This window comes from Yeosuana aromativorans, from assembly GCF_014646655.1.
GTDB lineage: Bacteria > Bacteroidota > Bacteroidia > Flavobacteriales > Flavobacteriaceae > Yeosuana > Yeosuana aromativorans.
Map to the genome: position 1 here is coordinate 732,984 of NZ_BMNR01000002.1, position 44,803 is coordinate 777,786.

A 44,803-nucleotide genomic window follows, 5' to 3' on the forward strand; every position below is an offset into this window, starting at 1 on the left:
GTATTATTAGTGGTTGGCGTGTAGGGCGTGAACACCCGAATACCATCAATGAATATCTGGGTTTCCTCGGCCTCGCCACCACGGACAAACAAACGGCCATCCTCAGCAACTGTTGTGGTTCCGGGCAAAGTTTGCAAAGCACCAACAAAATCACCCAAGGCACTGGCAGTGGTTACCACATCCAAAGGTTTTAACACATTGACTTTGCTGTTATCTCCCGCTTGAAATGTTCCGGCAGACAATACAACAGCATCCAAGGCATTGACATCTTCGCGAAGTTTAATAGTGAGGTTTTTCATATAAGATACATCACCCACCATTGTAAATGTTTCAAATGAAATATATGACACTCGCAATGTTTGTGTACCCGTTTCTGATGTTTTAAAAGAAAACTGGCCATTCTCATCGGTTGTGCCACCATCATACGTTCCTTCTAAAAAAACATTGGCACCAACCAATGGTTCATTATTAGTGTTTAAAACTGTGCCATTGATAATCTGTTGCGCACTTAAATGTAAACTTGTTAAAATAAGAAAAATGATAATAGCTTTTTGCATGATTTGATTTTTTCTAATGTATTGATGGGACAAATTTGAGAAAGTAATGGGCTTATAAAAATTCTAAAGAACCCAACTGTAAAAAATACAGGATGAATTGAATATTTATATTGAAAGACCATCTAAAAGAATTGATTTAAATGCATTCCATTTCAAAAAAAATATTAAAAACAATACTTTAAAAACCATTTAAATCTGTTTGATTTATAAATTAAAGCCAACTGATTTTAACTATTAATTTTTTTATATATTCGCTTAAAACAAATTGAAAAAAGCATTTAGTTTTCATAAAATACCTGTCATAGATTTTAATTATACCTTATATTTATATAATTAATAATCAGTATTTTTAAAGGATTAACTAAATAAAAGGTTTAAACAAAAATATGATAACTAATTTTTATAACATATAGAAGTTTTCATTGAATAAAAATCAAATAATCCATTTCATTTGAATAAATAGTACCTCCTTTTGTAACGTTTTAAATCATTAAGCTACTTACCTATTAACCAACAAATCAATTTGGAAAAAGAACTAGAACATAGTTTTGTGGAATTGCTTGAAAAGCATCAAAATATTGTGCACAAGGTATGCCGTTTGTATACCAATAATTATGATGCCCATAATGATTTGTTTCAGGAAATAACCATTCAATTATGGAAGGCTTATCCTAAATTTAGAGGTGACGCCAAATTTAGTACATGGATGTACAGGGTGGGATTAAATACCGCTATTACACTTTTCAGAAAATCTAAACGGCGTATTAACACCCAAGATTTTGATGGTGTTGAATTCAGAATGAAAGCTGAAGATTATGATGATACTGAGGAGCAACAACTAAAAACATTGTACAAAGCTGTGCACGAATTAAATGATATTGAAAAGGCTCTTGTGTTTTTGTATTTAGAAGACAAAGATTACAAGGAAATAAGTGAAACATTGGGTATAAGTGAGGTTAATGCACGCGTGAAAATGAACCGGATAAAAACCAAGCTTAAAACCATACTAAATCCGTAACCTTATGGATGAATTAGAATTATTAAAGAAAGATTGGAATAAAAAGGACAGTGACTTTAAAAAACTGTCTTCCGCAGATCTTTATGCTATGTTGCAAAAAAAATCGTCTTCAATAGTCAAGACCCTATTTTATATAAGCATAGCGGAGCTTCTGTTTTGGATAGTCATAAACTCAATCCCCTATTTTTCATCAGATAGTTATCGGGAACGCCTTGAGGCTATTTACAACAACGAACACATCATCACAGCGCTTACCATTTTTAGCTACGCCGTGATCTTACTTTTTATTTATCTGCTTTTCAAATCCTATAAAGCCATATCGGTTACAGATAGCGCCAAGAAATTAATGGAAAGTATCTTAAACACACGAAAGGTCATTAAGTACTATGTTATTTACAACTTAATCATGGCCTTTGTATCCATGGTAGTGGGCATGTATTTAACCATTATACATGATCCTAAATTATCACATGTAATTGAAACCTTTAGCAACAAACAACTAATCGCTTTTATTGGAATCATAGCATTGGCCATTGTTGTATTTGTTGTTATAATCTGGCTGTTTTACAAGCTTCTTTACGGACTATTACTGAAACGTCTCAACCAAAATTACAAAGAGTTAAAAAAGTTAGAAGTTTAAATCAAAGGCATTTACTTCTATAACGTCTCCTGTGTTCATGCTGTCAAGATTGATGGCACCTACCCTAACCCTAACCAATCTTAGGGTTGGAAATCCAACTGCAGACGTCATCTTGCGTACTTGACGGAACTTGCCTTCATTGAGTGTTATGGATACCCAAGACGTTGGTCCGTGCCTGCTATCGCGGATTTTCTTAGAACGCTCTGGAAGACAAGGCTCTTTATCCAATTTAAAGACCCGGCAAGGCTTGGTCATGTATTTTTTCCCTTCAAAACCAATTTCAACACCTGTTTTGAGTGTTGCAATGGCATCTTCTGTGATATCACCGTTTACCTGTGCATAATATTCCTTGTCCACTTTTTGACTATTGACAAAATCACTCATTTTGCCATCGGTTGTGATGAGCAATAAACCTTCCGATTTTTCATCCAGCCTTCCAATAGCCATGGAGCCTTCCGGAAAATCATATAAATCCCCTAAAAAACGCTTCTTGTGCTGTTGCTTGGAATTACTGTAAAACTGACTCAAATACCCATACGGTTTATAGATAATAAAATGCCTATGTGCTTGCTCAAATACTTCCATTTAAGATAGAATAGACCAATTCCTTGGTGGGTTTTTGTCCATTAATTTTTTCTCTAACACCTTCAAAAGACATTCTAAAATCACAGCCCGTTTTATACTTGCTGCAACCATAGGCGGTTTTTCCTTTTATCACGGAGCCTTTTTTACATTTTGGACATAACAATTCGTTTTGTTTCGCTTTCGCGGAATTCGTCTTAGGCTCAAATTTAAGCTTGAAATTTTCATCAAATCTTAGCAAGCCTTCCGTTTCACCCTGTTCCGTTTTAAACCCTTTTAAATTAACGGTGGATCCTTTTTGAAGCAATCTTAGATACTGCTTCTCAGATATCTTTTTCCCATGAAAGCTGAACGGTAGTATTAAATCACAACCTGATTGATACCTACTACATCCAAAAGCCGATTTTCCTTTTATAAGCTGTCCTTCTTTACATTTAGGGCAAATAGCAGAACCCAGTCCTTTGGTCTTTTTGGACTTGGATTTGGTTTCTTTTTGTTTCACTTCTGAAGCATAAGAAATATTGGCGCGTTTGGTTTCACTTCGCACCTCATAGACCAATTCTTCAATCATACACTTCATATTGGAAATGAATTGTTGAACACTGTATTCCCCTTTTTCAATGTCTTTTAATTGCTTTTCCCAGGTACCGGTCAATTCTGCCGATTTGAGCAACTCATTCTGAATGGTGTCAATCAACTGAATCCCTGCCGAAGTTGGCAATATTTGTTTTTTGTTGCGTATGATGTACTTGCGTTTGAACAGTGTTTCAATAATATTGGCACGTGTTGATGGACGGCCAATGCCATTTTCTTTCATTAAATCCCGTAATTCATCATCATCCACCTGTTTGCCCGCTGTTTCCATGGCGCGCAACAATGACGCTTCTGTAAATTGATTGGGCGGTTTGGTTTCCTTTTCCAAAAACGAGGGTTCATGTGGTCCTTTTTCGCCTTTCACAAATGCCGGCAAGATATCTGGTTCTTTTTCTTTTGCATTGGCAGTTTCAAAAACAATACGCCATCCTTTTTTAAGGATTTCCTTACCGGTAGTTTTAAAGGTTACATCTGCTGCTTTACCAATAACGGTAGTATTTGACACTGAACAATCCTCATAAAAAACAGCAATAAAACGTCTTACTATGATGTCATAGACCTGCTGCTGATTGTATTGCAATCTTGTCTCAATACCCGTTGGAATGATAGCATGGTGATCAGTGACTTTTTTATCGTTGAATACTTTAGGGGATTTCTTTAGCTTCTTGCCTAAAAGCGGCTGTGTTAAGTTGGAATAATTGGTTAGCTTTTGCAATATTCCCTGAACTTTGGGATAGATATCACTCGGCAAAAACGTGGTGTCAACCCTTGGATACGTCACCACTTTTTGCTCGTACAAGGTCTGAACGATTTTAAGTGTATCATCGGCTGAAAACCCAAACTTATTATTGCAATACACTTGCAAACCCGTTAAATCAAACAGTTTTGGCGCGTATTCATTACCTTTCTTTTTATCAATGAAAACAATTTCAAAATCACTTTCCTTGACTTTATTTGCCAACAACTCACCATCCGCTTTGTTTAAAAAACGACCTTCCTCATAACTGAACAATGTATCACGATACAAGGTTTGCAATTCCCAATATGGTTGTGGTTTGAAGTTTTCAATTTCTTTAAACCGATTCACTACCATGGCCAAAGTAGGCGTTTGTACACGCCCAACCGACAACACTTGCTTATAGCCTCCGTGTTTCACCGTATATAAACGGGTTGCGTTCATCCCCAGCAACCAATCGCCAATTGCCCTTGAAAAACCCGCATAATATAAATTATCGTAGTTTGAGGATGGCTTCAGATTGTCAAATCCTTCTTTAATGGCCTCGGTAGTCAGTGATGAAATCCATAACCGTTTTACGTCACCTTTATAATTGGCCTCATTCATGACCCAACGCTGAATCAATTCTCCTTCTTGACCGGCATCACCACAATTTATAACAACCTCAGCTTTATCAAAGAGACTTTTTACAATCTTGAATTGTTTTTGTATTCCGGAATTTGAAACCACTTTGGTCTCAAATTTTTCAGGTAGCATGGGCAGATTGTTTAAATCCCAACTTTTCCAATGTGGTTTATAATCGTTTGGTTCTTTTAAGGTGCACAAATGCCCAAAAGTATAGGTAACCGCATAGCCGTTGCCTTCATAATAGCCATCACGCTTGGTGTTGGCCCCTAATACAGAAGCAATTTCTCGGGCAACACTGGGTTTTTCAGCAATGCATACTTTCACTTAACTCTTGTTTAATTGGGGTGCAAATTAGGAATTTAGAAAATGGTTTTAAAAAGGAATTGTTAGGAGTTATTAACGAGTTTGAATTAGTTTAAGAAGCTATAATTTATTAGCTAAGTTATAAGTTATGTGAATCATGTAATTCATTCAATAGATTATGTAAACCCTCCTGTAGCAAAGAGCCTACCTTTGAAACGTGAAATATTTCACACATAAAAAATACAAAAAACATGAAAATCAAAAACATTTTAACTTCCATAGTAGTAGTTTCGGTTATCTTATTCACTGGTTGTGACAAGAATGATGATACTGACACACCTCTTTCCTTTGTTAACGAAACCTTGCCGGCAAATAATACTGCAGGCGTTTCTCGTAATGCAGTCATTACAGCAACATTCAGCGAGGCTATGGATGCCTCAACAATAAACACTTCCAGTTTTATGGTAAAACAGGGAACTACTGAAGTTTTGGGTTCAGTCAACTATTCTGGAGATACGGCAACCTTTTCACCAACAGAAAACTTATCTGCAGGTAAAATTTATACGGCCACTATAACAAAAGCTGCAAAGGACCTTTCGGGACATTCAATAGAATCTGAGATGGTTTGGACTTTTACAACTGGCGGCACTTTAACCACTCTTAATTCAGTAAGTCTTGGTGCATCAGCTAATTATGTCATTTTGGCTAAAACAGCGGTTAACAATTCCGGAACTTCAATCATTACTGGTGATTTAGGATTAAGCCCAGCTGCAACTTCATATATCACTGGATTAGCATTAACTGATGCTACTGGTTATGCAACATCAGCGCAAATAACAGGAAAAGCATTTGCTGCTGATATGGCGGACCCAACTCCAATTAATTTAACCACAGCAGTTGAAAACATGATTACAGCATATAATGATGCTGCTGGCCGTCCTTCTCCTGATTTTGTTGAATTAGCAACAGGAAACATTGGCGGAAAAATACTTACACCTGGTCTTTATAAATGGACTAATTCTGTGACCATACCTTCTTCTATTACCATTTCTGGTACAGCAAACGATGTTTGGATATTCCAGATTTCTGGTGACCTAAACATGAGCGCAGGTATTAACATGACTTTAGCAGGAGGTGCTCAAGCTAAAAATATTTTCTGGCAAGTAGCTGGTGAAGCAACTTTTGGAACAACCTCACATTTTGAAGGTATTTTACTTTCAATGACAGGAATCACTTTTCAAACTGGTGCAACCATGAATGGAAGAGCCCTTGCACAAACTGCAGTTGTTCTTGATGGAACTTCAGTTACAAAACCTCAATAATACTATCAAATAAAATTATATTTAAAGAGATGACCTGAAAAGGTCATCTTTTTTTTGTGGTTTGAATTATGGCTTCCTTTTATAATAGTAGCTAAAACCCAATTTTCGAAAAGACTTATGTGAGAAATTTTAATCAGTTATAGAAATCATAAACTAAAAAAAGCTTTGTCCAAAAGTCAGTAAATTATGGTCGGGATCAAGAATTGAGAATTCCTTTTGCCCCCAGGGCTTTATTTCCAGAGGCCCATTTGGATGAATCTCAACCGTATTGTTGACTAATTCCTGATATAATTTGTCTATATCATGGGTTCTTATATAAACCATTCCGTAGTTATCATTTGGGTTGAGCTCTTTAAATTCAAAAAAGTGAATTTGAACAGCATCTCTCTCAACCATCAAATACCCATCATAATCGACGTTTCCAAACTCTTTAAAACCTAATTTGTTAAGATAAAAATCCCTGGTAATCGCCTTATTGCGCATGGGTATTTTAGGGTGTATGTCCGTCAACATATAATTTTTGATTTAATTAGCCCACAGCCATGTTACCACTCGCGTAGTTTGTTCAATTCCTCTAAAGCAGCTAATTCTTCTTCTGAGACTACCTTTAAAAAAGAAGGGTGTTGCTCAATGGCATATTCTATTTTTGATACAATTTCTTCGGTGGTTTCGTTATCGTAATCAATATCCAAAGGTTCTTTAATCTCCATAGACTGTAAGATATTTTTCTTTTTTACGCGAAGACCTTTTTTATCAAACGATCTCCTAAAACCATCAATAACAATTGGAACCACAACTGGTTTATACCGCTTTATAATATGTGCAGTTCCTTTTCTAATGGGCTTAAAGGGCGTAGTAGTTCCCTGCGGAAAGGTAATGACCCAACCATCATCAAGCGCTTTTCCGATGTTTGAGATGTCACTCATTTTGACTTGCCTGTTGACCTCTTTCCCTTCAGCTCGCCAAGTACGCTCAATACTAATGGAGCCAACATAGGCAAGTATTTTTGGTAGCAAACCTGCCCGCATGGTCTCTTTGGCAGCCACATAATACATATTCAGTTTTGGGTTCCAGAGGTAGCCAACATTTTTAATGGAATCTACTCGTCCACTCAAACTGGCGTTAAATACATGGAACATGGCCACTACATCGGCAAAATAAGTTTGGTGGTTTGAAATAAACAATACATTGGTGTCGGGAAGGTTTTTTATGATGTCAGAACCCTCTATCTGTAATTCATTGAAGCCCCTAAAACGCCTATGGGTCATGACTCCTAAAATTCTAATCAACCATTTTTTTAAAAATAGGATATGCCCAAAAGGATTTCGTTTAAACAACGCCATATATCGCTCTACAATTTAGTTAGTTGTTACAAATGTAGTAAAACTAAAAATTACAACAGTTGTTTTAACAAGTCTTTAATCTCACTTAAAATCATGGCGGTTGCTCCCCAAACCACGTTATCATTCAATTTAAATGCAGGCACTTCAACATCAAGCTTATAGGAAGTAGACACTCTTTTTAAAGTTACTGCTTCCTCATCAAAAAAATGCTGCAAAGGCACTTCAATAATAGCTTCTACCTCATCCTCTTGTTTTGTGAATGTGGGTGTGGTCCTTGAAACGCCAATAAACGGTTGCACATAAAAATTGCTTGGTGGAATATAAACCTCCGTTAATTGACGCCGAACCTCAACCTGATTAATTGGCACGCCTATTTCCTCATAGGTTTCCCTTAAAGCTGCTGCCTCCAATGATTGGTCTTGTTTTTCGATTTTGCCTCCCGGGAACCCAACCTGACCAGAATGAACGCCTTTATAGGTTTTTCTTAATATAAGAACCAATGTTGTTTGGTGTTGTGAATTTGGATAAAACAAAGCCAAAACCCCTGCTTTTTTGGCATGTTTAATGGCTTCTTTTTGTTGCCTTAACAATTCCATCCGAAAGGGTGGCGACATTTTAAACTGTGATGGTTCGGCTGGAAGCGGTATATTTTCTATTTTTGAAATCGATACTAAAAATTTATCAAAATTCATTTTATGAGACTTATTTGGCTAATGTGTATCTGCATATTATTTCTAAATTGTGAAGATACACATTCTAAAAAGAAAAAAAAGACAGTAACCAAGCAAACAACCAAGGAACAAACAACGCCTGAAAAAGATAGCATAAGTGACGATACAAAAACATATCCTGTTTTGGACGGTCTACAAAATGCTATGGAATTCTTTTTGGAATACGACAAACACCATAAAGAAAACAAAGTACGTCTTACTACAGATTTTGGAACCATAGATATATTGTTGTTCAACGAAACCAAATTCCACAGAGCCAATTTTATCTATTTAACTAAACGCGGCTATTTTAATGGCACGCAATTTTATAGGGTTATTAATAATTTCATAATACAAGGCGGAAACAGTGACGATAAAAAAACAGCCAAAAAACGAGCCAGTATAGGCAAGTATTTGTTACCGACCGATACCAACCGAGGATACACACATGAACGTGGCGTGCTTTCAATGCCAAGTGGCGAAATTGACAATCCGTATAAATTAGCCTCTCCCTTTGAGTTTTTTATTGTACAGCAACATGGTGGCGCCCATTTTCTGGATGGTGATTATACCGTTTTTGGAAAAGTAATTGACGGTATGGATGTCGTGGATAAAATAGCTGCTGTTAAAACCGATGAGGCCGATTGGCCTTTACATAATGTGTATATTAGAAAGGCTGAAATCATTAATTAAGTTTTATTATAAATGGTTGGCAGACCAATTTTGAATTTTACGGCCAACAAACGAACCGTTATAACCACAATTCCTGACAATACAAAAACCAAATTGCTATCCATAGGAAGTTTTCTCAACAAAAAGTAGGTCATTCCGCCCAAAATACAGGCAGTAGCATAAATTTCCTTTCTAAATATAACAGGGATTTCGTTGCATAAAATATCCCGTAAAACACCCCCAAAAGAGGCGGTCATAGTGCCTAGAGCAATACAGATTATTGGATGAAGTCCAGCATACACGCCTTTCTCTATTCCCACTAAGGTATATAGACCAATTCCAATAGTATCAAACAAAAAAAGTGAGGTTCTTAAATAATTGATATAACTTCTAAATACAATCGCTAAGACAGATGAGAGTAAAATAACGTAGGTATAAGTTATATCTTGCATCCAACTTACGGGCGTTTGGCCTATAAGAACATCGCGTAATGTTCCGCCTCCAACTGCTGTTACAAAAGCAATTATAAGAATACCAAACAAATCCATTTTTTTGTTAATGGCTATAAGTACTCCTGAGATTGCAAATGCTATGGTGCCTAGTATATCTAAGATGTAAAACATCTTCAAAAATAATCAAATTATAAAACGAACCACTTAACTTGATTAAAATGATTCGTTTTATAATTTGACTAGCAGCGTATGCTATTTATAGTTATGTAAATGACGCTGGAATTTTACACCGTTTCATTTAACCAAGCTTTCAACATCCAGACAGTCTTTTCCTGTTCGGTAATAAAGTCACTCATCATGGAGTTGGTTCCCTCGTCATTGGCTTCATTAGATTTATCAAGGATTTTTCGTTCAATTTTAAGCAATTCTGTTAATGAATCTACAATTAACCGAACAGCCAATTCATCTTGCGACACATTTTTCCCGACAGGAACTTTTGAAGCTGCCGTATAATCTTCAAACGTATGCAGAGGTGTTACGCCCAAGGTTAGAATACGTTCAGCAACCATGTCCACTTTTAAATTGGCATCGGTATACAATTCTTCAAACTTGATGTGCAAATCAAAAAATCGTTTCCCCTTAATGTTCCAATGAACACCTCTTAAATTTTGATAATATGTTTGGAAGTTTGCCAATAATACATTTAAATCATTCGCAATGTCATTTGTTTTTGTTGGATCTAATCCTAAACTATTGTATTTCATTAATTATTATTTTTTTGGTTCACCAACAATTTAATTTATAATTAACAGCATACCTAATAAGTTTTATTGATACTTTTTATATTTTTATAATCTAAACCAATACTAATGACCATAACACAATTAATTTATGTTTTAGCGGTTGCGGAGCACCAAAACTTCACCAAAGCAGCTGAGAAATGTTTTGTGACGCAGCCTACTTTAAGTATGCAAATTCAAAAATTGGAAGACCAACTGGATGTTCAAATTTTTGACCGTACTAAAAAGCCTATTGAGCTAACCGATGTTGGCCGAAAAATAGTTAGCCAAGCCAAAAATATTGTTAATGAATCCTATAGAATCCAGGACATTGTAGATCAACAAAAAGGGTTTATTGGGGGTGAATTCAAATTGGGTATCATACCCACCATTATGCCCACATTATTGCCCATGTTTTTAAAAACATTCATAAAAAAACATCCAAAAGTAAAACTTAAAATAGAAGAGCTGACTACGGAAGAAATCATTTCTAAGATTACTGACGGACATTTAGATGCCGCCATAGTGGCAACACCTTTGGAACAAGAAAACATCAAGGAGCGAGTTTTGTATTATGAGCCGTTTGTTAGTTATATTCCAAAAGGGCACAGATTGCACCACAATAAGAAAATTGGCGTGACGGATTTAGATCTTAACGATATGCTCCTTTTGGAAGACGGACATTGTTTTAGGGATGGCGTTATAAACCTTTGCAAGGCTTTTAAAGACAATACAAATGATAAATTTCAAATAGAAAGTGGTAGTATAGAAACCCTTGTTAAATTATCAAATGAAGGCTTGGGCATGACATTGCTTCCTTACTTACACACGCTTGATATTAAGGATAGCGAAAAAGACAACTTACATTATTTTAATGACCCCAGCCCAGCTAGGGAAGTCAGTATCATATACCATAAAAGTGAATTGAAAATGCAAATCATTGACGCATTACACAATGTTATATCTGGTATTATACGAGGTGCCATTGCATTCCAAAATGTTGAGATAATCAGCCCTCTTCCCAAATAATTCAGGAGCCAAAACAAGAAAAAAGAGCGACTAAATAGTCGCTCTTGTCGTTATGGTTTTAAATAAATTAAACATTGGTTTAATTCTGGGTTCTGCTGTACTAGAGAATGAATAAAAATCTTAAGCTCTTCAATCTCATAAGGCAACAATCTTTGTACGGCCTTTTGTACTTCCTTGCAGAACAACACAGCATCAAAACTAACCTTTTTAAGAACAGTTTTGGTGTACTCTAACATCGCTCTTGCCATAGTTTATTTAAAGGTTTTGGTTTGAATAAAAATTGGTAAAAGTAATTTTGGTCAATAAGCAAGGATTTAAATTATTACTCAATAAAAATAACAAAAAAATAAATAGGTCTTATGAATTTAAACATAAATTAACACTAAAACTTATTATCACCATCCAGCAAATCTCCCAATCCCCCTAAAATACTGCCTTCTCCTTTTTGTTTTCCGCCGCCTTGAGGAGCCGAAGCCAAAACACGACCTGCCAATCTGCTAAAAGGCAATGATTGTATGTAAACCGTTCCAGGGCCTTGTAATTTAGCGAAAAACAAGCCTTCACCTCCAAAGATGGTGTTTTTTATGCCTCCTATAAATTCTATGTCGTAATCAACAGTTTGTGTAAACCCAACAATACAACCTGTATCAACCCGCAAGGTTTCACCAACTTGAAGAACTTTTTTAGCCATGGTACCGCCTGCATGAACAAAGGCCATGCCATCACCTTCCAGTTTTTGCATAATAAAGCCTTCGCCTCCAAAAAGGCCCCGGCCTAGGCGCTTACTAAACTCTATCCCAATGCTCACTCCTTTTGCCGCACACAAAAAAGCATCTTTTTGGCAAATAAATTTACCACCAAACTCGGTTAAATCTATCGGTATTATTTTTCCAGGGTATGGTGAGGCAAAAGACACCTTCCGTTTACCTGACAGATTGTTATAAAAAGCGGTCATAAATAAACTCTCGCCTGTAAGAATACGTTTTCCTGCGCCAAGAATAGAGCCCAAAAAACCTTGATTTTTATTGGAACCATCACCAAATATGGTTTCCATTTTAATACCATTATCCATCATCATAAAACTGCCCGCTTCGGCCACAACGCCTTCTTGCAGATCCAGTTCTATTTCCACATACTGCATTTCCTCTCCATACAGTTTGTAATCAATCTCGTGTGCGTTCATATATATTGTTGATTTGTTAATACGTTGATGTTTATTTGTTGTTGATTATGATGAAACGTTACATCCTTTATTCAAAAAAACTTTAGTCCTTTGTTTACTTTAATTGAATGGTTTGAAAATAATGGCCTATTACGACCTACATTTCCACTTGTTAATAAAATCGAAACGGACAACAAACCTTGAATTCACAATTAATCCAGCTATTTTTTTCGTATTATTAGTGATTGGTTTTATCCTTATGCCTTTGCTTGTCTGCTTGCCAAGTAACCAATAAATGAATATACAGCAAATATGATTAATAGATTAAACACAAAGTTAATAAGTGTGTCACTGACCGAATGAGATCTGCTGTCAATGTCCATAAAATCGTAAACCGCATAAGCTAATCCGCAAAACAGGATTAACCATCCGATTATAGATTTCGGAATAAAGAATATTCCAATTTGTTTAAACCAAGGTAAATTCATTTCATTTTTATTTAAAGTGAGTAACTTCTGCTTTTATCAAATTAGTTAATATCGCTTCAAAGTTTTCGCCTTCATAACTATTGACGCGAAAATATTGACTTAGTTGCAGTTTTTTTTACACTTGCTTTTAATTACCCTCTAACTTTAATGGTCCATTCAAAATTAAACGTTGAAACGGGTATGCCTTCTGAGTTTTCTCCTACAGACTGCATCCAAATGGTCTGCCCTTCTCTTGTTTCAATTGCTTTTAAAATAGCCGCATCTAACTTAGCACCTTCACTGCAGGTAAATGTAATGACTCCAGTAGCCTTTTTGGTAAAAGTTGCATTGTTATTGGCGACCAACATGGCTATGTTTTTACCACTCTCCTTTATTTTTGACATGACCAAAGCACCCGTTGTCAGTTCGGCCGCCATACCCTGAACCGCCCAAAACAATGATTTAAAAGGATTTTGATTAATCCATCTATGCTTGACTGTTACTGTACAAGAAGCATTATCAATGGTCTTAACCCTAATCCCCATTAAAAAAACAGATGGCAGGTTAAATAAGTTAAAGGTATTTATTTTACTAGGCGTCAACTTCATGAACAATTTAATTTCATCAAAAATATCGAAAATAGTTGATATTTTAATTTGTTAAATTTTTGTTAAAATTCAGTACTATGTGTTACATAATACCTTTTTTTAGACATATATTTGTATAGGATATTATTATATACTTTTAAAATCATGTTAGACAGTCATCAAAAAAACATCGCAACGTTTATTCATTTATCCACTTTTAGTAGGTTTATTATTCCGTTAGGAAATTTTATTGGGCCCATTATTCTTTGGGTAAGTAATAAGGACAAATCTGAATTTATAGATGCCCATGGCAAACAGGCCATTAATTTTCAAATCAGCATCTTGTTGTATGCCATTATTTTGGGAACCATCAGCATTCCATTTTTCATCTTTAATATATTCAATGGATTTGATTTTATTGATTTTCATGGGTTGCACGATTTCCATATCAATATAGGCAAACCATCTCCTCTACTGTACATTGGTGGGGCTTTAGGAGGTTTAGCAATAGTCGGTTTTATTTTAGAACTTGTTTTTATCATAAAAGCCAGCTTAAAAGCTCGGGATGGCGAATTATACCAATATCCATTGACCATTAATTTCATCAAATAATCAACATATGCTGAACTTGTTTCAGTATCATAAATCAATCAAAAAATGAACAGTTTCACAATATTTAAACGCTTTAGAACATGAAGATAGAAAACACAAAAGCACAAATGCGTAAAGGTGTATTGGAATACTGCATACTCTCAGTCTTAAAAGATGACGATGCGTATGTGGCTGAAATTTTAGACACCTTAAAAGACGCCAAACTGCTTGTTGTAGAAGGAACCATTTATCCACTACTTACAAGACTTAAAAACGCGGGCCTTCTTAATTACCGATGGGAAGAATCCACATCTGGGCCACCACGAAAATATTACGGTTTAACAGAAACCGGAAAATTATTTTTAAAAGAATTAAACACCACTTGGAGCGAATTACAAAACGCCGTTAACCTAGTAACCAGAAAAAAATCAAACAAAAATGAATAAAACAGTCAACATAAATTTAGCCGGTATATTTTTTCATATTGATGAGGATGCATACCAAAAGTTACAACGCTATCTTGAGGCTATAAAACGTTCATTTACCGACTCTCAAGGCCGTTCTGAAATCATTTCAGACATTGAAGCGCGTATTGCAGAACTTTTTAGTGAGCGCGTTAAGCACGACAAACAAGTAATTGGCGCTAAAGAAGTGGATGAAGTCATATCCATTATGGGACAACCAGAAGATTATTTGGTTGATGATGAGATTTTTGAAGATGAACCTCAACCAGCCCAAAAACGAAAATCCTCGCCATCAAAAAAACTGTTTAGGGACACTGACAACTCCTATATAGGTGGTGTTGCCTCTGGACTGGGACATTACTTGGGCATTGATGCCGTTTGGATTCGTTTAATCTGGTTGTTATTGGCCATTGGATCTGGAGGAACATTCATATTTATTTACATTCTATTCTGGGTATTGGTTCCCGAAGCTGTAACAACGGCTGACAAGCTTACCATGACCGGTGAGCCTGTCAACATCAGTAACATTGAAAAAAAAATCAAGGACGGATTTGACAGTGTTTCAGAAACCGTATCAGATGTGGCAAAAAACGTAAGCGACTCCGTTTCAGGAGCTGCCAAAAACGTATCAAACGCTGCTAAAAAAGTAGATATCAAAAAACAAGGAAACAACATCAAATCCAGTTCAAGAACATTTTTTGATGCCATTGGAGACATTATCATGTTCTTTTTTACTGTGTTTGCAAAATTTGTTGGCATCCTTTTAATGATTGTTGGCGCATCTGCTTTAATTGCATTAATTATAGGTTTGTTTTCATTGGGAGTTACCAATTTTATTCACATTCCAGGCTTAGATTTAGTAGATGTTGTTAATGCTGGAAACACCCCTATTTGGTTGGTGTCTTTATTAGCCTTTTTCTCAATAGGTATTCCGTTCTTTTTCCTATTCTATTTAGGTCTAAAGATATTGGTCAACAACTTAAAGTCAATTGGTAATATTGCTAAGTTCACCTTATTGGGAATATGGATATTATCCATCATAGGATTGATTATTGTAGGTGTTAGGCAAGCCAGTGAGCACGCATTTAATGAGCGTGTTGTTGAAAAACAAGAATTTTATATTGCTCCTGCCGATACGCTGAAAATAAAAATGGCGCATACCGATTCATTCGGAAATTCTTATCGCAATCATAACAGTTTCAAGTTTGCTCGAAACGAAAACGGCGATAGGATTATTTATTCATCCGATATAGAGATTGTTGTTAAGTCAACCACCGATTCTTTAGCCACTTTAAGCATAGAGAAATATGCGGATGGCAGAGATTATGAAAAAGCCATAGAGCGTGCCAAAAACATCAGTTATAATTATAGCATCAACGGAAATGAAGTTTCACTTGACGATTACTTAACCACAGAGGCAAAAAATAAATTCAGTGATCAGGAAGTGGATATTATTTTGTATTTACCCGAAGGTATAATCGCCAATTTTAGCAACAATACTAAATCCTTTTTAAATTACAGAACCTACGACGGAAACATTGTCTCTACAAAACACGCCAATCATTATGTTAAAATCAAACAAGATGAAGTGGAATGTTTGGACTGCCCAACAGAAATTGATGTGGATATTCACAATGACAACAATGGTATTAAAATAAATGATGAAGGCATAGAAGTAAAAGTAGACAGCAGTAGTTTAAAAATAAACCGAAACGGTGTGAAAGCTGGCAGCCCAGAAGTTAAAGTGAATATTGACAAAAATGGTATTCAGGTAAAATCAGATAATACATAACATAACAATTCATCAATTATAATCAACAACTCAGATATTTAGTTTAGTCTAGGATAAGAAGAAACCAGATATTTGAACCATCAATCAAAAAACGAACATTATGACAACACTAACAAAAATCATCGCAACCACCTTATTAAGCTTCTTGCTATTCTCCTGCAATTTCGATTTTAATATAACCGGCGTTCAAGGAAACGGCAATGTACAATCGGAGAATCGAACTTTAAACGAGCCATTCAATGCCATCAAAGCAAGCCATGGACTTGATGTGTATTTAACACAAGGTGACGAAGAAAGCATCGTGATTGAAGCCGATGAAAACTTACACCAACTTATTAAAACGGAGGTTAAGGATAATACCTTACACATATATGCTGAAAAAAATATAGGTCATGCCTCATCAAAAAAAATAATGGTAAGCTTCAAGGATATTTCAGCCATATCATCATCTAGTGGTAGTGACGTGGTTTCAACAAACACCATTTCAAGCGACCGTTTAGAATTAAACACGTCAAGTGGGAGCGATATGATTTTAAAAGTCAACACAACTGAATTAGATTGCAATTCCAGTAGTGGAAGTGATTTAAAATTGTCTGGAACCACACAAAAACTTATTGCCGATGCGTCAAGCGGAAGTGATATTAAAGCAGGTGAGCTAAAAGCAGAATCAAGCCAAGTTAAAGCTTCCAGTGGAGCCGATATTACGGTAAACACTGTCAAGGAATTAACGGCCAGCGCCTCTAGTGGTGGTGATATTACCTACTATGGAAATCCTGAGGTTGTTAATAGAAATGACAGCCCTTCAGGCAGCATAAGAAAACAATAATCAACTTACTACCAACCATAAAAAGGCCGAAGCAATGCTTCGGCCTTTTTATATTGTAAATCACTGACTTAAGTCGGGATGACAGGTAGAACACCTAACCCCATAAAGAATTATATATCAATCATTTATAAATTTCAAAAACAAACTGTTATCCGATTTGTTGACGATAATATAAATGAACTTTAAGTAAAATGCTTTACTTACTGGTTTTATAAAGATAAATATTATTTAGTACCAAAGCAAAATAAATGCTAATGGAATTTATGAAAACAACCTAGCATCATAAATCATATAAAATTTAGCTCAGTTCTGCATTTCCTATTGACATTCTTGCTTTTTTATACATAATGTTTAAAAGGCAGTACCTCTGATTTAATGTCTTTTCCTGCTGTCAATACTTCACCTATTGAATCTGCGAAACGGAGAGTTACAGGAGAGCCGTCAGCGTAAATACAGGCATTATAGTTCAGTTTAGTTAAAGCTAAAATGTCTTTACAAACAGTTTCAATATCTTTTCCCCCCCTCATAATTTCAACACTTATTGGATTAGGTGTTTCAAGTCCCAATTGTGTTTGTATTCTTGGTATGTAACCTTTCGTCCATAGATAAGCAAGTTTATCTGTTACAAGTAAAGTTGCTCCTCGTGGTACACAATAAGAAAAGTCTCTGTAGAGTTTAAATGTGTTATCGTCCTTGATTCTAACACCAATAATTTTGCTTTTCCCTTCTGTTGCTTCACAAAAGCCACTCCATTCTTCGTCATCGAAACCTGTCTTTGCGTGAATGAATATTTCGTTTGGGTATTCGTCTGTTTCCGATTTTTCCCTAAAAGATTCTAAAGAGATTGAAAGCAATTCATACGCATCTTTCTTAGTAATATGAAACTCTTTTGTTTTTGGATTGTACCAAGGCCCAATGTTTCCTCTAAAAACCATTCCATCACCTGAATCAAGAAACATTTGTGCAGCACAACAAGCATTATTTCTATTTTCTCCTAATTCAATTTGTTTGTAAACTAAACCCAAATAGCATACATTTTTTCTTACTTCACCCAATTTCCAAGGAAGCCCTCCTGATTTGTAATACAATGTGGTCGAGATATTCCAAGCTTTAGCTGTGTCAAATTGTTTTTCATAGTTTATTTTCTCTTGGTCTGTCCATAATGTTTCATAAGCAATGGTGCTTTCTCTTATGATTTGAGTAACAATTTTTTCACTTAGTAATTTTGCTTTTAATTGGTTATGAAAGTTTATTTCATATTCATATGCTTCCTTTAAATCATTTAGTTCTTCAAATAGGAATTGTTGATTACTACTTCTATCCTTTTTTTTTAGACCAACAGTTTTATTATTAACGGCTTTGGGTATTTTGGATTTAGGTCTTCCGAATTGATAAATTTCATCTGGAATTGCAACAAACCAAACTGTAACGGGAATATGTTCTTCATTTAAATATTTGGTAAGCTTGTCTGCATATAAATTTGTTAAATTAAAAACTCGCTGATGCCCGTCTGTATATTTTAAAAACTCATCAATTTTGCTTCTTGGTACATCAACTTCTTGAATAGCATCAATATTTATAAAAATATCAAATGTCGCTTCAAGTCCTGGGAAATAGGGTCTTGCAACATCAGTTTTTTCAGATATTACAGGTTGGTGTATTCGCTTCAAATATGATTTTACATATTCTCTTTGTTCTTTCGAACCAATTATTCCAACGCTAATTTGTCCAATATGCTTATTCCTTGAATAAGCACCAAAAAGTGTCAAACCATCTCTTGGGTCTTCCATTTTTTGGTCAAATCCAAAAGTTAGTTTAGGCTCTGGTATATGTATCAATTTTGACTCAATCATTATCTTCTGAATTTTCTCCTTCAAATTCGTACACAGAAAGTAAACCTTGCCTTGTTTTGTCTTTTGGGTCAAAATATCCAAAGTCAGCCCAATAAATCTGTGAAGTAGCAGGCATTTCTAATGTGTAATTTGATGATAGAGCAATTTCAATACGGTCTTCCTTTTTAAGTGCATCAATAAAGGCTAAAAATAAATCTCGCCATTCTTCATTGAACATTCTTTTTCCCTTAGCTCTTCTCTGGCTATGAATTTTATTTGAATCAGTCTCGTTTTTTTCATTCTTCAACACATTAAATCCGTCAGTTGTAAAAGTGATATGACTTTTTAAGCTAAATGCTAAAAAAGGTGATAATATTGGCTTTACTGAAATAGCATAATGCCATTTTCCTATACTTTTATGCTTGCCTAGCAAATTTTTAGTTTTGAATTTGTTATTCTTTCTGAAGGGATATTGAAACTTAGTTTTAAAAGAATTTAAATTTGCTGGAGTGTAGTAATATGCCAATCTCTTATTCGACATTTCATACCAAAACATCCCTCTGTTCTTCATTATTTTATGAAAAACCTCCTTCAATAATTTTTTAAAATGATTCTCTGAATCTCTGTGAGTTGGAAAACTACTTGACCCAAAACCAATTAAAACATCTGTAACTTTAATCTTGAAGATATTTTGAGGTTTAATGGTAAAAGAGTTTCCGTCTTGGTTGATAGCAAATTCTTTTCTTTCTTCAAACGAACTTAAATAGTTTGTAATCTTACTAATGGGATAATCCGAAAACTGCTTTGCAATAATTGATGCTTGTTCAAGGCTTTGGAACTGGTATAAAAAAAGATAATCAGGGAGTTTGTTTATAGCCCACCAATTTGTGTAATATAACTCACTTTTTGAAGTAATACCATTATTGGTAACAAATTGTTGCTCAAACCAACTTCCAAAATCCGTTTTTGATTTTTGTTTTGTTTTAAGCACATTGTCCTTTTGTAATTTCCTTTCTAACTGCTTAAAACCATTTGCCCAATTTTCATAGAATGGAATTTGATTTAGTCTATCTGCACCTATAAAAAGGTTGTAATTTGAAGCATCAATATTTATCATTATGATAAAATCATTGATATTGTTTTGTTTACCAATGCTTTCCGCAAAACTAAATTCTTTATAAACTCCGTCTTTTAGTTTACCTGCTATCGGATTTCCTTTATTGTCCTTTTGGAAAATATTCTTTGAATAGACTAAAAGAAACTTAACAGCTTGGTATCTTATCACACCATCAATTGTTTCCCAAAATTTTTCACCACCTAGTAATCCATTTTTATCAATCCAAACTTCATAACCAAGCAATTCAAGTCTAGAAGCTAACCAAATTGTAAAATCGTTATCATCAGGCGTTGCGTGACTTATGAAAATAATTTGTTTCATAAAAGTAAATGGTTGTTTAGATTTATTTGGTATACAACGTATTTAAGACTCAGTAACGGGAAGTTTACAAGTATTATCCGCTGACGCAACCAAGATAGCAAAACGTGTTGAATTTTCGGCAGTAAATTCCGTTGTTATTGCATTTAATCGGCTTGTGGAGAACTGGCTTTATTCTTTATTTTCCTTTGCTTTACTGATAAATTCTTCTAAAAACTTGTCAGTATCGTCATCTTCATTTTTGTCCATTTCATCAATTTTTTCTTTAGAAACTGACCATTGATTTTTCTTAATTTTTCCAGATATTTTTTTAATTGTATCGTCCAAATTTGAAATTAGATTATCAGTAAATTTTGGTTTTAACCATTCGGTTATATCAAAAGGCATCCCTTCAAAATGATGATTGGCTTCATTAATATAATTATCAATCACATTTAGCCTTTTTTTAATGTTATGTTGACCACTTAATTCATAGGCTAGAATGGGAAAAACTTCTGCCAAATCATCAATTACCGAATCTATGTTCTTTTCAAGGAAATCAATACGATTATTTGCACCTAAGTGATTTTTTATAATTCGCTCAACAATTGGCTTTGCAAATTCTATTTCTGCTTCTGTTTCTTTTCCAAATTCAGATTCTAATCTTTTTTTTGCTCGTTTATAGAAGATATTTATTTGTTTTTGAATATTTAATTCCCGAGTAAAATGAAATCTCAATTCTAATAAATAGAAAAGTAGTCTTTTAAGTTTCTTTTTGCCTAGTCTCTTACCTGTCCAAACTTTTGCTCTTTCAGAAAGTCCAAAACCTAAAATCACTCCGAGTAAAGGTGCTATTATTTTAATCCATTCCATAAGTTTTCTTAACTTGTTGCAACATATTTCTATAAATAGTTGCTTTTTTAGATGCTTGGGTTTTCCGAAGTAAAACCTGAAGCTAACAAACAAGCAACCAATTTTGTTTCATCACTAATTTAGCAATGATTTTTATACGGCTTGACAATAGTACTTTTATGGTTTTTTATCCTTTGGTGGATTAGGGTCATTTCCATAACTATTTTTGTTTTGGATTTTTCCATCCTTTTTTAAAATAGTCAATTCAGATTTTTGATTTTTTGCAATATCTTTTGCATAATCAACTGCTTCTGCTTTCTTGTTAAACTTTTTTGTCAGCTTTTCGTTTTTTTCGCCTTTTACTCCCCAACCATCATCGGTTGGAACAACATATTGATTTTTTCCCATAATTGTTTTACTTAATATAATTAGACCAATTTAAAGATAGAAATTCCTGAATTCCACTTGGCGCATAATTCGGGTATATTTTTTGAAAATCAAATTTTGCTATTTCAAAATTTCCATTTCTAATTTTATTTTTAGTTGCTAAATAAAGTAAACCAATACTTGGCGAACGTGAAATTCCCTGATTACAATGGATTAAAATTCTTTTTCCATTATTTGAATGTTCATTAATGAATTCAATTGATTTTTCAAATAATATATTTTCGAAATATTTCCCAGTAGGTGAGTCAATCATATTCAAAATAATTCTCCTTTCTCTATAAGCAATTAGATATTCAGGATGATTTTTGTCAGCCGTTCTTCCTGTATAACCAAGTGCTTTTCTATGACAAGGTTCTTTGCAGGCTTGCACAAAATAAAAGTCTGTGTCGAATTGATTGGTTTCATAATCAATTAAACTTCCAACGAAAATATTCTTGTCTATTTCGGTCATTCGTATTATTGCCAACGTTTATTAGGAAAGTTGAATGTTTGTGTGCGAGGATTTTCCGAAGGAAAATCAGAAGCTAGCAAACGAGTAACTAACTTTGGTTTCGCTAAAATTAGCATTTTTTTTAAGGTATTAGCTATAGTTTTTTATGGCGCTATCCAGTCAAAATCAATTAGATTAGCTAAATTGTCAGTTTTAGTGTCATCCGGATTAGACCGTAAGTATTTACCATTACTTCCGTTTACAACTTCTACCTTTTCTCCAATTTTCCAATATGAAGCTGAATAGTTCCAAACCCAAGTAACTGCGGAATTTCCACTACCCTCTAAAAGTTTAATAGCATCAGCTTTTGATTTTTTTGAAGCTCTCGTAATTGTTTTTTCTTTAACGGTGTGAAATGCATAATGAGTTATCACATTATTAGTGTCTTTCCATACTCCTGAAATCCTGAAATCTGCCATAATTTTATATATTCTTTAGTTCGTCTATTGTACTATCAATTAAGATTGAAACTTTCCCATTTTTAATATCTGAATAATTTACTTCCTGCGCGTTGAAAAGATCAACAGCGACACAATAATCAGGATTAATGTAAAAATCTTTTGAGTAATATTTGTCCAAATACCTATAAAGTATATCTGTAAACATTCCTAACTCACTTTTCTTAAATCCATTTAATTTTGCTATAAACCAAATTCCTCCTATTTCATCAATATCATTTTGGGAAAACGTGTAAATGTGACAAGGTTTTGCTTCTATAGGAAGTCCTTTGATATCCAATAAAGACTTGTTTCTAGGTTGCTTTAAAAAAGTTAAGTCTGTATTAGGTTTTAAATATTTTAAATCGTAATCCTTAAAACTATCCACAATATCAATGTTCCTTTGAAATTGGTTTTTTATCCTTTTAATTTCTGTTACGTTAATTTTATCTCTTAATAAATATATTTTTTCGTCCAATAAACTTTCATCATTAAGTCTAAACGAATTTCTAATTGCACTTAAACAACTTATCCAATAATCGCCACCAGAACTATCTTGAGACTTCATTTTTTCTTTCTTAAGATTATGAACAAACGTAATTTTAGTTCGTTGATTTTTCCCTCGAAATTCAATTAGATTTTTTACTGTTACTTTTTTCATTTTAGGTAATGTATTTAATTATCACATTTTCATTTAGACTAAAGGGCTGCATTTGAAATTACAGCTAACGGTTTGAGCAGTAGAGTCCTGAAGGCTGTCATTGCTTATAGATTTTCTTTGGGGCAGTGGCAGTATTTTATTTATTCATTGCATCTCTGTGCTTAACAGCTTTTTCCAAAATACTTATTGCGACCTCTCCCCAGTTTTCGTCCTTGTATAATCTCTTTTTATCCCTTTGGTTATCGAGTTCAATTAAAAAGTCTTTCAGATCATCGGGGTTGATATTAGCCCAATCTGCAAGTCTTGAAATGTTAAACTTATTTTTCAGCGCATCATAGTTGTCAATCAGAAAGTTCTTTCGACTTTCTGAGAGATTAGGGACAAATATGTTTATTGGAATATTTGATAAAACTTCATCAACATTGATTTCATCTTTCAAGCTTTCCATGTATAATTCAGTCATATCTATAGATATTCCTGTTTTATAAGCAGCAACTGATTCAAACCCATCCTTTAAATGACTTTTTACTATATCATCAGCGTTTTCGGGAATGGTAAATAGCTCTGTTCCTTCAATAGGTAGTACCGCAATAAATCCTTCATTTATCTTATCTGTCGGGATAAAGGGTTCTATTTCATTTTTGAGAAAGTCCTCAGCGTCTTGCAATGCACTACTCGGGTAGATTATCCTAGTAGAGACATATTCTATGTTTTCTGGAAGACGGCTAGGCTTGGGATATGAGTATCTAACATGTGGAAACCTGTCTAAGGCCCGTCTGACTTCAGGAATGTTTTGAAATTTCTGGGAAAGTACTAGGAATGCCTTTGATTTTACAGCTCTTTTTTGAAGTTCACTTTTAACCCTCTCTTTTAAGCTTTTCTCAAGTTGTTGCACATTTAGTTTTCCGTCTTTTATCAGTATTGAAAGAGTTCTTCTAAACTCTTCGGATTGTTCTTTCTCAAGCTTTAACTTAAATGAAAGGTTATAAGTCTTGTTGTACTTTCTTGTTAACTCGTCTGTTTTTGAACTAAAGTCTATTTCTCCAACATCATCTTGAAGCTTATTCCCTTTAAGATAATTGTCATAATATTTGACTATTGTTTTAGCATCATCATCAAGTTCAATAAAATCGTATTTCTCAAAAATCGAAGCAATAGCAGTTTTATAAACACCTGACTTGAGTATATCTCCTTCATTTTCTATCTCAGAACAAAGAGCTGTTAGAATTATGGCATCCTTTTGAACTTGGTCAATTGTTTGAATTGAATTGATAACAAAAACAATTATTGAGTCCTTCCGGTAGTAGTCAATTTCGGAGTTCTCTATCGCTTTTAATAAGTCATCCTCATTCAAGTTTAAATTGGCTTTCTGTCTAAGAAAAATCAACACCGGTTTTAGCTGACCTTGAATTTGCTTTCTTTTTTTCTTTCTGGCTCTAAGCTGCTTTGCAGCACTTGACAAAGGGTCGTAAAATAGAAATAAACTTCCAATAATCAAAGCAAGTATTAGTTTGACAATTGGATATTGATTTTTGGACATGGTTTCATTGAAATAAATAGCCCCAGAAATCAATATTGCTCCTACCAATCTCAGAAAGAGATCGCTTATTATGAATTTGAGAAAAATTATTATGTATTTCCAAATCCATTTCAGTTCTGTTGCAATATGTTTTTTTAGTTTCTTTATTGTCGTCTTTATTTACATTGTGACCAAAATATTTAATTACTGAACTATAATCCTTCTATTCATCCATTTTGAATCGATATATGAAACCTCGAATTACTTTTTTTATCCATATTTCTTCTTTTAAATTAAAACCATGAATAAGACTATATAAATGTAAATCGACTTAAAAAATATGTAATACGGAAAACCATAAGCGTTCTGAAATAAAATGCTTAATTAATGATTAGGGAGAGTTTAAATATACAAATTATTAGTAAGTAAATACTCTATAAAAATGAAAAAAATGTGAATTTTTTAATCATTCACACAAGACAAAAATCAAAATTGTTGCAAATGCTTTATTGATAAATAAAATTTTATAATAATCACTTTGTCAACAACAGTTTTTCTATGGCATCATAGCTTGCCAACTGTGCATCCGGCAATAGGATGTCCACTAAATCCAATACGGTTGCAATGGTTAGATCCTTGGAGCAATTGGACAGCCTTGGTGATGCAAAGTCATTCTCACTGTCCAGTGCCAAGATACATGTTCTTAAAAGGCATGAAATGATATAGCGCAGTTCGCCATTGTCAGACACTTCAAAGGCTACCTCCTGCATAATGGGATTGTCCTCACGCTTATATTTTTTGCGTTCTCTTGGGTTCAATAAGCTAAAAACCGTTTCCAGTTTTTCCTTGTCGGTCATGTCCTTTGTGTCTTTTGTTTCCATATAATTTTCAAATTTTAATTTATATCTTCTTCTTGCGAGAGCATGAGTTTTCGCATTTCATCCAAATAAATACCTTCTTCCAAGGGTATCAGGTTTTTTGCAAATTCCAAAACCCTTTTTACATCGGATTCTTTATTCTTTATGTCCAGTGTTAAGTCCTGTTGTTCTTCTAAGGCCAGAATGCATACATTGAGTGTGGATTTTAAAATAGAGAACAGTTCAGCATAATCGTAGACTCGACAGTAATTTAAGTAATAACCTTCCTGTGTGCCTTCAATGGGTCTTAACAATACAAAGTTCTCCTCGCTCAACTCCTTTATCTTTTTCATTTTTAGCAGGTTGTCATTTGAGAGTCGCTCTTCTTTTTGGTCTGTTTTGTTCTTCATGGTTCTTAGTTTTTGACATTCAACCGGGCGCATTATTTCCATAAAGCTTTGGTTAAATTTATTTACTGTTCTTTATCAGCAGCCTTCTGGACTTATCCAGAAATTCAAACTCCTCATGGGGGATCAGATTCTTGGTAAACTCCAATACATCGGCAAATTGTTTGTGCACCTCCCTGATGTCCCTTGCTTCACTATTTGGGTCATAACCGTCCAGTGCCATAATGCATATGTTTAAAACGGATTCCAACGTATATCCCAGCTCTTCATAATTGCGCAGATAGACATAGTTTACATAGTATCCTCCCCGTATTCTTGAAGTTGGAGTTAGCAACCTGAAGTGCTCCTGTGCTACTTTGTTCAGCTCTTGGAGTTTCCTGTCTCGTTTCTTTTTGGATTGCTTTTTTGCTTTTTTATTTTTCATGATTTCTAAGGACTTGTTTCTTTAAGGGGTAAAAGTTCTATTGCCAGATGTAAAACTTCCATTATGTCACAATGAAAACCATTCATTTGGATCGGTGGGGCAACATCATCCTGTAAACAGGTTACACTTAATACCATCAAGGACTTGGCCATACATAACATTTCAAAGGGGTTGTCAAATTCTAATTTCCTAACCAAATAATCCGATTCATGATTATTGGTCGGTTCTTCCAAAGGGTGCTCTGAAGATGGATTCACGTTATCATGTACAATGGTTTCCATAAAAACCGATAGTTCCTCATTGAACAGAGATTTGATTTCCTTAATGAACGACCCTAGCTTTTGTGATAGTTGGTCCAGTTCCCTATCGGTTATCTTGTAGCTGTGGCTATATCTGGCAGATGAATAGGCGTCTTCCAGTAGATCCAACAATCCGGTTTCTGCATCTGATTCCGGCAAAAACATACCTTGTAATTCGTTCAACGAATTCAATACATAGGTTTGGTGGTTTTTGATACTGTGGCATATCTTTGTCTTGCCACATATGAACCGCTCTAAAATCCTATAGCCCTGTTCAAAGGTTTGGTGCATCATAAAGGCGCTTTGTGACAGGCTCCTTTGTGCCCTGAAAAATTGGATGCCTTTTTTAAAGGATTTCATTCGGGACATGTCCCTTTTAAAGTCCTGCTTTATTTTTTCAAAGAGTTTGGGTGGTTCTTCTTTGGGATAGTTCCAAATTGAAATGTTTTGGGTGGTTTTGTAAACCAAGTACTTTTTATGGCAATTGTTCAGAAAATATAAATTGCCATGTAGCAATTCACTTTGGGCATGACTAAAGGTAAAAACCCTATAACCAAAGTCTTCATAATCCAAAAAAACAGAGTTTATAACAGGCATTATATGTTCAACATCTACTTTAAGAGAACGTCCCATTATGATGTTGATTCGATATCTAAATAAATTACGGCTAGTCCCTTTGTTCAGATAAATGCCTTCAACGTCAATGGCCTCTACTATTTTGGCAATGACTTCATTGAGCTGTTTTGGGTCATCCCCTGATATATTATCGACACTTGTGGCTCCCATGTTCTTTGTTTTCCATAAACTAAGTGAATAAATCTTATGTACCGAACCAAGCCATGTTGTATAATACCAATTTGAATTTGTTTTTTACTTGTGGGAATTTCTTTGAAAAAAATCCTATATTTGAATTATGGAAACAGCGACAAAACCAAATCACATCGGGAGAAAAATAAGCCGAATCAGGGAACTAAGGGGCATGAAACAGGAAACCCTTGCAGAAGAACTGGGCATTAGCCAACAAGCTGTTTCTAATTTGGAACAATCTGAAAAGATTGAAGATGATAAACTTGAACAGATTGCAAAAGCTTTAGGAGTAACTAAGGAGGCTATTCAAAATTTTTCAGAAGAAAGATTGATTTACAATATTCAAAATAATTACGAGGGATCAAATAAGGGCGCATCATCAGTGAGTGTATCCAATTTCAATTGTAACTTCAACCCATTAGATAAATTGATAGATGCCCATGAAGAAAACAAAAAGCTCTACGAACGTTTGTTACAAGCTGAAAAAGATAAAATCACTTATTTAGAAAAGCTATTGAAAGAAAAATAAATTTACCTGATTTATATACTATTTAAAAAGGGAATCATTTCAAACGGTTCCCTATTTTATGCTTTAAACTTTGGTGGTCATTATTTAAGATTTCAATTGGAACAGTTGTCTTACCTCCAAATGGATACGTTCAAAATTAGCCTGTATCTCGGCATCATTGTAACGGTGTCTCGGTGGTGGCAATTCCCTCTTTATGTTTGGCATTTTAAACCGTACCTTACGATCCTTTCCATCTGCAAACGAGATGAACTCACCTTCCCTTAACCGAAAGAACACATCGGAACGTATCTTGCTGACCTCCTTCTCCCCGGTGCTGATCCTGGCATCAAAGTCCAGACTGTTCTGGCTCTTGCTGATCGTGGTCGTCGGTTTCTTGACGATCTCAAAAAATCGCTCATAATACTTGGCGGTGTCCGGGTCATTGGCCTTTCCAAAGAACTGATAGGACAGGTTGCTCAAGATGGCACGGCTTGCCTTGTCACCGTACATCATGTCGTTCTGGGTCTTGTCCTGCATTACATAGACCGTTGAAATATCATAGCTCCTCAAAGTTGCGGGAATACGGTGCATATTGAGCAGCCTGATAGTAGGTGCTTCCTCGATAAGGATAAAAGAGGATTCCCGATGCCGGACGCTCATCTGCTTGGTCATGGTATGGATGATGGTGGCGATCACAGGAGAATAGGCCGTTTCAAATTTAGGGTTGTTCACGATGGAAACCACGGCGGGATTTTTTGGGTTATTGATGTCCAAGGGCACTTCATCCGCAGAGAGCGCCATAAAGATGCGTTGTGTGCTGATCTTCTTGAGGGCATTCGCCAGTGTGCTCATCACCCCAGCCGTTTGGCGTTCCGAGTCCCTGCCAGAGATAAAGGCATCCGCCATGGCCTTGGAGGTATAATCAGAGCTCAAAAAACCAATGAGGCTATTGGCATCCAGATATTGGTAAGTGGCTATCAAATGGGGAAGTGTACAGTATTTGGGGTAGGCCATCTTCAGTTTCCAGATAAGCCCGCCCAAGAGGCCCTCCACGGCATCGTTGAAGAACTTGGAAGAGCCCGCCGGGTTGGATTCCCGTTGTTCCAAAAGGTTTTCCAACAGCACCCTGGAAACCTCATTGACACTTTCCTCGTCCTGCATGTACCTCGGAGCAATGGGATTGACCTTGGCATAGATGTCATCAAAGGAAATGATATGGAACGGGCGGCCGGATTCCTTAAAAAACGGGAACGCCATTTCGGTGATCTCAAAATGCTTGTAGTCATGGATGAGCCCACAAAACTGGTGCCCTTGAAAATGCCTTAACACATTGTAGACCACCGATTCGGTCTTGCCACTGCCGGCGGACCCAATAACGGAGATCCCCCTGCGGATGTTCTGGAGCCTTATCGAGCCGTTCTTTACCTTGATCTTCATGGTATACCTGCGTTCTGTCTTGGATCTTTCCCAAACTGGATGAATTTTAACGTACAAAAGGTTATTAATAAAAATAAAGGGCAAGAACCAGTAGCCGAATATAACCATGGGCTTGTCAGGATGTTGGAGGTAAATAAAATAACCTATCGTGAATATGCCAAGGGTATGGAGGCCATAGGCGAACCGCAAATAACGAAAACCAATGGCCATCAAAACGGTCATGGAGACATAGATACTGATTGTTAAGGTAAGTGGTGTCATAGTATTGCTTTTTTAAATGCTGATGGAGCCAGCGTCCTTGGCCACATCGATGGTTCTTTTCAGTTGTTTGAAGGCCTTTAGGGCCAGTTGCACTTGGTTCGTTGGGATATTAAGGTTGGGAACATGCATGCCGGACTTGCCCATGATCTTGAAGGCCGCGCTCTTTTCGTTTGTTGGCAATGCCATCAGGTGGGCAAAGAACCTGTAGGTGTCCTTATTGTACATTTTATGGGCACTGTAGCTTTCCACAAAGTTCCGCTCGTACTTGAACAGGGTGTCAAAGGTCCTCTCGGCCTTTTCAAAAAACCCATCACGGTCAAAGCCCCGCTTGACAGGGCTACCGTTCAGGATGGCCTCGGAGGCCTTGTGGGAACTCCCCGGGGACAGGCTCAGCGTATTGGTCATGTCCCTGCGGCTGACAATGATATGGACGTGGGTCTGTAGCCCTGGTTTTTTCATCCCCTGCACGACCATTTGACCATTGACTTTATGTGGCGCCTCTGCCCTCAGCCTGTCAATGGTCTTTTGGATGGCTTGGCAATTGCCCTCCAGTTCTCCCCTCCTGATCTTCACCAGGTCATGTTCCAGTTTGACTATCTGTGCCCTAAACGGTTGGTTCTCCTTGATCTCTCGGTCAAAGCCTTTATAGGTTCGTTCGTACTCTATCTTGGCATAGTATTTTATGCTGTCCACAGATACGGGGGCATCCCTGTAAAAGGAATTGGCGTAATCTTTCATGGCCTCCCTGACATACCTCCGCAGTTTTTCGGGATCATTGCCGATATGCTCCAGTTCCCTTTGGCTTGGGCTTATGGTGAGGGAATAGAACTTGGGCTCATTTTTTCTGAGCTTGGCGGTATTGCCGTCGATATCATTGGTGACATGCTTGGGGGACACGTGGTCGTTGTACTGGTCAAAAAAGTGCTCCTGGAGCTCTGGTTCTTTGTCCCTGTTTTCCTTTTCCAGATAGGCCACAAAGTCACCACAGCTTTTTGAAAATGTTTTGTCCAGATGTTGTTTGGTGATGGATATGTACATGGTTACTCGTTTTTGATTTTTTCTTTAAGCGCTTCATAGTCTTCCAAGGCCATGTCCAAATGGAGCCTGGGCTTGCCAAAACTGCTTTTCACGATTCGTATCTTGGAAAACAGGATATCCTCAAACTGCTGTTTTGTTTCTCTTAGATCCCGCTTGAGCGCGTTCTTTTCCTTTCTCAGTTCGATGGCCTCCAATGACGTGGCAAAAAATGGGTCATTGACCGGTTTGTTGCTCTTTTTGACCTCTACGAGCAGGGGCTGTTTTTGTTTGGCCGGTGTTTTCTCGAACAGCAATTGGAGCATGGCAGTGGTGGGCTTTGTCTGGTTCTTTTCGATGTCCTTTACAATGGATACCAGGGCATTGATCCGTTTTTTGATGTTGGCCTCCAGGGTCCGCGCATTGGGGCCAAGGGTTTCCTTTGGGGATATCTCATTGTAAAGGAAAAAATCCAGCATGGTGTCCATAGCTTCCGTATGGGTCTTAAAGAACCGTTTGGAAAACTCCTGAAAACGCTGTACTGTTTTCTTTTTGAACCGTATGTTACCGAATGTCTTCATTGTCGATCTGTTGCCCTTCATCCGTTTTGCCGCAAATTTTTGCCTGTTTATGCGGCCTTTAGGGGCATTTGCCGCAAATTTTAATTTTCTAATTTAGCTTGTTGAAAACTTGATTCTTTTAAATAACTGATTTACAGTTATTTATAAAACATTAAATAACGCAATGCCGCTTCAGCGCATTGCCCTCTTGCTATTCATTTTCGTCCAGCTCGCTGGACAAAATTCTGTTTCAATCTGACCTAAAATAGCCAGTTTCCTTTTCTGCATAGCGATCCTTATAAATGTATCCAATGGAGCTGTAAAAATGAAACGCGGAATGGTTTCAAATGGTTGGTTTTAAAGGCAATCCATATGATTTCCAATAAAAATTTTAATTTGGACGTCAGATTTTCAAAATTCCCTTAGATAATTTGCAAAAAAAAGACCCCATCTTTAATGAAGTCTTTACAAAGGATAGTCGATAATTTATAGACCCACCGGTCTTTCAAATATTAAAAACGTAGGTGTAGGTATAAAGATTTCGTGTGGCTTCTTCATCCAATAAAGCATCATAATCCAAATGGTGTTCTTGGGCGTACCTCTTCAAATCATTTCCAAACCTGTTTTCCACATCTTCTTTGGAGACCGAAAGCAAATGGTTCTGTGTCTCTGCATCGAGGTTATTATAATTTAGATATATCATAACTATGTCTTTTTAATTATAAAATACCTTCATCAGCGAAACTGTAGTAATCACCACTAGGCACCACAATGATATGGTCCAATACCTTCACGTCAAAAAAAGCGGCTGCCTTCTTTATTTTTTCCGTGAGCTGTTTGTCCGCTTCACTTGGCATCAGTTTCCCGCTTGGGTGGCAGTGTGATAAAATCACACCTACGGAAAGGGTTTTTAAAATGACCGCAAATAAAATGCGGATATCCACCAATGTGCCCGTGATACCCCCAGTTGACAATTGGTAGATGCCCTTGATTTTATTGGAGTTGTTCAATAACAGCACCTTAAAGGATTCCTGCAATGCAATGGTATCTTTGTCCCATGTCTCGAAAAGCAGTTTTCCTGCATCGGCAGAACTTTTGATGCTAGGTGACTTTGATAGTGCAATGTTTTCTTTGTAGCTTATTTTTATTTCGTTAACTTGTGCATTCATTGTTATGTCTTTTTAGAATTAATGATGAAAAGAAGAGGGCGCTTACTAATTGAAAACTGGTCTTAGTGCCCTCTTTATTTTTTGTTTAATGTTCAGATTTTGAAGTATTATTTTTAGTGTCCAATAACAACACTTCATTGACAACGATTTCAGTAATCGTGCGTTTCTCTCCCTGTTCTGTTTCATAAGAGCGTGTCTTGAGCTTGCCTTCAATGGCAATCCTATGCCCTTTTCCAACATGTTTCCCAATGATTGAGGCAACCTTGCCCCAAGCCACCATATTGTGCCAGTCCGTTTCTGATTGATTCTCCCCTTTGGAATTCTTGAAATGCTCATTGGTTGCCAATTGAAACCGCACCAATACTTTTCCGCTTTCCAAGGTTGTAATGGTCGGGTCTTGCCCAACGTTTCCGATTAACTGTACATGGTTCTTTAATGTTCCCATAATTAAATTGATTTAGTATCTACATAAAGTAGATGGATTAATATTCAGTGATTTACTTATTGTATCCGGAAGCGTTTTTCTTTTTTGATTTTTTTTAGTGCCACTTCCTTTTTGGATATTTTGATATGATTTCATGATTCGATGGTTTGATTTACTTCCCGTAGAGCCTTCGCTGTTATCTTTTTTTGATGCTTGGTGTGATCCAATATTCAGGCTTGGTAAGACGTATAAAAAAGAGCGAGGCACGAGCTCTGGCTTTATGCCGTCGTCCAAGAATGAATGTTGTTGTTTTGCCGTCAAAAAAAGAGGGGACAGTGATGGCTAGGAAGTGGATTAAAAGCCTCTGTGAAATTTAAAATAGCAGGAAGTGGGACTCATACATACTAAATATAAAAGGTATGGAGAACCGTTTCGAAATAATTTTTGTCCCAATTATTAACCATATTTGGAGCCTAATAAGTATTTTAAAACAAATACATATTGCATATCGCAATATGGAATATAAATAAGTAAAACATTGTTTATTAAATATTTAATATGTAATATTGCATATCGCAATATGGAATATATGAATCAATCCAGAAATAACTTGAAGCCCCAAGACATCGTCATACTCCTAAAAATAATAGCTTTAGGTGAGCAATCGTGGTTCCATCATACGATTGCCCAAGAATTGGGAATAAGCCAATCGGAAGTAAGCCAATCCTTGAACCGTTCTAAATATGCCGGTTTAATTGATGGTGCAAGAAAAAAAGTAAACAAACTAGCGTTTACTGAATTCTTGATGCATGGTGTGGCCTATGCTTTTCCACAACATCCAGGACCTATTGTTAGAGGGGTATTAACTGCACATTCAGCAGAGCCTTTAAACAACATAATCCATGCCAGTGATAAATACGTTTGGCCCTATGCCAAAGGACAAGAGAGAGGCCAAGCGATAGAACCATTATACAATACAGTTGTAGAAGCTTCATTGAAGGATAAAGAGTTGTATGAGTTACTAACAATGGTCGATGCTATTAGAGTGGGAAGAGCTAGAGAAAAGGAAATAGCAAAAAAAGAACTGGAAAAAAGGATTCAAAATGCATAACAAAGTCATCAATCTCTCATTAGTAGCACAAGTTGCGAAAGGATTAAAAGAGCTGAACGAAAAAATGGTCTTTATTGGTGGTGCCATAATCAGCTTATATACAGATGACCCAGCAGCTGAAGAAATTCGTCCTACGTCTGATATTGACATGACCATCAATTTGGCAAATTATACCGAATGGGCCCAAATGCAAGAAAGATTATCTGAATTGAATTTCTATCCAGATCCACAAGGACAATCCATATGCTCCTATAAATTCCAAGGCATTGCCATTGACATCATGCCTGCAGAAGACAGTAGTATTGGTATTTCAAATAAATGGTACAAACCGGGTTTCAAGTTTATACAACAAATAGAACTCCCAGAAGGCATAACCATAAATATATTACCTTCCCCCTATTTCCTGGCAACCAAATTAGAGGCATTTAAAGACAGGGGGGGAAATGATTTTTATGGCAGTCACGATTTCGAGGATATCATCTATTTATTGGACAACAGAACAACAATAGTAGAGGAAATACTAGCAAGCGCAGAAAATGTGCAACTGTACATTAAACAGGAATTGAAAACTATTAAAAACCATCCACAGGCCGATGAAATTTTAGCCATGCACATCCATCCATTAATTCGTGAAGAACGTTTTAATATGTTGATGAAGAAAATAGAACACATAATAAATTAATTATTTAAAGACTAATTGGTTTTAAATATTAAGTTGATATAAAGTTTAAAAAGCAATCATATAGTACCATAAAGTAGGAAACAACTTTTACCATATTACAATTTTCTTGTAGATTAAAAAATTGCTCTGAATATAAAGAGATAAGGATTCACCAATGCCAAGAATGGTTAGAGGCATTCACAAGATTGAACATGAATACTACATTTAAGAAGCAAAAAATAAATTGAAAAAATTTTTTTAGTAGTATTCTACATACATTTAGAACAATTTCTTTATAAAATAATCTATTTAGACAGTCTATTAAATAGCTGTTTAAATAAATTAAAATTTGATTTTTTAATCACTTTATATGAAAGACAGTGCAAAAGGTCCAGGTTCAGGGTATATCTATCAATTTGAAATTCCTCTTTTAGAATTATCTAAATTGAATAAACAAGAGTATGTGAGTATTGAAAAAATAGATGATGTTGCCAAAGAAGATGAAAATGGTACTTATACCCTAACTGTTCAAGCTAAACATAGTATTTCCGCTTCAGGAAAAACATTTGGCAATACATCAGAAGATTTATGGAAGACTATAAAAATATGGATTGATAAAATCAAATTGAGTATTCTAAGTGAGAAAAACGAATTTAAAGCTCTTACCAATGTAGCATTCCCTGCTAATTCAATTGTTAGAAAGTTTAATTCCAATTCATTTGAAGAAAACATTAATGATATAACTAATATTCGTAATCAGCAACAACTTAAACTTGATGAAAAAACTAAAATAGGAAAAACGGCCCCTACCATTACCAAAATAATAACCCTTATTGACTATGCCCTAAATCACAGTAAAGAACTAGAGATTATTTTCAAAAAGTTTAGCTATCAAGAAAATTATAAAATTGAAGAAGACTTCTTTAACTCTATTCATTTGAGTAGTGTAAAAAATGTAGCCATAAAAGAAGACATTTATGAAAATTTTTATGGCTGGATTATCCAACAGTCTAAAAGAATGTGGCTTAATCAAAAAGAAGCTGCCTAAAATGTCTCTACTTTTATGTTGCAATTCCAATTATTTGATTGCACTTGAAAAGGAAGGATTTCTAATTTCTGAAAAAGTAGGCAAAGAAAAACTTTATCTTAACCATAGATTAATGTCAATACTGGAACAATAACGGATTGGACATGCAACAAAAAGTAGGACAGTTTTTTTAAGACCTATGCCACATTTTTAAATTGATAAAATTCTTGTTCTACTTCATATGGGATTTTATAGCCCAATGAAGAGTGCATTCGTTTTCTATTGTACCATATTTCAATGTATTCAAAGATGCAAGTTTTAGCTTGCTCTATTGTTTTAAAATCACAGCCGTAAACAAGTTCCACTTTTAAAGTTTTAAAGAAAGATTCAGCTACGTCATTATCCCAACAATTTCCTTTCCTGCTCATGGACTGGGTCACCAAAGGGTTAGATTTAATAAATGACCTAAAGGTTTTTGAGGTATATTGTATCCCTCAATCTGAGTGAAATATTAAATCCATGGTTATCTTTCGCTTACCTATAGCCATTTTCCATGCAGGAATAATAGTTTGATTGGTGTGTAAACTTGTACTTAATGACCAACCTATTATCTGTCTGTAAAACAGATCTATAATAGCGGTTAGGTACAACCAGCCTTGCTTAATTTGTATATAAGTAATGTCGCTTACCCAAGCTTCATTTAACCTATGGGGGTTAAATTTTCTGTTCAATAAATTTCTATAGACAGGATAGCTGTGATTGGAATCTGTGGTAGCTTTAAATTTCCTTTTGTGCTTACTGAACCAATTGTTCATTCTCATGATTTTAGCCGCCCTACGCCTGGATGTAAGGTAACCTTTGCGTTTTAACTGTTCTGCTATTCTAGTGTAGCCATAACGCTGTTTGCTCAAGTCAAATTCCTTTTTAACCAAATCTGTAAATAAACTATGTTCCAGTGCCCGTTTGGACAAGCCAGCTGTGTACCACCTGTAAAAACTGCTCCTGCTTACTTTAAAAACCCTGCTCATCTTCTCGATGGGATATAAATGTTTATAGCTGGCTATAAACCCATAGATTTCCCATCGCTCTTGGAGAAGATGTGCACGGCCTTTTTTAATATTTCAAGTTCAAGTTCTTTTTCCTTAAGGGCTTTGCGTAGCCTTTTGACTTCTAAGGTGTCATCGGGTATTGGCTTTTCTGGCTTAGCATAGGTAGGTGGTTTGGCCGCTCCGTGCCATTTGTAAATCCTTTGTACCTCTATGCCTAGTTCGTCTGCTAATTCTTTTATGTTCTCACGCTGGTAACTTAATCGAACAGCTTGTTCTTTTAGCTCTGGACTGAAATATCGTTTTTCATGTTTCTAAGATATTTGTATTATAGCAAATGGTCTTAAATTTTGTGTCCGAGTAAAAGTAACAACTCCAAATACTAATGGATCTATTTCTTGTACATATCTTTCATCTTCATAATTGGCTTGCGAAAATATTTTAACCGAAAATAATATAGAGATGATTGATGTTCCTTTTTTTTAATTTAATTATCATGTCTAACTTTAATTCACTAAGATTTCATCAACAAATAACCATGCATCACCTCCACTTGGAGTTGTTTTTAAATTTTTTGCAATTACTTTGACAAACTTTGCCCTTATAGGCTTAAAATCAATTTTAAAATCTTTTAACTCAACGGTTGGATTGATTTCAAATGGGCGTTCAACGTTTCCAACTTCTTTATAAGTAGCTCCATCTTCGGAAACATACACTTTTATACCTGTAGGAAAATAAATTCCTGACCCTTGATTTTCTACGGAGCCAACCGTGACTTGTTCTATGGTTTGTTCTTCTTCTAAATCTATAATAACCCCCATATCATCAACTAGCCATGCTTGCCACTGCCCATCATGAAAGTTTTTGGTTCCTCGTATGGCATTCACCATGCCAAAAGTTTCAGCTCCTTTATATTTATCATTATATGGAGTCACATACTCAACTTTGTCCCCTATCGCTTTATGGAACTTAATGGTATCTGTAAAAACCTTACCAACTGGTATATCATTTTTAAACAATGATGCTTTTACAATAGTTGTTTCTTTAAGTTCTATTGGGTCTTTATATTTTATGGCAGATTCTTTTAGGTTTTTATTGCCCAAAACATATCTTATATCCGTATTTGGAAATTCATTTTTCAACGATACATAAACTGCTTTCTTATTTAAATCCATCCTCACTTTAGAAGTTATTAAATACATACTTTTAGCGTAGTTTATACCCAAATATTCATAGCGTTTAAACATAGTTTCGAGTCTTGAGGAAAAATCATTCCAATCACGTGATTCTTTTGGACTCCATAATGCTTCTGACATAGCCGCTAACCTTGGAAAAATCATATATTCAGACTGCTTGGTTGTTGGAATGTATTCTGCCCAAAGATTGGCTTGGCCACCCAATACATGTTTAGCTTCCTCTGGCGTCATACTATCTACAACAGGGTCAAATTCATACACTTTACTTATTGGTGTATAACCGCCAATGGCCAAAGGTTCTTCATTTTGTGGCCCTTGGTAATGATCAAAATAACAGTGTGTTCCCGGCGTCATGATGACATCATGTCCTTGTTCAGCGGCTTCAATACCTCCTACGGTCCCTCGCCAACTCATTACGGTTGCTTCAGGTGCCAACCCACCTTCTAAAATTTCATCCCATCCAATTAATTTTTTGCCCTTTGAATTGATATATTTTTCAATACGCTTTACAAAATAACTTTGCAGTTCCTCTTCGTTTTTCAATCCTTCTGTTTTTATTCTTTTTTGACAATGCGGGCAGGTTTTCCAATTGATTTTGGTGGCTTCATCACCTCCAATATGAATGTATTTTGAAGGAAAGATAGTCATGACTTCATCAAGAACATCTTCCAAAAACTTAAACGTACTGTCCTTTCCAGCACAATAGATATCTGTAATTGGCCATACACCTCCTGATGGTACTCCAATACTCTTGTTAAAACAAGACAGCTCTGGATAAGCAGCAACAGCAGAGCTTACGTGCGCTGGCATTTCAATTTCTGGAATGATCTCCACATTTTTTAATTGGGCATATTTTACAAGTTCCTTTAATTGGTCTTGTGTTAAATACCCCCCATATGTTCCCTTTTCGCATGGACTATTAGTAGACCTAGCATTCCATGGTTTGTTTTCTTGATCGACTCGCCATGCACCAACATCAGTTAGTTTTGGATATTTTTTAATTTCAATACGCCATCCTTGGTCATCAACCAAATGCAAATGCAAGACATTCATTTTAAGCATGGACAAACGATCTATGGTTTTCCTTATATAATCTGAATTAAAAAAATGCCGAGATAAATCCAACATTAATCCTCTGTATTGAAATCGTGGTTGGTCTTTGATGGTTAGTGAGGGAATCACCCACTCTGTGTTTAAAGCCACATCGTTACTTTCAATAGCAACAGGAAGCAATTGCCTTACAGTTTCCAGCCCATACAAAAATCCTGCATGATCTTTTGCAGCAATGGTAATGTTGTCATTATTGACCGTTAATTGATACGCTTCGTCTTTTAACGTGTCATCTTGAGTAAATTGAACATAATTGCTGTTTGGAACGGCATTTGTGATTTGTGGTTTCCAGCCTGAAGCTTTTTCAAATTTTGAAATCAACACATTTGAGATTTCTTTTTGAAAGTCGTCTGCGACCACAAATTTTGTGGCTTCTGAAAACTCAAAAGCACCTTCTGAAAGCTTTAACTCTGCTGGTTTAGGAATTATTTGGATATCCTTTTCGGTAAAAACTTTCTGCTTTGCACAGGAACAAAAAACTACAACTACAATTACTACTAAAATTTGTTTTAATGTCTTCATTTAATTTAGTTTAAAGATGGTGTTATTTTAAATTGGTACTGATAGGTTTTTGCTCTTAGCAAGTATTTTTCCATAGGCCATGCTCCCCAGCTATCAATACTTCCTAAGCCCATTTGTTTGTAATCAATTTTTAAACTTGTCAGGTCACGTTCTTTAATATCGCCAGCATGTCTTTGGTCTTTTTCTAACCCATCATCTAAATCTTCGGTTAGATAATGTAATGTTGTAAAACTGAAAAAATCATCAGATTCAATATGTAATTTAATGCTATTGTTTGATAATTCCATCCATCTGTTATCTGTTTTGTTACCTGTTTCTTGCGGACGGATATATGGATAATATTGCACTGAAACTGTTTGATTGTAAATCCCCACCTCTGAACTGTAGTTTCTATCTATATAATTCTCCCGTGGACCTCTTCCATAGTACGAAATAGTATTGAAATTTTTAGGTAAAATCATTTTCATTCCAAATCTTGGCACCATGGGTGTCTCTTTATCCTTATCTATGTTTAATAGTTCTTGCACATATAATTCGCCATTACTATTTAGTTCATAATTTAAGGTTAACTCAGAAAAAACTTGAGGTAAATCATATTTCGCTTTTACTTTAATTATGTGATCTTTTGTAATAAAATATGTCCAATCAATCAAAGTTGGGTTGTCCATGGCTTCTTTCCACGATCGTAATTTTATTTGAAGTTTTGCTCCCATATCATTATCGGTTGGGGCTCTCCAAAAATTTGGTTGTAATTGATAGCCTTCTTTTATAATAGGCTCGTTATTAAATGTATAACCTGAAATATATCCCGTGTTTTTATCAAAGACTATTTCTGATTTATCACTTTTAAAAACAATAGAATTATCATTTTTTTCAACAATCATCTTTCTTCCATTTCCTAACTCTATATTGTTTTTCCAAACGCCTTTAAGGTGAAGTTGTTCTTTGGCGATTTCAGAACCTTTCGGTAAAAATGGTTCATCTTCTTTTAAAGTGTAGCTAATATTTACAAAAGCTTCTTGAAAGTGCTTCCCTTCTAAGTTGATAGGAAGTGACACTGTTTTTTCTTTTTGAGGAGCTATTTCTAAATTATCAATAGTTCCGCTAACATCATCAACACCATCTAAAACCAATGTCCAATTTAAACGAACATTACTTAAGTTTTTAAAGAAAAATTCATTGAATACTTTAATCTTGACATCTTCTTTATTTTCCCAAGATGTAAGAATGTTTTGCAGTACATTTCTAACTTCAAAAGCATGCGGGTTTGGTTGCCTTTCTGGATTAAATACGCCATTATCTAAAAAATTATTATCGCTTGGAGTGCCTTTAGGCCCAAAATCGCCACCGTAAGCAAAAATAACAGTACCGTCTTCTTTTGTTTTATAAACGGATTGATCTACCATATCCCAAATAAAACCACCTTGAAAGTTTTTATGTGCTCTAATGACATCCCAATAATCCTTAAAATTCCCCATGGAATTCCCCATGGCATGTGCATATTCACATTGAATAAAAGGTCTTTTTGGATTTGGGTTTCCTTTAATATAATCTTCCATTCCATCTGGCGAGCTGTACATTGGGTTTACAATGTCTGAGTCCCAATCAAATTTCAATGTTTTTCTTGCCCAACCTCCAAGACTTGCTCTTTCATATTGAATGGGTCTTGATGCATCCCGTTCTTTTAACCATAAGTATGCACGGTAAAAGTTATAACCATTCCCCGCTTCATTGCCCATGCTCCAAATAATAACGGATGGGTGGTTTTTATCACGTTCCACCATACGTTGGATGCGTTGTAAATGGGCTAATTCCCAATTAGGTTTATTGGCTAGTGTTTTGGTAATATCGTACCCCATTCCATGAGATTCTAAATCGGCCTCATCCACTAAATAAATGCCATATTTATCACATAATTCATAAAAATAAGGGTCATTGGGGTAGTGAGACATTCTAACAGCATTGATATTAAACTCTTTTAAAACTTTAATATCCTGTTCCATGCGCTCTCTAGAAATAGTTTGGCCTGTAGTAGGGTCAGTTTCATGACGATTTACTCCCTTTATGTAAATAGGCTGACCATTTACTAACAGTTGTCCTCCTTTAATTTCTACTTTTCTAAAACCTATGTTCTGCGGGATAACCTCCACTGTTTGCCCTTTTTTATTTTTTAAAATGAAGTTGACTTGGTATAAATTAGGGATTTCTGCACTCCATTTTTTTGGGTTTTTTACATTGAAATTGAACGTTGCATCTTTCGTAGTTTCATCAAGTGCAATGTTTTTTGATGAAATAAGCTCCGCTTCATCTTTTAGCTGAACCTCTAAAACGTATTTATCTTTCTTTTTAAAACCTGAAAATGTTGTTGACATTTTTAAGCTCCCATCAATATATGAAGCATCTAAATCTGGAACTATTTCAAAATCTATAAGATGGGATTTATTTCTAGCATACAAGTAGGTATCTCTTGTAATGCCGCTCATACGCCAAAAATCTTGACACTCCAAATAAGAGCCGTCACTCCATTTCATAACTTTAAAAACGATGGTGTTTTTTCCATCGATTAAGAATTTATTTAAATTGAATTCTTGCGGTAATTTACCATCTTCGCCATAGCCTACATAAACACCGTTAACCCAAACAGTAAGATTCGATTTTGCAGCACCTACATGAAGAAATATATCTTTTCCTTTCCAGTTTTCATCAATAGTAATCTCTCTTCTGTAAACGCCTGTAGGATTATAATTAACAGGAACAAACGGTGGATCTACAGTAATCCAAGGTGAAAAATCATAGGTGGTATTGGTGTATATGGGATAGCCATACCCGTTTACATCCCAGTTAGCAGGAATTTTGAAATCATCCCAAGCACTATCATTATATTCGATTTTTTCAAATCCTTTGGGTAAATCATTAGGGGTTTCAACGTATTTAAATTTCCAAATACCATTTAGGTTGTAATAATTTTCAGATTGCTTCCAATCACCTTTTTTTGCCAACGCTTCGTTTTCATACACATAATATGAAGCATGCATAGGCATTCTATTTTCCTGATTGATTTTTTCATTTAACCAAAAAGGCTCGTTGTTTTGAGCCTTAATGGTCAATGATGCTATTAAAAATCCAATGATGTAAAAGATATTCTTCATAATTAGTTATTTATCCCAAGACATTTTAAATTGTGCATCTTCCATTCTGTTTCCTTTTTCTTCGTCATAAACCGCATAATTAAATCCAGAACGCAAACTATAGCCGGCATGCTCACCTTTTTTATTGACGGCAATAAAACCAACTTGTAAGTACTCCATGTCTTTGTGGTTTTTGTGTTTGTTGTAAATGCGTTCCACTACTTCTTTACAAGCCTCAAAAGGTGTTCTTCCATGACGCATCAATTCAACTACCATAGCGCTTCCTGCTGTTCTCATGACCGCTTCGCCTAAACCAGTTGCGGCCGCTCCCCCAACTTCGTTATCTAAAAACAACCCTGCTCCTATAATGGGGGAATCCCCAACGCGCCCATGCATTTTCCAAGCGGCTCCACTGGTTGTACAACCTCCAGAAATATTGTCATTATCATCAATCACCAACATACTGATGGTATCGTGATTTTCAATGTTTATGACAGGTTCATATTTAGATTCCTGTAACCATTTTTTCCAATCGGCCTCAGATTCTGGCGTTAATAGATTTTCTTTTTTAAATCCTTCTTCCAATGCAAATTGCAAAGCGCCTTCACCAGATAACATGACATGGGGCGTTTTCTCTAATACAAGTTTTGCTACCGAGATAGGATGCATAATACCTTCTAAAAAACAAACCGATCCGCAATCGCTGTTATGATCCATGATACAGGCATCTAAAGTCACTTTGCCTTCTCTATCAGGATAACCACCATACCCAACACTTCTAATCTTAGGATCAGCTTCAGGGATTTTCATGCCTGCTTCAATGGCATCTAGCGTGGGTTTACCATCTTTTAATTGTTTCCAAGTTTCTTCATTGGCCGGTAAGCCATGGTTCCATGTAGAAATAATCAATGATTTTTTTTGAGCGTTTATGATAGCAGGCACGCCTTCTGACTCGCTTTTAGCAATGTCTTTACAACTTAAAAGTGTACTGACTCCAATGGTTCCTAGAGCGGTTGTTTTTATAAAATCTCTTCTGTTTGACATAGCTCCTTTTAAAAAATTAAACCTGATAATTACCTTATTATTACAAACTAGCTTTTGTTTCTTTTATGGTGTTTAAATACTCATCAGACAAGGCGTTCCCATCAAAAAAGGCAACACCTTTAGCGCCGTTTTCCTTGGCTAACAAAATGGCTTCTTTAAGTTGTTCTTTAGACTCTATTCCTGGAATATAAATACCTGTATTCAACTTGGTTTCTTTCGCTTTTAAATCGGAAACCCCTTGTTTTGTGGCGAAGGCAATCCAGTCTAATCCTTCATTATAAAAGTTATGATAAATCATGGGGTACACTTCGTCAATGTCCCATTTGTCCCAACGTTGACGTACCATGTGATCGGCCATTTCTGGATAAGGGAATACGGCAGCCGTTAATATTTTACCGTGCTCATGAGCAATTTCATAAGCATGGTTTACAACGTTTCTAATTTGATTTAAACGAAATTGTTTCCATTCAATATCAATTTCAGGGTGTTCCATTTTTCTAGGATCTCTACCAAATTTTTCAATAAAAGCATTGACACTGGCATCGGAATAATCAAAGTCGAAATCTGGTAATTCCGTGTTTTGAACTAGATCGTACTTAGGTAATAATCCCACTGGCAAAAACACATCAGGATACCGGATGTAATCTAAATGAATACTTTTAACGCCATCTACTTTTGCCAAGCCTTCCAGCAAATCATAAATATGTTGCCGCGCTTCAGGATTACTAGAAGATAACCATTGATAGTAATCTACATACGGGCGATCATCAAAACATGATTTTCCGCTTCTACTCACCATATACCAATCTGGATGCTGCAAAGCAACAGAATCTCCGGGTCTATTCATGGTCATAATCCAAGCATGGACTTTTAAACCTGCATTAGT

The 44,803-nt window shown here is 35.6% G+C and carries 49 protein-coding genes and 1 pseudogene (1 of these 50 running past the window's edge); 14 read left to right on the forward strand and 36 right to left on the reverse strand.

Annotated features, from left to right (window positions below; genetic code table 11):
- Positions 1-557 carry the start of a TonB-dependent receptor gene (locus IEW94_RS06640; protein ID WP_188651228.1) on the reverse strand. Its footprint begins 1,597 nt before the window's first position, so the window shows 557 of its 2,154 coding nt (coding positions 1-557); its start codon is at positions 555-557; the stop codon falls past the left edge of the window.
- A gap of 523 nt (positions 558-1,080) precedes the next feature.
- On the opposite strand from IEW94_RS06640, the gene IEW94_RS06645 reads away from it, so the two are divergent.
- Together IEW94_RS06645 and IEW94_RS06650 are read left to right on the forward strand one after the other, a co-directional pair.
- The gene (locus IEW94_RS06645) at positions 1,081-1,575 is read left to right on the forward strand and encodes an RNA polymerase sigma factor (RefSeq protein WP_188651230.1); all 495 of its coding nucleotides are present in this window, start codon (positions 1,081-1,083) and stop codon (positions 1,573-1,575) included.
- 4 nt (positions 1,576-1,579) lie between these two features.
- Positions 1,580-2,215 (forward strand): DUF8845 family protein, encoded by a 636-nt coding sequence (locus IEW94_RS06650; protein WP_188651231.1) that lies wholly within the window; start codon positions 1,580-1,582, stop codon positions 2,213-2,215.
- Here the strand turns inward: IEW94_RS06650 and IEW94_RS06655 are convergent.
- Both IEW94_RS06655 and IEW94_RS06660 read right to left on the reverse strand, forming a co-directional pair.
- Positions 2,204-2,800: a pseudouridine synthase gene (locus tag IEW94_RS06655; RefSeq protein ID WP_188651233.1), complete on the reverse strand. Its 597-nt coding sequence runs from the start codon at positions 2,798-2,800 to the stop codon at positions 2,204-2,206. The genes IEW94_RS06650 and IEW94_RS06655 overlap by 12 nt on opposite strands.
- On the reverse strand, positions 2,787-5,078 hold the full coding sequence (locus IEW94_RS06660; protein ID WP_188651235.1) for a type IA DNA topoisomerase: 2,292 nt from the start codon (positions 5,076-5,078) through the stop codon (positions 2,787-2,789). Before IEW94_RS06660 ends, IEW94_RS06655 begins: the two co-directional genes overlap by 14 nt.
- 230 nt (positions 5,079-5,308) lie before the next feature.
- On the opposite strand from IEW94_RS06660, the gene IEW94_RS06665 reads away from it, so the two are divergent.
- On the forward strand, positions 5,309-6,379 hold the full coding sequence (locus IEW94_RS06665) for an ice-binding family protein (protein ID WP_188651237.1): 1,071 nt from the start codon (positions 5,309-5,311) through the stop codon (positions 6,377-6,379).
- 153 nt (positions 6,380-6,532) lie between these two features.
- On the opposite strand, the gene IEW94_RS06670 is transcribed toward IEW94_RS06665, so the two are convergent.
- From IEW94_RS06670 to IEW94_RS06680, 3 genes are read right to left on the reverse strand one after another with little or no spacing between them, the layout of a single operon-like run.
- On the reverse strand, positions 6,533-6,892 hold the full coding sequence (locus IEW94_RS06670; protein WP_188651239.1) for a bleomycin resistance protein: 360 nt from the start codon (positions 6,890-6,892) through the stop codon (positions 6,533-6,535).
- 32 nt (positions 6,893-6,924) lie between these two features.
- Positions 6,925-7,722, reverse strand: a complete 798-nt coding sequence (locus IEW94_RS06675; protein WP_188651241.1) for a lysophospholipid acyltransferase family protein — start codon at positions 7,720-7,722, stop codon at positions 6,925-6,927.
- A 50-nt stretch (positions 7,723-7,772) separates the two neighbouring features.
- Positions 7,773-8,414, reverse strand: coding sequence for an NUDIX hydrolase (locus IEW94_RS06680; RefSeq protein ID WP_188651243.1), 642 nt, complete (start codon positions 8,412-8,414; stop codon positions 7,773-7,775).
- Between the two features lie 3 nt (positions 8,415-8,417).
- On the opposite strand from IEW94_RS06680, the gene IEW94_RS06685 reads away from it, so the two are divergent.
- Positions 8,418-9,125 (forward strand): peptidylprolyl isomerase, encoded by a 708-nt coding sequence (locus tag IEW94_RS06685; protein ID WP_188651245.1) that lies wholly within the window; start codon positions 8,418-8,420, stop codon positions 9,123-9,125.
- Here IEW94_RS06685 and IEW94_RS06690 read toward each other — a convergent pair.
- On the reverse strand, positions 9,122-9,727 hold the full coding sequence (locus IEW94_RS06690; protein WP_188651247.1) for a trimeric intracellular cation channel family protein: 606 nt from the start codon (positions 9,725-9,727) through the stop codon (positions 9,122-9,124). The two genes, IEW94_RS06685 and IEW94_RS06690, sit on opposite strands and share 4 nt — an antisense overlap.
- Positions 9,728-9,840: 113 nt before the next feature.
- Positions 9,841-10,320 carry a Dps family protein gene (locus IEW94_RS06695; RefSeq protein ID WP_188651249.1) on the reverse strand — a complete coding sequence of 160 codons (480 nt, stop codon included), beginning with the start codon at positions 10,318-10,320 and terminating at the stop codon, positions 9,841-9,843.
- Positions 10,321-10,425: 105 nt separating this feature from the next.
- Between IEW94_RS06695 and IEW94_RS06700 the strand changes: the two genes are divergently transcribed.
- Positions 10,426-11,364 carry a LysR family transcriptional regulator gene (locus IEW94_RS06700; protein WP_188651251.1) on the forward strand — a complete coding sequence of 313 codons (939 nt, stop codon included), beginning with the start codon at positions 10,426-10,428 and terminating at the stop codon, positions 11,362-11,364.
- A gap of 50 nt (positions 11,365-11,414) precedes the next feature.
- Here the strand turns inward: IEW94_RS06700 and IEW94_RS06705 are convergent, their stop codons facing one another.
- The 3 genes from IEW94_RS06705 to IEW94_RS06715 all read right to left on the reverse strand — a co-directional run bounded on the left by IEW94_RS06705 (position 11,415) and on the right by IEW94_RS06715 (position 13,601).
- Positions 11,415-11,612: a hypothetical protein gene (locus IEW94_RS06705; RefSeq protein ID WP_188651253.1), complete on the reverse strand. Its 198-nt coding sequence runs from the start codon at positions 11,610-11,612 to the stop codon at positions 11,415-11,417.
- Between the two features lie 134 nt (positions 11,613-11,746).
- Positions 11,747-12,547 carry a TIGR00266 family protein gene (locus tag IEW94_RS06710; protein WP_188651255.1) on the reverse strand — a complete coding sequence of 267 codons (801 nt, stop codon included), beginning with the start codon at positions 12,545-12,547 and terminating at the stop codon, positions 11,747-11,749.
- Between the two features lie 598 nt (positions 12,548-13,145).
- Entirely contained in the window at positions 13,146-13,601 is a 456-nt protein-coding gene (locus IEW94_RS06715; RefSeq protein ID WP_188651257.1) for a DUF4442 domain-containing protein, read from the reverse strand.
- Between the two features lie 144 nt (positions 13,602-13,745).
- Here IEW94_RS06715 and IEW94_RS06720 point away from each other — a divergent pair, with 144 nt between their 5' ends.
- From IEW94_RS06720 to IEW94_RS06735, 4 genes are all read left to right on the forward strand, one after another.
- Positions 13,746-14,192, forward strand: coding sequence for a DUF4870 domain-containing protein (locus tag IEW94_RS06720; protein ID WP_188651259.1), 447 nt, complete (start codon positions 13,746-13,748; stop codon positions 14,190-14,192).
- An 80-nt stretch (positions 14,193-14,272) separates the two neighbouring features.
- Positions 14,273-14,617 (forward strand): PadR family transcriptional regulator, encoded by a 345-nt coding sequence (locus IEW94_RS06725; RefSeq protein ID WP_188651261.1) that lies wholly within the window; start codon positions 14,273-14,275, stop codon positions 14,615-14,617.
- Positions 14,610-16,427, forward strand: coding sequence for a PspC domain-containing protein (locus IEW94_RS06730; RefSeq protein ID WP_188651263.1), 1,818 nt, complete (start codon positions 14,610-14,612; stop codon positions 16,425-16,427). Before IEW94_RS06725 ends, IEW94_RS06730 begins: the two co-directional genes overlap by 8 nt.
- Positions 16,428-16,527: 100 nt before the next feature.
- Positions 16,528-17,253: a head GIN domain-containing protein gene (locus IEW94_RS06735; protein ID WP_188651265.1), complete on the forward strand. Its 726-nt coding sequence runs from the start codon at positions 16,528-16,530 to the stop codon at positions 17,251-17,253.
- A 338-nt stretch (positions 17,254-17,591) separates the two neighbouring features.
- Here IEW94_RS06735 and IEW94_RS06740 read toward each other — a convergent pair whose 3' ends face one another.
- The 12 genes from IEW94_RS06740 to IEW94_RS06795 all read right to left on the reverse strand — a co-directional run bounded on the left by IEW94_RS06740 (position 17,592) and on the right by IEW94_RS06795 (position 27,678).
- Positions 17,592-19,106, reverse strand: a complete 1,515-nt coding sequence (locus tag IEW94_RS06740; protein WP_188651267.1) for an argonaute/piwi family protein — start codon at positions 19,104-19,106, stop codon at positions 17,592-17,594.
- Positions 19,099-20,523, reverse strand: a complete 1,425-nt coding sequence (locus tag IEW94_RS06745; protein ID WP_188651269.1) for a toll/interleukin-1 receptor domain-containing protein — start codon at positions 20,521-20,523, stop codon at positions 19,099-19,101. The genes IEW94_RS06740 and IEW94_RS06745 overlap by 8 nt, the downstream gene beginning before the upstream one ends.
- A gap of 168 nt (positions 20,524-20,691) precedes the next feature.
- Positions 20,692-21,372: a hypothetical protein gene (locus IEW94_RS06750; RefSeq protein ID WP_188651271.1), complete on the reverse strand. Its 681-nt coding sequence runs from the start codon at positions 21,370-21,372 to the stop codon at positions 20,692-20,694.
- A gap of 156 nt (positions 21,373-21,528) precedes the next feature.
- Positions 21,529-21,759: a DUF2188 domain-containing protein gene (locus tag IEW94_RS06755; protein WP_188651273.1), complete on the reverse strand. Its 231-nt coding sequence runs from the start codon at positions 21,757-21,759 to the stop codon at positions 21,529-21,531.
- 7 nt (positions 21,760-21,766) lie between these two features.
- Entirely contained in the window at positions 21,767-22,249 is a 483-nt protein-coding gene (locus tag IEW94_RS06760; protein ID WP_188651275.1) for a dual specificity protein phosphatase family protein, read from the reverse strand.
- Between the two features lie 143 nt (positions 22,250-22,392).
- Complete coding sequence (locus IEW94_RS06765) at positions 22,393-22,707, reverse strand: DUF3892 domain-containing protein (protein ID WP_188651277.1); 315 nt, start codon at positions 22,705-22,707, stop codon at positions 22,393-22,395.
- Positions 22,708-22,711: 4 nt separating this feature from the next.
- A complete protein-coding gene (locus IEW94_RS06770) occupies positions 22,712-23,386 on the reverse strand; it encodes a hypothetical protein (RefSeq protein WP_188651279.1) in 675 nt (224 codons plus the stop codon).
- Between the two features lie 136 nt (positions 23,387-23,522).
- Positions 23,523-24,926, reverse strand: a complete 1,404-nt coding sequence (locus tag IEW94_RS06775; RefSeq protein WP_188651281.1) for a hypothetical protein — start codon at positions 24,924-24,926, stop codon at positions 23,523-23,525.
- Positions 24,927-25,438: 512 nt separating this feature from the next.
- Positions 25,439-25,786: a hypothetical protein gene (locus IEW94_RS06780; RefSeq protein ID WP_188651283.1), complete on the reverse strand. Its 348-nt coding sequence runs from the start codon at positions 25,784-25,786 to the stop codon at positions 25,439-25,441.
- Between the two features lie 14 nt (positions 25,787-25,800).
- Entirely contained in the window at positions 25,801-26,172 is a 372-nt protein-coding gene (locus IEW94_RS06785; protein WP_188651285.1) for a hypothetical protein, read from the reverse strand.
- Between the two features lie 58 nt (positions 26,173-26,230).
- Positions 26,231-26,593 (reverse strand): hypothetical protein, encoded by a 363-nt coding sequence (locus IEW94_RS06790; RefSeq protein WP_188651286.1) that lies wholly within the window; start codon positions 26,591-26,593, stop codon positions 26,231-26,233.
- Positions 26,594-26,598: 5 nt separating this feature from the next.
- Positions 26,599-27,678, reverse strand: coding sequence for a hypothetical protein (locus tag IEW94_RS06795; RefSeq protein ID WP_188651288.1), 1,080 nt, complete (start codon positions 27,676-27,678; stop codon positions 26,599-26,601).
- Positions 27,679-27,805: 127 nt separating this feature from the next.
- On the opposite strand from IEW94_RS06795, the gene IEW94_RS06800 reads away from it, so the two are divergent.
- The gene (locus tag IEW94_RS06800) at positions 27,806-28,228 is read left to right on the forward strand and encodes a helix-turn-helix domain-containing protein (protein ID WP_188651290.1); all 423 of its coding nucleotides are present in this window, start codon (positions 27,806-27,808) and stop codon (positions 28,226-28,228) included.
- Positions 28,229-28,312: 84 nt separating this feature from the next.
- On the opposite strand, the gene IEW94_RS06805 is transcribed toward IEW94_RS06800, so the two are convergent.
- The gene (locus IEW94_RS06805) at positions 28,313-29,644 is read right to left on the reverse strand and encodes a type IV secretory system conjugative DNA transfer family protein (RefSeq protein ID WP_373286592.1); all 1,332 of its coding nucleotides are present in this window, start codon (positions 29,642-29,644) and stop codon (positions 28,313-28,315) included.
- A gap of 39 nt (positions 29,645-29,683) precedes the next feature.
- Here IEW94_RS06805 and IEW94_RS16910 point away from each other — a divergent pair, with 39 nt between their 5' ends.
- Positions 29,684-29,890 carry a hypothetical protein gene (locus IEW94_RS16910; RefSeq protein ID WP_229669476.1) on the forward strand — a complete coding sequence of 69 codons (207 nt, stop codon included), beginning with the start codon at positions 29,684-29,686 and terminating at the stop codon, positions 29,888-29,890.
- A 27-nt stretch (positions 29,891-29,917) separates the two neighbouring features.
- Here IEW94_RS16910 and mobB read toward each other — a convergent pair whose 3' ends face one another.
- The 5 genes from mobB to IEW94_RS06830 all read right to left on the reverse strand — a co-directional run bounded on the left by mobB (position 29,918) and on the right by IEW94_RS06830 (position 33,093).
- On the reverse strand, positions 29,918-30,943 hold the full coding sequence (mobB, locus tag IEW94_RS06810) for a MobB family relaxase (RefSeq protein ID WP_188651292.1): 1,026 nt from the start codon (positions 30,941-30,943) through the stop codon (positions 29,918-29,920).
- A gap of 2 nt (positions 30,944-30,945) precedes the next feature.
- Positions 30,946-31,521 carry a BfmA/BtgA family mobilization protein gene (locus tag IEW94_RS17020; RefSeq protein ID WP_373286593.1) on the reverse strand — a complete coding sequence of 192 codons (576 nt, stop codon included), beginning with the start codon at positions 31,519-31,521 and terminating at the stop codon, positions 30,946-30,948.
- Between the two features lie 463 nt (positions 31,522-31,984).
- Positions 31,985-32,182 (reverse strand): hypothetical protein, encoded by a 198-nt coding sequence (locus IEW94_RS06820; protein WP_188651294.1) that lies wholly within the window; start codon positions 32,180-32,182, stop codon positions 31,985-31,987.
- A 16-nt stretch (positions 32,183-32,198) separates the two neighbouring features.
- A complete protein-coding gene (locus tag IEW94_RS06825; protein ID WP_188651296.1) occupies positions 32,199-32,648 on the reverse strand; it encodes a JAB domain-containing protein in 450 nt (149 codons plus the stop codon).
- Positions 32,649-32,733: 85 nt separating this feature from the next.
- Positions 32,734-33,093: a single-stranded DNA-binding protein gene (locus IEW94_RS06830; protein ID WP_188651298.1), complete on the reverse strand. Its 360-nt coding sequence runs from the start codon at positions 33,091-33,093 to the stop codon at positions 32,734-32,736.
- Between the two features lie 568 nt (positions 33,094-33,661).
- On the opposite strand from IEW94_RS06830, the gene IEW94_RS06835 reads away from it, so the two are divergent.
- The 3 genes from IEW94_RS06835 (at position 33,662) to IEW94_RS06845 (ending at position 35,892) form a co-directional block, all read left to right on the forward strand.
- Positions 33,662-34,183: a hypothetical protein gene (locus IEW94_RS06835; RefSeq protein WP_188651300.1), complete on the forward strand. Its 522-nt coding sequence runs from the start codon at positions 33,662-33,664 to the stop codon at positions 34,181-34,183.
- Positions 34,176-34,865, forward strand: coding sequence for a nucleotidyl transferase AbiEii/AbiGii toxin family protein (locus IEW94_RS06840; RefSeq protein ID WP_188651302.1), 690 nt, complete (start codon positions 34,176-34,178; stop codon positions 34,863-34,865). The genes IEW94_RS06835 and IEW94_RS06840 overlap by 8 nt, the downstream gene beginning before the upstream one ends.
- A gap of 349 nt (positions 34,866-35,214) precedes the next feature.
- Positions 35,215-35,892, forward strand: coding sequence for a hypothetical protein (locus tag IEW94_RS06845; RefSeq protein ID WP_188651304.1), 678 nt, complete (start codon positions 35,215-35,217; stop codon positions 35,890-35,892).
- Between the two features lie 176 nt (positions 35,893-36,068).
- Here IEW94_RS06845 and IEW94_RS17025 read toward each other — a convergent pair whose 3' ends face one another.
- From IEW94_RS17025 to IEW94_RS06870, 7 genes and pseudogenes are all read right to left on the reverse strand, one after another.
- Positions 36,069-36,311 (reverse strand): IS3 family transposase, encoded by a 243-nt coding sequence (locus IEW94_RS17025; protein WP_373286595.1) that lies wholly within the window; start codon positions 36,309-36,311, stop codon positions 36,069-36,071.
- A gap of 54 nt (positions 36,312-36,365) precedes the next feature.
- Positions 36,366-36,989 (reverse strand): IS3 family transposase, encoded by a 624-nt coding sequence (locus IEW94_RS17030; protein ID WP_373286596.1) that lies wholly within the window; start codon positions 36,987-36,989, stop codon positions 36,366-36,368.
- Positions 36,932-37,210, reverse strand: a pseudogene (locus tag IEW94_RS17035) (transposase); the annotation flags it as partial. The gene IEW94_RS17030 and the pseudogene IEW94_RS17035, both read right to left, overlap by 58 nt.
- A gap of 213 nt (positions 37,211-37,423) precedes the next feature.
- On the reverse strand, positions 37,424-39,745 hold the full coding sequence (locus IEW94_RS06855; protein ID WP_188651306.1) for a glycoside hydrolase family 20 protein: 2,322 nt from the start codon (positions 39,743-39,745) through the stop codon (positions 37,424-37,426).
- 5 nt (positions 39,746-39,750) lie between these two features.
- Complete coding sequence (lacZ, locus tag IEW94_RS06860; protein ID WP_188651308.1) at positions 39,751-42,894, reverse strand: beta-galactosidase, LacZ type; 3,144 nt, start codon at positions 42,892-42,894, stop codon at positions 39,751-39,753.
- A 6-nt stretch (positions 42,895-42,900) separates the two neighbouring features.
- Positions 42,901-43,917 carry a glycosylasparaginase gene (locus IEW94_RS06865; RefSeq protein ID WP_188651310.1) on the reverse strand — a complete coding sequence of 339 codons (1,017 nt, stop codon included), beginning with the start codon at positions 43,915-43,917 and terminating at the stop codon, positions 42,901-42,903.
- A 40-nt stretch (positions 43,918-43,957) separates the two neighbouring features.
- On the reverse strand, positions 43,958-44,803 hold an 846-nt coding region (locus IEW94_RS06870; protein WP_188651311.1), incomplete at its 5' end, for a putative glycoside hydrolase.

Excerpts from the sequence above, each read along its gene's own strand:
- IEW94_RS06650 (WP_188651231.1), top strand. The coding sequence starts at position 1,580 with ATGGATGAATTAGAATTATTAAAGAAAGATTGGAATAAAAAGGACAGT.
- IEW94_RS06655 (WP_188651233.1), bottom strand. The coding sequence starts at position 2,800 with ATGGAAGTATTTGAGCAAGCACATAGGCATTTTATTATCTATAAACCG.
- IEW94_RS06665 (WP_188651237.1), top strand. The coding sequence starts at position 5,309 with ATGAAAATCAAAAACATTTTAACTTCCATAGTAGTAGTTTCGGTTATC.
- IEW94_RS06670 (WP_188651239.1), bottom strand. The coding sequence starts at position 6,892 with ATGTTGACGGACATACACCCTAAAATACCCATGCGCAATAAGGCGATT.
- IEW94_RS06675 (WP_188651241.1), bottom strand. The coding sequence starts at position 7,722 with ATGGCGTTGTTTAAACGAAATCCTTTTGGGCATATCCTATTTTTAAAA.
- IEW94_RS06680 (WP_188651243.1), bottom strand. The coding sequence starts at position 8,414 with ATGAATTTTGATAAATTTTTAGTATCGATTTCAAAAATAGAAAATATA.
- IEW94_RS06685 (WP_188651245.1), top strand. The coding sequence starts at position 8,418 with ATGAGACTTATTTGGCTAATGTGTATCTGCATATTATTTCTAAATTGT.
- IEW94_RS06690 (WP_188651247.1), bottom strand. The coding sequence starts at position 9,727 with ATGTTTTACATCTTAGATATACTAGGCACCATAGCATTTGCAATCTCA.
- IEW94_RS06695 (WP_188651249.1), bottom strand. The coding sequence starts at position 10,320 with ATGAAATACAATAGTTTAGGATTAGATCCAACAAAAACAAATGACATT.
- IEW94_RS06700 (WP_188651251.1), top strand. The coding sequence starts at position 10,426 with ATGACCATAACACAATTAATTTATGTTTTAGCGGTTGCGGAGCACCAA.
- IEW94_RS06705 (WP_188651253.1), bottom strand. The coding sequence starts at position 11,612 with ATGGCAAGAGCGATGTTAGAGTACACCAAAACTGTTCTTAAAAAGGTT.
- IEW94_RS06710 (WP_188651255.1), bottom strand. The coding sequence starts at position 12,547 with ATGAACGCACACGAGATTGATTACAAACTGTATGGAGAGGAAATGCAG.
- IEW94_RS06715 (WP_188651257.1), bottom strand. The coding sequence starts at position 13,601 with ATGAAGTTGACGCCTAGTAAAATAAATACCTTTAACTTATTTAACCTG.
- IEW94_RS06720 (WP_188651259.1), top strand. The coding sequence starts at position 13,746 with ATGTTAGACAGTCATCAAAAAAACATCGCAACGTTTATTCATTTATCC.
- IEW94_RS06725 (WP_188651261.1), top strand. The coding sequence starts at position 14,273 with ATGAAGATAGAAAACACAAAAGCACAAATGCGTAAAGGTGTATTGGAA.
- IEW94_RS06730 (WP_188651263.1), top strand. The coding sequence starts at position 14,610 with ATGAATAAAACAGTCAACATAAATTTAGCCGGTATATTTTTTCATATT.
- IEW94_RS06735 (WP_188651265.1), top strand. The coding sequence starts at position 16,528 with ATGACAACACTAACAAAAATCATCGCAACCACCTTATTAAGCTTCTTG.
- IEW94_RS06740 (WP_188651267.1), bottom strand. The coding sequence starts at position 19,106 with ATGATTGAGTCAAAATTGATACATATACCAGAGCCTAAACTAACTTTT.
- IEW94_RS06745 (WP_188651269.1), bottom strand. The coding sequence starts at position 20,523 with ATGAAACAAATTATTTTCATAAGTCACGCAACGCCTGATGATAACGAT.
- IEW94_RS06750 (WP_188651271.1), bottom strand. The coding sequence starts at position 21,372 with ATGGAATGGATTAAAATAATAGCACCTTTACTCGGAGTGATTTTAGGT.
- IEW94_RS06755 (WP_188651273.1), bottom strand. The coding sequence starts at position 21,759 with ATGGGAAAAAATCAATATGTTGTTCCAACCGATGATGGTTGGGGAGTA.
- IEW94_RS06760 (WP_188651275.1), bottom strand. The coding sequence starts at position 22,249 with ATGACCGAAATAGACAAGAATATTTTCGTTGGAAGTTTAATTGATTAT.
- IEW94_RS06765 (WP_188651277.1), bottom strand. The coding sequence starts at position 22,707 with ATGGCAGATTTCAGGATTTCAGGAGTATGGAAAGACACTAATAATGTG.
- IEW94_RS06770 (WP_188651279.1), bottom strand. The coding sequence starts at position 23,386 with ATGAAAAAAGTAACAGTAAAAAATCTAATTGAATTTCGAGGGAAAAAT.
- IEW94_RS06775 (WP_188651281.1), bottom strand. The coding sequence starts at position 24,926 with ATGTCCAAAAATCAATATCCAATTGTCAAACTAATACTTGCTTTGATT.
- IEW94_RS06780 (WP_188651283.1), bottom strand. The coding sequence starts at position 25,786 with ATGGAAACAAAAGACACAAAGGACATGACCGACAAGGAAAAACTGGAA.
- IEW94_RS06785 (WP_188651285.1), bottom strand. The coding sequence starts at position 26,172 with ATGAAGAACAAAACAGACCAAAAAGAAGAGCGACTCTCAAATGACAAC.
- IEW94_RS06790 (WP_188651286.1), bottom strand. The coding sequence starts at position 26,593 with ATGAAAAATAAAAAAGCAAAAAAGCAATCCAAAAAGAAACGAGACAGG.
- IEW94_RS06795 (WP_188651288.1), bottom strand. The coding sequence starts at position 27,678 with ATGGGAGCCACAAGTGTCGATAATATATCAGGGGATGACCCAAAACAG.
- IEW94_RS06800 (WP_188651290.1), top strand. The coding sequence starts at position 27,806 with ATGGAAACAGCGACAAAACCAAATCACATCGGGAGAAAAATAAGCCGA.
- IEW94_RS06805 (WP_373286592.1), bottom strand. The coding sequence starts at position 29,644 with ATGAAGATCAAGGTAAAGAACGGCTCGATAAGGCTCCAGAACATCCGC.
- IEW94_RS16910 (WP_229669476.1), top strand. The coding sequence starts at position 29,684 with ATGAATTTTAACGTACAAAAGGTTATTAATAAAAATAAAGGGCAAGAA.
- mobB (WP_188651292.1), bottom strand. The coding sequence starts at position 30,943 with ATGTACATATCCATCACCAAACAACATCTGGACAAAACATTTTCAAAA.
- IEW94_RS17020 (WP_373286593.1), bottom strand. The coding sequence starts at position 31,521 with ATGAAGGGCAACAGATCGACAATGAAGACATTCGGTAACATACGGTTC.
- IEW94_RS06820 (WP_188651294.1), bottom strand. The coding sequence starts at position 32,182 with ATGATATATCTAAATTATAATAACCTCGATGCAGAGACACAGAACCAT.
- IEW94_RS06825 (WP_188651296.1), bottom strand. The coding sequence starts at position 32,648 with ATGAATGCACAAGTTAACGAAATAAAAATAAGCTACAAAGAAAACATT.
- IEW94_RS06830 (WP_188651298.1), bottom strand. The coding sequence starts at position 33,093 with ATGGGAACATTAAAGAACCATGTACAGTTAATCGGAAACGTTGGGCAA.
- IEW94_RS06835 (WP_188651300.1), top strand. The coding sequence starts at position 33,662 with ATGAATCAATCCAGAAATAACTTGAAGCCCCAAGACATCGTCATACTC.
- IEW94_RS06840 (WP_188651302.1), top strand. The coding sequence starts at position 34,176 with ATGCATAACAAAGTCATCAATCTCTCATTAGTAGCACAAGTTGCGAAA.
- IEW94_RS06845 (WP_188651304.1), top strand. The coding sequence starts at position 35,215 with ATGAAAGACAGTGCAAAAGGTCCAGGTTCAGGGTATATCTATCAATTT.
- IEW94_RS06855 (WP_188651306.1), bottom strand. The coding sequence starts at position 39,745 with ATGAAGACATTAAAACAAATTTTAGTAGTAATTGTAGTTGTAGTTTTT.
- lacZ (WP_188651308.1), bottom strand. The coding sequence starts at position 42,894 with ATGAAGAATATCTTTTACATCATTGGATTTTTAATAGCATCATTGACC.
- IEW94_RS06865 (WP_188651310.1), bottom strand. The coding sequence starts at position 43,917 with ATGTCAAACAGAAGAGATTTTATAAAAACAACCGCTCTAGGAACCATT.